The 57228-nt window shown below is 66.1% G+C and carries 49 protein-coding genes and 2 tRNA genes (2 of these 51 only partly in view); 21 read left to right on the forward strand and 30 right to left on the reverse strand.

Features of this window, described 5'->3' with window-relative positions; translation table 11 throughout:
- The 3 genes in view from U0025_RS07180 to U0025_RS07190 are tightly spaced (at most 44 nt apart) and all read right to left on the reverse strand, a layout consistent with a single transcriptional unit that may run on beyond the window.
- A protein-coding gene (locus U0025_RS07180) for an acyl-CoA dehydrogenase family protein (protein ID WP_004212312.1) crosses the window boundary here: on the reverse strand, positions 1-109 show its 5' end (the start). It extends 1121 nt beyond the left edge of the window; the window shows 109 of its 1230 coding nt (coding positions 1-109); it begins with the start codon at positions 107-109; its stop codon lies off the left edge, out of view.
- 44 nt (positions 110-153) lie between these two features.
- Complete coding sequence (locus tag U0025_RS07185; RefSeq protein WP_004212313.1) at positions 154-894, reverse strand: SDR family NAD(P)-dependent oxidoreductase; 741 nt, start codon at positions 892-894, stop codon at positions 154-156.
- 22 nt (positions 895-916) lie between these two features.
- Entirely contained in the window at positions 917-1939 is a 1023-nt protein-coding gene (locus U0025_RS07190; RefSeq protein WP_004212314.1) for a phosphotransferase family protein, read from the reverse strand.
- 95 nt (positions 1940-2034) lie between these two features.
- On the opposite strand from U0025_RS07190, the gene U0025_RS07195 reads away from it, so the two are divergent.
- The 7 genes from U0025_RS07195 to U0025_RS07225 all read left to right on the forward strand — a co-directional run bounded on the left by U0025_RS07195 (position 2035) and on the right by U0025_RS07225 (position 9422).
- A complete protein-coding gene (locus tag U0025_RS07195; protein ID WP_004212315.1) occupies positions 2035-2754 on the forward strand; it encodes a TetR/AcrR family transcriptional regulator in 720 nt (239 codons plus the stop codon).
- A 51-nt stretch (positions 2755-2805) separates the two neighbouring features.
- The gene (gene cofH / locus U0025_RS07200) at positions 2806-5226 is read left to right on the forward strand and encodes a 5-amino-6-(D-ribitylamino)uracil--L-tyrosine 4-hydroxyphenyl transferase CofH (protein WP_037491432.1); all 2421 of its coding nucleotides are present in this window, start codon (positions 2806-2808) and stop codon (positions 5224-5226) included.
- Positions 5216-5881 (forward strand): NADPH-dependent F420 reductase, encoded by a 666-nt coding sequence (gene npdG, locus U0025_RS07205; protein WP_004212317.1) that lies wholly within the window; start codon positions 5216-5218, stop codon positions 5879-5881. The genes cofH and npdG overlap by 11 nt, the downstream gene beginning before the upstream one ends.
- Positions 5882-5941: 60 nt before the next feature.
- The gene (cofE, locus tag U0025_RS07210; protein ID WP_254792207.1) at positions 5942-6664 is read left to right on the forward strand and encodes a coenzyme F420-0:L-glutamate ligase; all 723 of its coding nucleotides are present in this window, start codon (positions 5942-5944) and stop codon (positions 6662-6664) included.
- Complete coding sequence (gene cofD / locus U0025_RS07215) at positions 6661-7602, forward strand: 2-phospho-L-lactate transferase (protein WP_004212319.1); 942 nt, start codon at positions 6661-6663, stop codon at positions 7600-7602. Before cofE ends, cofD begins: the two co-directional genes overlap by 4 nt.
- Positions 7599-8177: a 2-phospho-L-lactate guanylyltransferase gene (cofC, locus tag U0025_RS07220; protein WP_004212320.1), complete on the forward strand. Its 579-nt coding sequence runs from the start codon at positions 7599-7601 to the stop codon at positions 8175-8177. The genes cofD and cofC overlap by 4 nt, the downstream gene beginning before the upstream one ends.
- Before the next feature lie 72 nt (positions 8178-8249).
- Positions 8250-9422 (forward strand): acetyl-CoA C-acetyltransferase, encoded by a 1173-nt coding sequence (locus tag U0025_RS07225; RefSeq protein ID WP_004212321.1) that lies wholly within the window; start codon positions 8250-8252, stop codon positions 9420-9422.
- Between the two features lie 46 nt (positions 9423-9468).
- Here U0025_RS07225 and U0025_RS07230 read toward each other — a convergent pair whose 3' ends face one another.
- The 5 genes from U0025_RS07230 to U0025_RS07250 all read right to left on the reverse strand — a co-directional run bounded on the left by U0025_RS07230 (position 9469) and on the right by U0025_RS07250 (position 14587).
- Positions 9469-11151 carry an acyl-CoA dehydrogenase family protein gene (locus U0025_RS07230; protein ID WP_004212322.1) on the reverse strand — a complete coding sequence of 561 codons (1683 nt, stop codon included), beginning with the start codon at positions 11149-11151 and terminating at the stop codon, positions 9469-9471.
- Positions 11148-12014, reverse strand: a complete 867-nt coding sequence (locus U0025_RS07235; RefSeq protein WP_004212323.1) for an enoyl-CoA hydratase — start codon at positions 12012-12014, stop codon at positions 11148-11150. The genes U0025_RS07230 and U0025_RS07235 overlap by 4 nt, the downstream gene beginning before the upstream one ends.
- 12 nt (positions 12015-12026) lie before the next feature.
- Positions 12027-12809, reverse strand: a complete 783-nt coding sequence (locus U0025_RS07240) for an SDR family NAD(P)-dependent oxidoreductase (protein ID WP_004212325.1) — start codon at positions 12807-12809, stop codon at positions 12027-12029.
- Positions 12806-14059 (reverse strand): CaiB/BaiF CoA transferase family protein, encoded by a 1254-nt coding sequence (locus U0025_RS07245; protein WP_004212327.1) that lies wholly within the window; start codon positions 14057-14059, stop codon positions 12806-12808. The genes U0025_RS07240 and U0025_RS07245 overlap by 4 nt, the downstream gene beginning before the upstream one ends.
- A gap of 141 nt (positions 14060-14200) precedes the next feature.
- On the reverse strand, positions 14201-14587 hold the full coding sequence (locus U0025_RS07250) for a c-type cytochrome (protein ID WP_004212329.1): 387 nt from the start codon (positions 14585-14587) through the stop codon (positions 14201-14203).
- Positions 14588-14694: 107 nt separating this feature from the next.
- Here U0025_RS07250 and U0025_RS07255 point away from each other — a divergent pair, with 107 nt between their 5' ends.
- Positions 14695-15591 (forward strand): DMT family transporter, encoded by an 897-nt coding sequence (locus U0025_RS07255; protein WP_004212331.1) that lies wholly within the window; start codon positions 14695-14697, stop codon positions 15589-15591.
- Positions 15592-15658: 67 nt separating this feature from the next.
- On the opposite strand, the gene U0025_RS07260 is transcribed toward U0025_RS07255, so the two are convergent.
- The 7 genes from U0025_RS07260 to U0025_RS07290 are packed head-to-tail and all read right to left on the reverse strand — an operon-like array spanning position 15659 to position 23504.
- Complete coding sequence (locus U0025_RS07260) at positions 15659-16858, reverse strand: acetyl-CoA C-acetyltransferase (protein WP_004212333.1); 1200 nt, start codon at positions 16856-16858, stop codon at positions 15659-15661.
- A gap of 29 nt (positions 16859-16887) precedes the next feature.
- Positions 16888-18042, reverse strand: a complete 1155-nt coding sequence (locus tag U0025_RS07265) for an acyl-CoA dehydrogenase family protein (RefSeq protein WP_004212335.1) — start codon at positions 18040-18042, stop codon at positions 16888-16890.
- A gap of 14 nt (positions 18043-18056) precedes the next feature.
- Positions 18057-18881 carry an HTD2 family dehydratase gene (locus U0025_RS07270; RefSeq protein WP_004212339.1) on the reverse strand — a complete coding sequence of 275 codons (825 nt, stop codon included), beginning with the start codon at positions 18879-18881 and terminating at the stop codon, positions 18057-18059.
- Positions 18878-20086, reverse strand: a complete 1209-nt coding sequence (locus tag U0025_RS07275; protein WP_004212341.1) for a CoA transferase — start codon at positions 20084-20086, stop codon at positions 18878-18880. Before U0025_RS07275 ends, U0025_RS07270 begins: the two co-directional genes overlap by 4 nt.
- An 11-nt stretch (positions 20087-20097) precedes the next feature.
- Positions 20098-21117 (reverse strand): NADP-dependent oxidoreductase, encoded by a 1020-nt coding sequence (locus U0025_RS07280; protein ID WP_004212342.1) that lies wholly within the window; start codon positions 21115-21117, stop codon positions 20098-20100.
- A gap of 7 nt (positions 21118-21124) precedes the next feature.
- Positions 21125-22276 carry an acyl-CoA dehydrogenase family protein gene (locus U0025_RS07285; protein ID WP_004212343.1) on the reverse strand — a complete coding sequence of 384 codons (1152 nt, stop codon included), beginning with the start codon at positions 22274-22276 and terminating at the stop codon, positions 21125-21127.
- Between the two features lie 46 nt (positions 22277-22322).
- Positions 22323-23504 carry an acyl-CoA dehydrogenase family protein gene (locus U0025_RS07290; RefSeq protein WP_004212344.1) on the reverse strand — a complete coding sequence of 394 codons (1182 nt, stop codon included), beginning with the start codon at positions 23502-23504 and terminating at the stop codon, positions 22323-22325.
- A 370-nt stretch (positions 23505-23874) separates the two neighbouring features.
- On the opposite strand from U0025_RS07290, the gene U0025_RS07295 reads away from it, so the two are divergent.
- From U0025_RS07295 to U0025_RS07305, 3 genes are read left to right on the forward strand one after another with little or no spacing between them, the layout of a single operon-like run.
- Entirely contained in the window at positions 23875-25116 is a 1242-nt protein-coding gene (locus tag U0025_RS07295) for a cytochrome P450 (protein WP_004212346.1), read from the forward strand.
- Positions 25113-25304: a ferredoxin gene (locus tag U0025_RS07300; protein WP_004212347.1), complete on the forward strand. Its 192-nt coding sequence runs from the start codon at positions 25113-25115 to the stop codon at positions 25302-25304. Before U0025_RS07295 ends, U0025_RS07300 begins: the two co-directional genes overlap by 4 nt.
- Positions 25301-26707, forward strand: coding sequence for a M20/M25/M40 family metallo-hydrolase (locus U0025_RS07305; protein WP_004212349.1), 1407 nt, complete (start codon positions 25301-25303; stop codon positions 26705-26707). Before U0025_RS07300 ends, U0025_RS07305 begins: the two co-directional genes overlap by 4 nt.
- Before the next feature lie 22 nt (positions 26708-26729).
- Here U0025_RS07305 and U0025_RS07310 read toward each other — a convergent pair whose 3' ends face one another.
- Positions 26730-28205, reverse strand: a complete 1476-nt coding sequence (locus U0025_RS07310; protein ID WP_004212350.1) for an aldehyde dehydrogenase family protein — start codon at positions 28203-28205, stop codon at positions 26730-26732.
- Positions 28206-28231: 26 nt separating this feature from the next.
- Positions 28232-29617, reverse strand: a complete 1386-nt coding sequence (locus tag U0025_RS07315) for an MFS transporter (protein WP_004212352.1) — start codon at positions 29615-29617, stop codon at positions 28232-28234.
- 364 nt (positions 29618-29981) lie between these two features.
- Here U0025_RS07315 and U0025_RS07320 point away from each other — a divergent pair, with 364 nt between their 5' ends.
- Positions 29982-32987 (forward strand): TonB-dependent receptor domain-containing protein, encoded by a 3006-nt coding sequence (locus U0025_RS07320; protein WP_004212353.1) that lies wholly within the window; start codon positions 29982-29984, stop codon positions 32985-32987.
- 923 nt (positions 32988-33910) lie between these two features.
- Here the strand turns inward: U0025_RS07320 and U0025_RS07325 are convergent.
- The 7 genes from U0025_RS07325 to U0025_RS07355 all read right to left on the reverse strand — a co-directional run bounded on the left by U0025_RS07325 (position 33911) and on the right by U0025_RS07355 (position 39944).
- A tRNA-Lys gene (locus U0025_RS07325) sits at positions 33911-33986 on the reverse strand.
- Positions 33987-34045: 59 nt separating this feature from the next.
- Positions 34046-34121 (reverse strand) — tRNA-Lys (locus tag U0025_RS07330).
- Between the two features lie 121 nt (positions 34122-34242).
- On the reverse strand, positions 34243-35355 hold the full coding sequence (gene rodA, locus U0025_RS07335; protein ID WP_004212355.1) for a rod shape-determining protein RodA: 1113 nt from the start codon (positions 35353-35355) through the stop codon (positions 34243-34245).
- Positions 35355-37439, reverse strand: coding sequence for a penicillin-binding protein 2 (gene mrdA / locus U0025_RS07340; protein ID WP_004212356.1), 2085 nt, complete (start codon positions 37437-37439; stop codon positions 35355-35357). Before mrdA ends, rodA begins: the two co-directional genes overlap by 1 nt.
- Positions 37436-37963, reverse strand: a complete 528-nt coding sequence (gene mreD / locus U0025_RS07345; protein WP_004212357.1) for a rod shape-determining protein MreD — start codon at positions 37961-37963, stop codon at positions 37436-37438. Before mreD ends, mrdA begins: the two co-directional genes overlap by 4 nt.
- Complete coding sequence (mreC, locus tag U0025_RS07350; protein ID WP_004212358.1) at positions 37960-38880, reverse strand: rod shape-determining protein MreC; 921 nt, start codon at positions 38878-38880, stop codon at positions 37960-37962. The genes mreD and mreC overlap by 4 nt, the downstream gene beginning before the upstream one ends.
- A gap of 17 nt (positions 38881-38897) precedes the next feature.
- The gene (locus U0025_RS07355; protein WP_004212359.1) at positions 38898-39944 is read right to left on the reverse strand and encodes a rod shape-determining protein; all 1047 of its coding nucleotides are present in this window, start codon (positions 39942-39944) and stop codon (positions 38898-38900) included.
- 134 nt (positions 39945-40078) lie between these two features.
- On the opposite strand from U0025_RS07355, the gene mutL reads away from it, so the two are divergent.
- Positions 40079-41893 carry a DNA mismatch repair endonuclease MutL gene (mutL, locus tag U0025_RS07360; protein ID WP_004212360.1) on the forward strand — a complete coding sequence of 605 codons (1815 nt, stop codon included), beginning with the start codon at positions 40079-40081 and terminating at the stop codon, positions 41891-41893.
- A gap of 10 nt (positions 41894-41903) precedes the next feature.
- On the opposite strand, the gene sppA is transcribed toward mutL, so the two are convergent.
- Positions 41904-43787: a signal peptide peptidase SppA gene (sppA, locus tag U0025_RS07365; RefSeq protein WP_004212362.1), complete on the reverse strand. Its 1884-nt coding sequence runs from the start codon at positions 43785-43787 to the stop codon at positions 41904-41906.
- A 154-nt stretch (positions 43788-43941) separates the two neighbouring features.
- On the opposite strand from sppA, the gene gpmA reads away from it, so the two are divergent.
- The 8 genes from gpmA (at position 43942) to U0025_RS07405 (ending at position 51983) form a co-directional block, all read left to right on the forward strand.
- The gene (gpmA, locus tag U0025_RS07370) at positions 43942-44628 is read left to right on the forward strand and encodes a 2,3-diphosphoglycerate-dependent phosphoglycerate mutase (RefSeq protein WP_004212364.1); all 687 of its coding nucleotides are present in this window, start codon (positions 43942-43944) and stop codon (positions 44626-44628) included.
- A gap of 108 nt (positions 44629-44736) precedes the next feature.
- A complete protein-coding gene (purE, locus tag U0025_RS07375) occupies positions 44737-45225 on the forward strand; it encodes a 5-(carboxyamino)imidazole ribonucleotide mutase (RefSeq protein ID WP_004212365.1) in 489 nt (162 codons plus the stop codon).
- Positions 45226-45233: 8 nt separating this feature from the next.
- Complete coding sequence (locus U0025_RS07380) at positions 45234-46304, forward strand: 5-(carboxyamino)imidazole ribonucleotide synthase (protein ID WP_004212366.1); 1071 nt, start codon at positions 45234-45236, stop codon at positions 46302-46304.
- Positions 46305-46431: 127 nt separating this feature from the next.
- The gene (locus U0025_RS07385) at positions 46432-46926 is read left to right on the forward strand and encodes a dihydrofolate reductase (protein WP_004212367.1); all 495 of its coding nucleotides are present in this window, start codon (positions 46432-46434) and stop codon (positions 46924-46926) included.
- A gap of 137 nt (positions 46927-47063) precedes the next feature.
- Positions 47064-47990 carry a bifunctional riboflavin kinase/FAD synthetase gene (locus U0025_RS07390; protein WP_004212368.1) on the forward strand — a complete coding sequence of 309 codons (927 nt, stop codon included), beginning with the start codon at positions 47064-47066 and terminating at the stop codon, positions 47988-47990.
- Positions 47991-48136: 146 nt separating this feature from the next.
- On the forward strand, positions 48137-51040 hold the full coding sequence (gene ileS / locus U0025_RS07395; RefSeq protein WP_004212369.1) for an isoleucine--tRNA ligase: 2904 nt from the start codon (positions 48137-48139) through the stop codon (positions 51038-51040).
- Positions 51037-51549: a signal peptidase II gene (gene lspA / locus U0025_RS07400; RefSeq protein WP_004212370.1), complete on the forward strand. Its 513-nt coding sequence runs from the start codon at positions 51037-51039 to the stop codon at positions 51547-51549. Before ileS ends, lspA begins: the two co-directional genes overlap by 4 nt.
- Positions 51549-51983, forward strand: coding sequence for a DUF3035 domain-containing protein (locus tag U0025_RS07405; protein ID WP_004212371.1), 435 nt, complete (start codon positions 51549-51551; stop codon positions 51981-51983). The genes lspA and U0025_RS07405 overlap by 1 nt, the downstream gene beginning before the upstream one ends.
- Before the next feature lies 1 nt (position 51984).
- Here U0025_RS07405 and U0025_RS07410 read toward each other — a convergent pair whose 3' ends face one another.
- The 5 genes from U0025_RS07410 to U0025_RS07430 form a co-directional block, all read right to left on the reverse strand.
- Positions 51985-52317, reverse strand: coding sequence for an ArsR/SmtB family transcription factor (locus U0025_RS07410; protein WP_004212372.1), 333 nt, complete (start codon positions 52315-52317; stop codon positions 51985-51987).
- Positions 52304-52759 carry an SRPBCC family protein gene (locus U0025_RS07415; protein WP_004212373.1) on the reverse strand — a complete coding sequence of 152 codons (456 nt, stop codon included), beginning with the start codon at positions 52757-52759 and terminating at the stop codon, positions 52304-52306. Before U0025_RS07415 ends, U0025_RS07410 begins: the two co-directional genes overlap by 14 nt.
- Positions 52760-52823: 64 nt before the next feature.
- Positions 52824-54299: a DUF4403 family protein gene (locus tag U0025_RS07420; RefSeq protein ID WP_037491441.1), complete on the reverse strand. Its 1476-nt coding sequence runs from the start codon at positions 54297-54299 to the stop codon at positions 52824-52826.
- Between the two features lie 84 nt (positions 54300-54383).
- Positions 54384-56303, reverse strand: coding sequence for a 1-deoxy-D-xylulose-5-phosphate synthase (gene dxs, locus U0025_RS07425; protein ID WP_004212375.1), 1920 nt, complete (start codon positions 56301-56303; stop codon positions 54384-54386).
- 10 nt (positions 56304-56313) lie between these two features.
- A protein-coding gene (locus U0025_RS07430) for an AAA family ATPase (RefSeq protein ID WP_004212376.1) crosses the window boundary here: on the reverse strand, positions 56314-57228 show its 3' portion. 108 nt of this gene lie beyond the right edge of the window; the window shows 915 of its 1023 coding nt (coding positions 109-1023); the start codon falls outside the window, past its right edge; the stop codon is at positions 56314-56316.

Below are 57228 nucleotides of genomic sequence, written 5' to 3' on the forward strand. Positions count from 1 at the left end.
CATGGTGGAAATGATCCCGTTCCTTCTCGATCGGATAGACATGGGCGTCCATGAAATCGGTGAGCTGCGCCCGCAGCGCCTGCACCTTGTCGGAATATTCGAAATCCATGCGATCGGTCCTTTTGGGAAATGGGGCGAAGGCGGGCAGGGGGATCAGGTCAGCGTGAGGCCGCCGTCCACGATCAGCGTCTGCCCGCAGATGTAGGTGGAGAGGGGGGAGGCGAGGAACAGGGCGACGCCGGCCATCTCGTCCACCGACCCGAAGCGGCCGAGCGGGATGCGCGACAGCGCGCGGTCTCGCCGCTCGTCATTGTCCATCGTCACCTTGGTCATCTTGGTATCGACCAGGCTGGGGGCGATGCCGTTGACGCGGATGCCCTCGCCAGCCCAGGCGATGGCGAGCGCGCGGACCAGATTGACGGCGCCGGCCTTGGACGCGGCATAGGCGGGGTTGCCGAAGGTCGCCTTGAACCCGCCGATCGAGCTGACAACGATGACGGCGCCCTTCGTGGCGGCGAGCGCATCCTTGAAGCGGTTGGAGATGTGGAGGATGGAGTCGAGATTGACCGCCATCACCTTGTTCCAGCCGTCGACCTCGAACTCCTGGCGGCGATAGAGGACGGCGCCCTGCGAATGGATGAGGATGTCCAGCGTATCGAAGGGGGCCGGCGCGGCGGCGATCGCGGCGGGATCGCTGACATCGACCTGGGTATAGCCGATATTGTCGAGGTCCGAGCCTTCCTCGCCGGCATAGTCGGCGGCGCTGGCGCGTGTGCCCCAGACATGGACGCGGGCGCCGCGCTTCAGGAAGGCCTGGGCCATGCCATTGCCGATGCCGCTCGATCCGCCGACCACCAGCACCGTCTTTCCGGTGAAGTCCAGTTCATTGCCCAAGGGAGAACATCCTTCTTGCATGTCAGCGGATCAGCGCCTGGGCGCGGTCGAAAAGGTGGATGGCGCGGCTGTGGAGCCGGTCGCCGGTGTCGCGTGGGGCCTTGCCGGCACAGGCGCGGGCATGGGTGCCCTCCAGCAGGATGCCGAGCTTGTAGCAGGCGAGGACATGATACCAGTCCACCGCCGACAGATCGCGCGCGGAGCCGGCGCCATAGCGCGCGACCAGTTCGGCGGGCGCCGGGAAACCCTCCCACGGCGTGACCGACACGGTGCTGGCGCCGCTGCCGTCGGGCCAGGTGGCGAGCACCCAGCCCAGGTCCAGCAGCGGATCACCGATCGTTGCCAGTTCCCAGTCGATGATCGCGGCAAGATCGCCGCTGTCGGGGCGGTACATGACATTGGCGAGATGATAGTCGCCATGCATGATGCCGGGGGTAAAATCGGCCGGGCGGTGCCGTTCCAGCCAGGCGGCGATGGCGTCGACCGAGGGCAGCGCCTGCGGCCCGGTCCAGTCGGCAAATTCGCCATAGCCGGCCAGTTGGCTGCGCCAGCGATCGACCTGGCGGCCGAGGAAATTGTCGGGCCGGCCGAAATCGGCCAGGCCCAGCGCCTGATGATCGAGCGCGCCCAATGCGGCGATGCCGTCGACCAGCGCCAGGCCCATGGCATGGCGCATCGCCGGCGACCCGGCATGGGGCATGGGCAGCTGGCCGACCGGATTGAAGCCATCGACCGGCTCCATCAGGTAGAAGGCGACGCCCAGCACGCTTTCGTCGCCGCAATCGGCGATCAGCGCGGGATGGGGGACATTGGTGCCGGCGATGGCGCGCAGCAGCCGGGCCTCGCGCCGCATCGTTTCATTGCTGTTGGGGCGGGGATGCGCCGGCGGGCGACGGAAGATATAATCGCGGCCGTCGCGGGTCAGGCGCAGCAGGATATTCTGCGTCCCCCCGGCAAGCGGCGTCACGTTGTCGATCGGACCGGCGCCAAGCCCCTGATCCGTCATCCACGTCGCCAGCGACTCGATGTCGACCGCTGATTCCACTTAGGCATCCCTCGCTTTTTTCGACTGTTAGCCGTCGATTAGGTCAATTGGATAATGCACTTGACGAACCAGCATTGCAATGAGAAATTGCACTCATGGTTAGACTTCAACTCGCCAAGGCCGATGATGCCACCCGCGGTTCTGCTGCCGAGCAGATCAAGCAGGTGGCGTTGCGCCTGTTCGCCGAAAAGGGCGTCGATGGCGTGACCGTGCGCGAGATTGCGGCGGCGGCGGGGCAGAAGAATCACGGTGCCGTCAGCTATTATTTCGGGTCGAAGGAGGCGCTGGTCCGGGCGCTGGTAATGGACGGCGCGATGGCGCTCGAACGGGAGCGCAATGCGGCGCTCGACGGGCTGGAGGCGCAGGGCGGGCCGCGCTCGATCCGCGAAGTGGTGGAGATATTGGTGCGGCCGGTGCTGGCGCTGCCCGATAGCCATTATGTCCAGTTCATCGTCATCTTTGCCATGACCCATCGCGACATGATGCTGGATGCGATCGATCCGGCCTGGAACAATGCCTATGGCCGGTGCCTCGATCATCTGCGGGGCATGATGGCGGACCTGCCGGTGGCGTTGCAGAACCAGCGCTTCGTGTTCATGGGCGCTTACCTCAGCGCCGTGTTGTCGGCACGGCAGCGCGCGCTGGCAGACGAGAGCCGGGCGCATCCGATGTGGGGCAGCGAGGCGAGTGTCGAGCATTTCCTGCAGACGCTGGTGGCGTTGCTGGAAGCGCCGGCGGACCTGCCGGTGGCGATGCTCAGGCAATTGGGACAACGCGGCGGCGCTATTCCGGATCGACCCGGCCCTGTCGGTTGAACCGGGGCGCAATCACAATCAGAACATAGAAGACGAAACAAGCGGAGCGGGATGATGGCAGTTACGGAAAGGATCGGCGAAGTGGAGCATGCGCGCACGGCAGAGCTGCTGGCGATGCCGCTGGCCGAACTGATGGCGCAGGCGGCGGCGCTGCGCGACGAAGGCCATGGCTGGGTGCAGAGCTGGTCGCGCAAGATCTTCATCCCGCTGACCCAGCTATGTCGCAATCTCTGCCATTATTGCACCTTCTCCCAGCCGCCCCGGCCGGGCGAGAATGCCTATATGACGCGCGAGGAAGTGCTGGCGGTGGCACGCGCCGGCAAGGCGGCGGGCTGCACCGAAGCGCTGTTCACGCTGGGCGACAAGCCGGAACTGCGCTTCGCCGCCGCGCGCGAGGAACTGGCGCGGCTGGGCCATGACAGCACCCTGTCCTATCTGGCCGAGATGGCGGCGCTGGTGCGCGACGAGACCGGGCTGCTGCCGCACATCAATGCCGGGGTCATGACCCGCGAGGAAATGGCCAGGCTGCGCCGGGTGTCGGTGTCGCAGGGGCTGATGCTGGAGTCGGTGTCCGACCGGCTGTGCCGCAAGGGCGGCGCCCATTATCGCTCGCCTGACAAGGAACCGGCGGCACGGCTGGAGACGATAAGGCTGGCGGGGGAACTCGCCATCCCCTTCACCACGGGCATCCTGATCGGCATCGGCGAGACGCGCGAGGAACGGATCGAGGCGCTGGAGGCGATCCGCGACCTGCAGGACGGTTATGGCCATATCCAGGAAGTGATCGTCCAGAATTTCCGGGCCAAGGAACGTACGGTGATGGCCAATGCGCCCGAGCCGGACATGGACGATCTGCTGTGGACGATCGCGGTGGCGCGGCTGATCCTGGGGCCGGAGATGAATATCCAGGCGCCGCCCAACCTGTCGGCAGCGGACTTCCCCCGGCTGATGGCCGCGGGGATCAACGACTGGGGCGGGGTGTCGCCGGTGACGCCCGACCATGTGAACCCGGAAGCCCCCTGGCCGGCGGTCGAGCGGCTGCGCGCCGCGACCGAGGGCGAAGGGCGGATGCTGGTGGCGCGGCTGCCCGTCTATCCCGCCTATGCGCAGGATAATGAGCGCTGGCAGGATCAGGCGATGGTTCGCCATGTGCTGGCCCATGCCGATGCGATGGGCTTTGCGCGGGAGGATGACTGGTCGCCGGGCATTGCGCTGGAGCCGCGGGTGACGCGCCCGTCGGCGCTGCCGGTCGATCCCGCGATCGCGGCGATCGTCGACCGGGCGATGGCCGGCGCCCTGCTGGAAGAGGCGGAGATCGAGGCGCTATTCACCGCACGCGAGACCGACCTGGAGCATGTCTGCGCCAGTGCGGATGCGCTGCGGATGCAGGAGATGGGCGATACGATCAGCTATGTCGTCAACCGCAACATCAACTACACCAATATCTGCGCCTATAAGTGCAGCTTCTGCGCCTTTTCCAAGGGCGACAAGGCGGAGGCGCTGCGCGGCAAGCCCTATGACCTGGACCTAGAGGAAGTGGTGCGCCGCACCCGCGAGGCGTGGGAGCGGGGCGGCACCGAAGTCTGCCTGCAGGGTGGCATCCATCCCCATTATACCGGCGACACCTATCTGAACCTGGCCCGCGCGGTGAAGGCGGCGGTGCCTGAAATGCACATCCACGCCTTTTCCCCGCTGGAAGTGTGGCAGGGGGCGGCGACGCTGGGCCTGCCGGTCGAGGATTTCCTGCGCCGGCTGAAGGCGGTGGGCCTCGACACGCTGCCCGGCACGGCGGCCGAGATACTGGATGACGAGGTGCGGGCGATCATCTGCCCGGACAAGCTGGACACGGCGCAATGGCTGGAGGTGATCGAGACCGCGCATCGGGTCGGCTTCGCCACCACCGCGACGATCATGTTCGGCCATGTCGACACGCCGCGCCACTGGGCCAGGCACCTGATCCACATCCGCGACCTGCAGCGGCGGACCGGCGGCTTCACCGAATTCGTGCCCTTGCCCTTCGTCCATATGGAGGCGCCGATGGGCGTGCGCGGCCAGTCGCGCCATGGCCCGACCTTCCGCGAGGTGCGGCTGATGCACGCGGTCGCGCGGCTGGCGCTGCACCCGCATATCCGGTCGATCCAGACCAGCTGGGTCAAGCTGGGGCCGGAAGGGGGGAAGGCCTGCCTGGAAGGCGGCGCCAATGACCTGGGCGGCACGCTGATGAACGAGAGCATCTCGCGTGCGGCCGGTACCCAGCACGGCCAGGAAATGCCGCCCGCGGCGATGGAGGCGCTGATCCGGTCGATCGATCGCACGCCCCGGCAGCGCAGCACCGCCTATGGCGGGGTGAGCGCGGATATCCATGCACGCGGAATGACCGCGGCGGAACTGACACCCATGGTCCTGACGCCTCCGCGCAAGCGGCGGCGCGAGGCCGATACGAACCAGGAGAGGTTTGAATATGCAGAATGAGGCTTTGGCGACGATCGCCGTGCTTGGCGGGACCGGCAAGGAAGGCGGCGGTCTGGCGCTGCGCTGGGCGCACAAGGGGCACAAGGTCATCATCGGCAGCCGCACGGCCGAGCGGGCGCAGGAAGCGGCCGATGCGATGAACGCGACGCTGGGCGGCGGTTCGGTCGTCGGCGCGGCCAATCCCGATGCCGCAGCGCAGGCCGACATCATCGTGCTGGCCGTGCCCTATGCTGCGCAGCAATCGACGGTGAAGGATGTCGCCGACGCGCTGGCGGGCAAGATATTGATCGACGTGACCGTGCCGCTGGTGCCGCCCAAGGTCAGCCGGGTGCAGTTGCCCGACGGCGGATCGGCGGTCGAGGCGGTGCAGAAGATGCTGGGCGAGGGCGTCCGCGTCGTGTCCGCCTTCCAGAATATCAGCGCGCATCACCTGACCAAGCTGGACGAGGAGATCGAGTGCGACGTGCTGGTCTGCGCCGACGACAGCGAGGCGGCGGACCAGGTGGTCGCACTGGCGCAGGAAATCGGCCTGCGCGCCTGGAATGCCGGGCCCTTGTGCAATTCGGTTGTTGCAGAAGGGCTTACGTCGGTCTTGATTGCGCTCAACAGGCGGTACAAGGTGCCCGGATCGGGTATTCGCATCACCGGAGTGTAAGCTGCATCCATGATAGTCGTACCGGCCGCCGTCACATTATCGGCCCTGAACGGGGTTCCCATGGTTGCGCCGGGCGACGATCTGTCGGCCATGCTGCTGTCGGCCTGCCATGCCAATGGCCTGTCGCTGCAGGATGGCGACATCGTCGTGCTGGCGCAGAAGATCATATCCAAGGCGGAGGGACGCGCGGTGCCGCTGGCCAGCGTATCGCCCTCGGCCGAGGCGATCGATCTGGCAGCGCAATGCCACAAGGATCCCCGGTTGGTCGAACTGATCCTGTCGGAGAGCGAGAAGTTGATGCGGGTCCGGCCGGGTGTGCTGATCGTGCGCCATCGGCTGGGTCTGGTGCTGGCCAATGCCGGGATCGACCAGTCCAACATCGCGCAGGATGGGGATGGCGTCGCGCTGCTGCTGCCGCTCGATCCCGATGGCAGCGCTGCGGCCCTGCGGCGGGCGGTGCATGATGCCTTGGGCATCGACATTGCGGTGGTCATCATCGACAGTCTGGGCCGGGCCTGGCGCAAGGGCACCTGTGGCGTGGCGATCGGCGTCGCCGGCATGAGCGGCCTGCTCGACCTGCGTGGTGAGCCGGACCTGCATGGCCGGCCGTTGCAGACCAGCGAACTGGGCCTGGCCGACGAGGTGGCGGCCGCCGCCTCGCTGATCATGGGGCAGGCCGGGGAAGGCCGGCCGATCGTCGTGGCGCGCGGCATTGCGCGGGGCCGCAATGAGGGCAGTGCGGCCGAACTGATCCGGGAGCCGGCGATGGACCTGTTTCCATGAGCGTGTTGGCCCTTGCCGGGGGCGTCGGCGGCGCCAAGCTGGCCAATGGCCTGGCCGGCGTCGTGCCGCCGGGCGCACTGACCATTGCCGTCAACACCGGCGACGATTTCGTCCATATGGGCCTGCATATCTCGCCCGACATCGACAGCGTCACCTATGCGCTCGCCGGCATGAATGATAGCGTGCGGGGCTGGGGCGTGGCCGATGAAAGCTGGGCCTTCATGGACGCGACACGGCGGCTGGGCGGCGAAAGCTGGTTCAACCTGGGCGATCGCGACCTGGCGACCCATGTGCTGCGCACGGCGTTGCTGCGCGAGGGCACGCTGTCTTCGGCCACGGCGGACATCGCCGCGCGGCTGGGCATCGGGCCGGCGATCGTGCCGATGAGCGACGATCCGGTCCGGTCGATGATCGACACCGACCAGGGCGAAATGGCCTTCCAGGATTATTTCGTGCGCCATCAATGCGGGCCGCGCTTTAAATCGATCCGGTTCGACGGGGCCGCAGCAGCGCGGCCGAGCGCCGGTCTGATGGCGGCACTGGATGATCCTGCGCTGGAGGCGATCATCCTTTGCCCGTCCAATCCGATCCTGTCGATCGACCCGATCCTGGCGGTGCCGGGTGTGCGGGACAGGCTGGTGGCGCGGCGCGTGCCGTGCGTGGCGCTGTCGCCCTTCATCGCGGGACAGGCGGTCAAGGGGCCGGCAGCCAAGATCATGACTGAACTGGGTTTGCCGACGACGCCGGCGACGATCGCCCGCCATTATGACGGGCTGATCGACGGGCTGATGGTGGACAGTGCCGATGCGGCGGGCTTGGCCGATGATGGTCTGGCGGTGCGCAGTGCCGACATATTGATGCGCAATGTCGATCAGCAGCGGGCGCTGGCCGCTCAAATGATCGATTTTGCGGCGGCGTTGCGGCGCGCGGTGCCATGACCCTGTCGATCCTGATCCCGGCCAAGAGCTTCGCGCAGGGCAAGAGCCGGCTAGCCGAGGTTCTGGGGCCACGGGATCGGGCGGCGCTGTGCCGGCAATTATTGGGGCATGTGCTGACAGTGGCGCGCGATGCGATCCCGGATGCGGCCGTGCATGTCGTCAGCGCCTGCCCGGAGGTGCGCGGTTTCGCGACCGAGCGGGGCGCGACAGTCCTGGCCGAACGGGAACCCGGCCATGTGCCGGCGCTGATGGTGGCGATGCAGGCGTTGCCGGTCGATCGCCCGGTGCTGATCCTGAGCGCGGACCTGCCGATGCTGGCGGCCGCGGACCTGCGCGCGATGGTGCAGGAACCCGCCGATGTGGTGATCGCCACCGATCGTGAGGGGCAGGGGACGAACGCGCTGCTGCTGAAGTGGCCCGGCCTCATTCCGCTGCGCTTCGGGCCGAAGAGTTGTGCTGCCCATGTCGGCGAAGCGGAACGAGCCGGACATCGCGTATCGGTCATCCGGCGACCCGGTCTCGCCGACGATGTCGACCTGCCCGAGCACCTTCAAATATTTTCCGTTGGTGCATAATTGCCTTGGTCCTGTCGAAAGGGCGGGGTAAGGCAATAAAATTGCATCTAGGTATATAATTGGAGGAGTCGGATGGCGGAGGCATATATTGCGGCCGTGGCGCGCAGCGCCGGTGGCAAGCGGGGCGGCAAGCTGGCGGGGGTGCATCCTGCGGATCTGGCCGGGCGCGTGCTGGCCGGACTGGTGGGCCGCAGCGGGATCGATCCGGCCGCGATCGAGGATGTCATCATGGGCTGCGCCTGTCCCGGCGGCGAGCAGGGCGCGAACATCGCCCGCAACGCCGTGCTGGCCAGCGGCCTGCCCGAATCCGTGCCCGGCACCCATGTCGACCGCCAGTGCGGATCGTCGCAACAGGCGCTGCATTTCGCCGCCGCGACGGTGATGGCGGGCGTGCAGGACGTGGTGATCGCCGCCGGTGTCGAGAGCATGACGCGCGTGCCGATGGGCCTGCCCTGGACGCTGGCGGCCAAACATGGGTTCGGCACCTATCGCAGTCCGGGGATCGAGGCGCGCTATCCCGACACGCCGTTCAGCCAGTTTGGCGGAGCCGAGATGATGGCCCGCAAATATGGCTTCGACCGTGCGGCGCTCGACGCCTATGCGCTGGAAAGCCATCATCGCGCGGCGGCGGCGACGCAGGCCGGCAAGTTCGATGCGGAGATAGTACCGCTGGAGGTCGAGACCGCCGAGGGCGAAAAGCTGGTCCACAAGGTGGATGAGGGCATCCGCTTCGACGCCAGCCTGGAGAAGATTGCCAGCGTCAAGCTGTTGACCGAGGGCGGGGTGATATCCGCCGCCAATGCCAGCCAGATCTGCGATGGCGCCGCGGCGCTGCTGATCGTCAATGAGCGGGGCCTCAAGACCCATGGCCTGACGCCGCTGGCACGGGTGCATGAAATGACCGTGCTGGGGCATGATCCGGTCATCATGCTGGAGGCGCCGATCCCGGCGACCGAGCGGGCGCTGGCGCGGGCAGGCATGACGCTGGGCGATATCGATCTTTATGAAGTGAACGAGGCGTTCGCGCCGGTGCCGCTGGCCTGGGCCAAGGCGCTGGGCGCCGATCCGGCGCGGCTCAACGTGCATGGCGGGGCGATTTCGCTGGGCCATCCGCTGGGCGGATCGGGGGCCAAGCTGATGGCGACGCTGGTCAGCGCGCTGCATGATCGTGGCGCGCGCTATGGCCTTCAGACCATGTGCGAGGCCGGCGGAATGGCCAATGTGACGATCGTGGAACGGCTCTGAGGGGAATGGATCGGCCCTTCCCCGGTGGCGGGGAAGGGCCGATCCTTCAATTGGCTTCGTCGAGCAGGCGGCGGGCGATGACCTGGGCCTGGATTTCGCCGGCACCCTCGAAAATGTTGAGGATGCGCGCGTCGGCCAGCAGGCGGCTGACCTGATATTCGGTGGCGAAGCCGTTGCCGCCATGGATCTGCAGCGCATTGTCGGCCGCCGCCCAGGCGACCCGCGCGCCGATCAGCTTGGCCATGCCGGCTTCCAGATCGCAGCGTTTGTCCTCATCCTTGCGCCGGGCGGCGAAATAGGTGAGCTGGCGCGCGCCCATGATCTCCGCCGCCATCATCGCCAGCTTGTTGGCGACGCGGGGGAAGTCGAAGATCGGCCGGCCGAACTGCTTGCGGTCGAGTGCGTAGGAAAGGCCGATGTCGAGCGCCGCCTGGGCGACGCCGATGGCACGGGCGGCGGTCTGGATACGGGCGCTTTCGAAGGTGGCCATCAACTGCTTGAAGCCCTGACCCTCGACCCCGCCGAGCAGATTGGCGGCGGGCACGCGGAAATCGTCGAAGCCGATCTCATATTCCTTCATGCCGCGATAGCCGATCGCCTCGATCTCGCCGCCGCTCATGCCGGGCGTGGGGAAGGGGACGTCGACGGTGCCGCGCTGCTTGGGCGCGATCAGCATCGACAGGCCGCTATAGTTGCGGGTGTCGGGATCGGTGCGGACCAGCAGGGTCATCACGTCGGCGCGGGCCGCATGGGTGATCCAGGTCTTGTTGCCGCTGACCCGATATTCGCCGTCGGCAAGCGTCGCGCGGGTGCGCAGTGCGCCAAGGTCGGAACCGGTGTCAGGCTCGGTAAAGACGGCGGTGGGCAGGATCGCGGCATTGGCGATCTGCGGCAACCAATGGGCCTTCTGCTCGGCGGTGCCGCCGGTCAGGATCAGTTCTGCCGCGATTTCCGACCGGGTGGCGAGGCTGCCGACGCCGATCCAGCCGCGCGACAATTCTTCCGACACGACGCACATCGCGGTCTTGCCCATGCCAAGCCCGCCAAACTCTTCTGGAATCGTCATGCCGAACACGCCCATCTCGCCCAGTTCCTGGACCAGCTGCAGCGGGATCAGTTCGTCCTTGAGATGCCATTCATGGGCGAAGGGCGCGACCTTCTCGTTCGACAAAGCAAAGAACTGGTCGCGCACCATGTCGAACATTTCGTCGAGGCCGCAATTTTCCAGGGTCGCCCGGCCGCGCGCATCGACCAGATGGCCGGCAATAGCGCTCTTCACTGCCTGGCCGCCGCCGCTGCGAATGAGGGTGCGCAGGGCCGGTGCGTCGAGCGTGGAAAGATCGTCGGTGAGGTCGGTGGGGCGGATCACCTCGCCCTGGTTCATCGGGATGCCGCCCAGCATCTGCGCGCCATATTCGGCGAAGAGCAACTGGGCGAGCAGCGCTTCGATCTCGCCAAAGCTGCCCTGGGCGTCGAGACTGGCGGCCCAGCTGGCGACTTCGCGCAGCATTTCGGCATAGGCGGCGAACCAGCCAAAGCCGTGGACGACATGCTGCTCGACATCGGCGAGGACCCGATCGACCTTACCGCTTTCGCTGCAGATTCGGGCCTTCACATGCGGGCGGGCGGCGGCGACGAAGGCGTGCGCGGCATCGGCTGCGCCCGACAGCAAGGCCGGCAGATCGGGCAGGACCAGGATATTCTTGTCCATCTCCATGGTCGCGCTCATCCTTCCCCCGCCTGCTTCTTGTTCGCCGATGCCATGGCCTTGGCATCCAGTCCGCCGACCAGATTGCCGGTCATCAGCTGATTATGGGCATGGGCGAGATGGTGCATGTGGAACACGCTATCCATCACCTGCCGCTTGCCGCGCGCATCCTCGACGAAGTTGAACGCCTGCTTGGTCAGGGCCAGGCCGAACCGTTCATGCTGGGCGATCTCGGCGGCGATCTTGGCCACTTCCTCGCGCAGCGTCTCGCGCGGGAAAATCTCGTTCACCATGCCGAAATTACAGGCGCGCTGGGCCGGCATGCGGCGGCCGAGCAGCAGCAGTTCGCGTGCGACGCGGGTCGGCAGTTCGAAGGCATGGGCGAAATATTCGACCCCCGGCTGGGCCATGCGCTGCACCGGATCCTGGAAGAAGGCGTCTTCCGATGCGATGATGAGGTCGCAGACCCAGGCCAGCATCAGCCCGCCGGCGATGCACGCGCCCTGCACCATGGCGATCATCGGCTTGGGGATGTCGGCCCAGCGCCGGCACAGGCCCAGATAGCCGTCCTGTTCCAGCACATATTGGCGCTCCGCGCCGCCCTTGTTCAGATGGTCCCACCACATGCTGGTGCGCGTGCGCGGCATGTGGCTGTCCTTGTCCGGGGTGCCGATGTCATGGCCGGCCGAGAAATGCTTGCCCTCGCCACCGAGCACGATCACCTTGACCCCGTCATCCTCGACCGCGCGCTTGAAGGCGTCGTCGAGCTGGCCGAGCAGCCGGTAATTCTGGGCATTGCCATATTGGGGGCGGTTCAGCATCACCCAGGCGACGCCGTCCACCACATTATAGGTTACGAATTCGGGCTGCGCTTCTTCGGACATCGTCCCTCTCCCTCAGCGCGGCGGCATGCGCAGGCCACCGTCGAGCCGCACATATTCGCCGTTCCAATAGTCGTTCTCGATCATCGCCAGCGCCATCGCGGCAAACTCCTCGGGCTTGCCGAAACGCTTGGGGAAGGGAACGGTGGCCGACAGCGCATCGCGCACCTTGTCGCTGGCCCGCGCCATCAGCGGCGTGTCGAAGATACCGGGCAGGATCGCGTTTACGCGGATGCCTTCGCCCATCAGGTCGCGCGCCATCGGCAGGGTCAGACTGACGATGCCGCCCTTCGACGCGGAATAGGCCGCCTGGCCGATCTGGCCGTCGACCGCCGCCGCGCTGGAGGTGTTGATGATGACGCCGCGCGCCTTGTCCTCCAGCGGATCGAGGCTCAGCATGCCGGCGGCCGACTTCGCGCAGCAGCGGAAGGTGCCGATCAGGTTGATCTGGATGATCCGTTCGAACTGGTCGGTCGGGAAAGCCTTGATCTCGCCGGTCTCGCGGTCGCGGCTGGCGGTCTTGATGACATTGCCGGTGCCGGCGCAATTGACCAGGATACGTTCCTGGCCATGGGCGGCGCGTGCCTTGGCAAAGCCGGCATCGACTGAGGCCTCGTCGGTGACGTCGACCTTGCAGAAGGTGCCGCCGATGTCCGCCGCGACTTTCGTCCCGGTTTCCTCGTTGAAGTCGAACAGCGCGACCTTGGCGCCCTGCGCCGCGATGGCGCGGGCCGTCGCTTCGCCGAGGCCCGATGCCCCGCCGGTGACGATGGCGGCTACCCCCTGGTCGATCTTCATGCCTGTGTCCTCTCCTTCACGGGGCGTTGGGCGATCGCGCCGTCGCTCGTCAGCGCGTCGAGTGCGCCGTCGTCGAGGCCGAGCCATTCCCCCAATATTTCGCGGCTATGTTCGCCCACGCGCGGTGGGCAGTGACGATAATCGGCCGGCGTCGTCGACAGCTTGCCGGGATAGGCGACGGTCGGGATCTCGACCCCATCCTCTTCCCGGCGATAGCGATGGACGGTCTGGCGGGCGTCGATGAACGGATCCTCGAACACATCCTGGATGCTGTTGACCGGGCCGGCGGGGACGCCCGCAGCGACGAAGCGCGCCATCAGGTCGTCGCGGGCGAAGGGGCGGACGATCTCCTGCACCTTCGCCTCGATCGCGTCGCGGTTGATGAGGCGCTGGGCGCTGGTGGCGTAGAGCGGATCGGTGCCCAGCTCGCCATGGCCCATTTCCGTGCAGAAGGCGCGGAACTGGCGATCATTGCCGATCGCGATGATCATCATGCCGTCGGCGACCTCGAACGTCTTGTAGGGGACGACGGTGGGATGGCGATTGCCCAGGCGTCCGGGCACGATGCCGCCGACCAGCCAGTTCATCCCCTGATTGGCGAGCATCGCGATCTGGGTATCGAGCAGCGACACGTCGATCTGCTGCCCCTCGCCCGTGCGTTCGGCATGGCGCAGGGCGGCCAGGATGGAGACTGTCGCGAACATGCCGGTCGACAGGTCGGCCATGGCGACGCCGGCGCGCAGCGGGCCGCCATCCTCTTCGCCGGTGATGCTCATGAAGCCGCCCATGCCCTGGGCAACGAAATCATAGCCGCCCCGGTCGGCATAGGGGCCGGTCTGGCCGAAGCCGGTGATCGAGCAATAGACGAGGCGCGGGTTGATCGCCTTCAGGCTGGCATAGTCGAGGCCATATTTGCTGAGGCCCCCGACCTTGAAATTCTCGACCAATATGTCGGCTTCCGCCGCCAGCCGGCGGATCAGCTCGGCGCCCTGCGGCGTCGCCAGGTTGATCGCGGCGGAGCGCTTGTTGCGATTGCAGGACAGATAATAGGCGCTGGTGCCGATTTCCGGCTGGCCATCGGCGCCGGTCAGGAAGGGCGGGCCCCAGGCGCGGGTATCGTCGCCATGGCCGGGCAGTTCGATCTTGATGACGTCGGCACCGAAGTCGGCGAGTATCTGGGTCGACCATGGCCCCGCGAGCACGCGCGACAGGTCTAGAACCTTGATCCCTTCAAGGGCGCGGCCGCTCATCGACTGCCCGCCTTGTCCGTCATGACCGCTGTCATCGCCATCCGCTCCTGTCCCCGTCTATCTGCTGCATCGGTTGATGATTCTGATAGCGGGTGCAGGAATGGAGGGCAAGAATTATTGCACTATGGGATACTTTTGGCGCTATTTCTTGGTGGCGCCGGCGAGATAGGCGAGCAGGTTGGCGCGATCCGCCGGGTTGGGCAGGCCGGCAAAGACCATGCGGCTGCCGGGGACGGCAGCGCTGGGCTTGGCGAGGAAGCCGTCGAGCGACTTGGCATCCCAGCGGATCTTGGCCTTCTGCATCGCCGGGGAATAAGTGAAGCCGGGGACGGTGCCCGAGGTGCGCCCGAATACGCCCGAGAGCGAAGGGCCAAGCTTCTTCACGCCCGGATCGACCGAGTGGCAGACGGCGCAGCGGGCGAAGACCGCCTTGCCCTTGGTCGCGTCGCCAGCCTGGGCCAGCGCCGGGCCGGTGGCCGCGACCGCCATAGCGAACATCATCACGCGCGAAACATGCTTCATCGACATCCTGATTCCTCTTCCCTTCTTCTCTGGTTAAAATCTATACCAGTGTGCATAAATAAACCAATAGCCGTCTGAGTCTGAACGGCGGTTGAAGCGGGAAGGATGCGGAAATGGCCGATGGCGAACCCATGGCGAACCATCGGTTCGGGCCGGGCGGCATGGCGCTGGCGTTGCTGGTGAACATCATGTTCGCGCTCAACGTGATCGCGATGAAAGTGGTGGTGGATGCGACCGCGCCGCTATTGTCGGTGGCGCTGCGGATGGGGACGGTGTTCCTGATCTGTGCGCCGGCGCTGCGTCCGCTGCCGGGCCGGACCGGTTGGCTGATGCTCTATGGCTTCCTCAATGGCGGTCTGTTCCTGCTGCTGCTGAACCTGGCTTTGTTCATGGCGACCAATGTCGGCGCGCTGGCGATTGCCGGGCAATTGAGCGTGCCCTTCTCGCTGTTGCTGGGCGCGCTGCTGCTGGGCGAAAGGCTCAACCGGCGCAAGATCGTCGGCGTGCTGCTGGCCTTTGCCGGGGTCGTGGCGCTGGTGTTCGACCCGCATATATTGGCGGAGGTGCCCGCCGTACTGGTGATGGCCAGCGCGGCGATGGTGTGGGGCGGCGCGACCCTGGTGCAGCGCAAGCTGACCGGGGTGAGCGTGATGAACGGCCAGGCGTGGAACGGACTGATGGGCGCAGCGGTGCTGGCGCCCTTTGCCCTGATTTTCGAGCGGCCGGCGATCGCGGGGCTGGCCCATGTCGGCTGGACACCGACCGGCTGGTTCGCCTTTTCCTGCCTGGGGGCGACGGTACTGGGACAGGGGACGCTCGCCTGGCTGCTGCAACGCTATCCGATCTCGACCATCATGCCGCTGATGCTGGCATCGCCGGTCATGTCGACGGTCTTTGCCTCGCTCTATTTCGGCACGCCGATCACGGTCGGCATGATTGCGGGTGGGACGGTGGCGCTGCTGGGCGTGACGATCATCGCCTTCTCGCCCGACCGCCGGCCGGTCGACTGACCATCAAAAAAATAGGCCGGCGTCGCATGCCTCGACGCCGGCCCAGGGGGCTTCCGAAAGGCGGTGGTCAGACCGCCCGCTCGAAGATGGCGGCCAGGCCCTGACCGCCGCCAATGCACATGGTTTCCAGGCCATAGCGGCCGTCGCGCCGCTGCAGTTCGCGCAGCAGATTGGCGAGGATGCGTCCGCCGGTCGCGCCGATCGGATGGCCGAGCGAAATGCCCGATCCATTGACGTTAAGCTTGTCGCGATCGTCCCAGTTCCAGCCCTTGAGGCAGGCCAGCACCTGCGGCGCAAAGGCTTCGTTGAGTTCGACCAGATCGATGTCGTTCCAGCCAAGGCCATTGCGGGCGAACAGCTTTTCGACCGCCGGCACCGGACCAATGCCCATGCGCGAGGGATCGCAGCCCGCCGCCGCCCAGCTGTGCAGCCAGGCCATGGGTTCAAGGCCCAGTTCTTCCAGCTTGTCCTCCGCGACCACCAGGCAGGCGGCGGCGGCGTCATTCTGCTGGCTGGCATTGCCGGCGGTGACCACGCCGTCCTTCTCGATCGGCTTCAACAGGGCGAGCGATTCCGGTGTGGCGTCGGCACGAATGCCCTCATCCATGGCGAAGATCAGCGGATCGCCCTTGCGCTGCGGCACGGCGACCGGGACCAGTTCGTCGTCGAACTTGTCGGCGGCCCAGGCCGCGGCGGCGCGCTGATGGCTCATCGCGGCATATTCGTCGCAGGCCTCGCGGCTGATGTCATAATCCTTGGCGAGATTGTTCGCCGTTTCGATCATGCCGCTGATGATGCCATAGCGGGCGATCGGCTGCGACATGACGCGGCCGCGGGTCAGGCGGTCGTGGAACTGGGTCGATCCGGAGCGGGCGCCCCAGCGATGGTCCATCGAATAATATTCGACATTGGACATGCTCTCCACCCCGCCGGCGACGACGATGTCGGCGGCGCCGGTCTGGATGCGCATGGCCGCGTCGATCACCGCCTGAAGCCCCGAACCGCAGCGCCGGTCGAGCTGCACGCCGGGAATGCTTTCGGGCAGGCCGGCGGCCAGCGCCGACCAGCGACCGATGCAGGGTGCCTCGCCATTGCCATAGCCCTGGGAGAAGACGACATCGTCGATCCGTTCGGGATCGATCCTGGTCCGCTCCATCAAAGCCTTGATGATGACCGCGCCCAGATCGCCGGCGCTGAAGGATTTCAGAGAACCGCCATATTTGCCGACGGCGGTGCGGATGGGGGCGACGATGGCGGCTCTGCGCATGCAATGTCCTTTGCGGGAATAGGAAGGGATCAGGCGGCCGCTTCGGCCTGGCGGATCATCTGCTTGGCGATGATGGTCTGCTGGATCTGGCTGGTGCCCTCATAGATGCGCAGCAGCCGGACATCGCGATAGAAGCGCTCGACCTTATACTCGGCCATATAGCCGGCGCCGCCATAGATCTGGACGGCGCGGTCGGCGATCCGGCCGACGGCTTCGGAGGCATAATATTTGAGCGCGGCGCATTCCAGGCTGACCGGCTCGCCGGCGTCGAACTTGGCGGCGACCGACTGCATCAGCGCCTCGGTGGTCAGCATGTCGACCTTCATGTCGGCGAGCATTGCCTGGACCAACTGGAAATCGGCGATGCGCTGGCCGAACTGCTTGCGCTCCATTGCATATTGCAGGGCCATATCGATCAGCCGCTGGCACATGCCGAGCGCGACCGCGGCGATATGGATGCGGCCGCGATCCAGCACCTTCATCGCGGTCTTGAAGCCGCGACCGGGGACACCGCCGATAATGTTGGCGGCCGGCACGACGACGTCATCCAGGATCACATCGGTGGTGATCGATCCCTTCTGCCCCATTTTCTTGTCCGGCTTGCCGAAGCTGATGCCGGGCGTGTCTGCGGGCAGGATGAAGGCGGAAATGCCGGCTGCGCCCTTCACGTCCGGTTCGGTCCGGGCCATCAGGGTGAAGACGCTGGCGCGCGGCGCATTGGTGATATAGCGCTTGGTGCCGGTGATGCGGTAAGTGTCGCCGTCGCGGATGGCGACGGTGCGGAGCGAACCGGCGTCGGACCCGGCCTCCGGCTCGGTCAGGCCGAAGCTGGCGATGGCTTCACCGGTGGCGAATTTGGGCAGCCATTCGCGCTTCTGTTCCTCGGTCCCGTCCATGACGATGCCCTGGCTGCCGATACCGACAGTGGTGCCGATGACCGAGCGGAAGACGACCGAGGCGCGGGTGATCTCGCGGATGATCGCCGCTTCCTCCGCCATGGTGCAGCCGATGCCGCCAAATTCCTCCGGCACGGACAGGCCGAACAGGCCCATGTCGCGCATCTGCTGGATGATGGTTTCGGGAACGGCGTCCGCTTCCTCGACGGCGTCCTCGGCTGGGATCAGCTTTTCGCTGACGAAGCGGCGGACGGTGGTGCGGAACAGGTCGAACGTCTCGGCGTCCATGCAGAAATCTCCTCTCAATATCCGATGTCGGCGACCATCGCGTCGCTGCCGTCGCAGCGGATCGCACGGCAGCGGCCGGCTTCATCCTCGCGCAGCAATACGGGCTGACCGGCGAAGACCGGCGCGACCGCGCGGAAGGCGAAGCGGGTCGGGCTGCGGCCGCCGCGCCGGGCATGGCCGAACAATCTGGCGGCGGTGAAGGGGCCGTGGATCACCAGGCCGGGATAGCCTTCCTCGCCGGTCGCATAGGGCAGGTCATAATGGATGCGATGGCTGTTGAAGGTGACGGCCGAAAAACGGAACAGGTCGACGCTGCTTGGCGCCCAGTTCACATCATCGGGGGCGTCGTCAAAGGCGGCGGGGACGATCGCGGGCGTCGGTGCGCCGGTGTCGCGATAGACGATGGTCTGCACCTCGCTCACCCGTTCGCGATCGGCCTGGACGATGCTGTGGCCGACCTTCACCAGGAGAAGCTCGCCACTGCGGCCGCTCTTGTGGGCGATGTCCAGCACGGTCGAGGTGCGGGTCGCTTCCCAGTCGAGCATCAGCGGGGCATGAAACTGCATCTCGGCGGCGGCGAACATGCGGCGCGGCAGGCTGATCGGCGGCAGGAAACCGCCGCGCTTGGGATGGCCGTCCGGGCCGATCTGGTCGGCGGCGGCAACCGGCAGGAAAAAGGCCCAATGGGCCAGCGAGGGCTGGACCGCCTCGACATCGAGCGGTTCGCCGATGGCGGCGGCGAAGCGGCGCAGCGCTTCCCGGTCGAGCATTTCGGTCCGGCTCTCTGTCCTGCCGACCCATGTCTGCCAATGGGCGATATCGGATGGGGAAAGGGTCATGCGACCAGTCCTTCGTCATGGAGGCGGCCGATCGCGCCGCTGTCGAGGCCTAGAAGCTCGCTCAATATCTGGTCGCTATGTTCGCCAAGGCGCGGGGCGGTGCCGACGGCGCCGCGCGCTTCGCCGGCCAGCGTGCCCGCTGGGCCGGATGTGGGGTAGGTGAGGCCGCTGGGATGGGCGATCGTCTCGAACAGGGGATTGGCGGTGAACAGCCGTTCGTCCTGCGTCACGGCCTGGTGCAGCGACTGATATTCGCCCCAGGTGACCCCACCCGCGTCGAAAGCGGGTTTCAGGGCATCGCTGCTGCGGGCGGCGAAGGCGGCTTCGAACAGCGGGAAGAGGCTGGCGCGGTGGGTGAAGCGGGCGCCTTCATCTTTGGCGAAATTGGCACCCGTTTCGCTTTCCAGCGCGGCAATGGCTTCGCCCAAGTCCAGCGTCTTGAGCAGGCCGGTCCATTGGCGCGGGGTGATGGCGACGACGATCAGTCTTTTGCCGTCGGCGGTCAGGAAATCCCGGCCGAAGGCGCCGAACAGGTCATTGCCCATGCGCGGCCGGTCGCCGGCTGACAGCACTTCGGCGACGGAGCCGAGATGCGACAGGGTTGAGGCCGCGAGGTCTGAAAGGGGCACGCGGATTTCTGCGCCCTGGCCGGTCGCGCGCCGGCGGAGCAGGGCGGACGTCATGGCAAAGGCGGCATAGGCGCCGCCGAGCAGATCCCAGGCCGGCAGGACATGGTTGACCGGGCGGTCATCGTCGGCCGGGCCGGTCATCATCGGCACGCCGGCGGCGGCGTTGATGGTGTAATCGACCGCCGGTGATCCATCGGCCCAGCCCATGACGCGGACGCTGATGATATCAGCACGGCGCGCGGCCAGCGCGTCATGGCTGAGGAAGCCCTTCACCGGATAATTGGTGAGGAACAGCCCGGCATTGTCGCCTGGTGCGGTGGCGATGGCGACCGCCAGTTCGCGCCCTTCAGGCCGGCCAAGATCGATCGCGATCGATTTCTTGCCCTTGTTGAGGCCTTCCCAATAGAGGCTGGCGCCGGAGGGGACGACCGGCCAGCGACGATAGTCAGGGCCGCCACCGATTGCGTCGAAACGGATCACCTCCGCCCCCATCTGTGCCAGGTGCAGGCCGCAGGACGGGCCGGCGATGAAGGCGGCGCCCTCTACCACGCGCAGGCCCTTGAGCATGTCGTACATGAAATTCCCCCCTAGCCCAGCCTGACCATGGTGCGGCCGATATTGGCGCCCGAGAACAGGCCCCAGAAGGCGTCGAGCGCCTTGCCGATGCCATCATAGACGGTTTCGGCCGAGGCCATCTGGCCGGCCTGGTTCCAAGCGGTCATGCGTTTCAGCATCTCCGCCTCCAGATCCATATGGTCGAGCGCGATATAGCCCTGCATGCGGATGCGCTTGGTCATCAGCATGGTGAGGTTGCGTGGCACGGTCGGCGCGTCGGTCACATTATATTGCGAGATCATGCCGCAGATGGCGAAGCGCGCGAAATCATTGGCGAGCGACAGGGCGGCCTGCAGATGATCGCCGCCGACATTGTCGAAATAGACGTCGATGCCGCTGGCACCGATCGCCTTGACTTCGCGGGCGAGCGCTTTCGTCAGGTTCGGCTCCGCCTTGTAATCGATCGCGGCGTCGACCTTGAGCACGTCGCGCAGGAAGGCGGTCTTGTCCGGGCCGCCGGCCGATCCGATCACCTTGCATCCCATGTTGCGGGCGATCTGGCAGGCGATCGATCCGACCGCGCCGGACGCGGCCGACACAAAGACGGTATCGCCCGGCTGTAACTCCGCAATGCGGATGAGGCCGGCATAGGCGGTGAGGCCGGTCATGCCCGCGAAGCAGAGATAGGCCTGGGGCGGCAGTGCCTGGCGATCGCGATGCTGGAGCGCGGTGCCGGGGGCGTTGAACGCCTCACGCCAGCCAAGTCGGGAAAAGACCAGGTCGCCGGGCGCGAAGGCCGGATCGTTGGAGGCGATCACCTCGCCAATGGCCGGTCCTTCCATCGCCGCGTCGAGCGCGAAGGGGGGCACATAGCTCTTGGCGTCGCTCATTCGCCCGCGCATCGCGGGGTCGACCGCCATCCAGAGATTGCGGACCTGGACCTCGCCGGGGCCGGGCGGTGGCAGAGCCTGTTCGACGGTAGCGAAATCCTCCGTCACGGGGGCGCCGACCGGGCGGCGCTTCAACTGTATTTCGCGCGATGGCATGGTCATCGGCCCCTCAATAGCCATTGAGCCGCGCCCAGCGTTCGCGATGCCAGGCGGTGCTGCCATGGCATTGCTCGGCGACGCGGGCGCGCTTCAGGTAAAGGCCGGCATCATGTTCATGGGTCATGCCGATGCCGCCGTGCAGCTGGACCATCTGCGAGGAAATGCGGTGCAGCGTCTCGCCGGCGGTCGCCTTGGCAAGCGAGGCGAGGGCGGGGAGCGCCGGATCATCGGCATCGATCGCCGCCAGCGCGGTTTCCACTGCCGATCGCGTCAGCTGCAATTCGCCGAACAGTTCGGCCGCGCGATGTTGCAGCGCCTGGAAGGAGCCGATGATCGCGCCGAACTGGACGCGGGTCTTGAGATAATCGAGCGTGATGTCGAAGGCCTGGGTCGCGCTGCCCAGCATTTCGGCGGCCATGCCGATCGCGGCCCGGTCGCGGATCGCGTCGATCAGGTCGGCGGCCTTGCCGACTTCACCGAGCACATCGTTGACAGCGATGTTGACACTATCGAAGCGATATTGGGCGGGACGGCGGGCATCGATCTGGTCGAGCGCCAGCCGCTCCAGCCCGGCGCTGTCGGTCGGTACCAGGAACAGGGTCAGGCCGTCCCGATCGCCGGCCACGCCGCTGGTGCGCGCGGCGACGATGGCGAGGTCGGCGATCATGCCGTCCTGCACCGGGCGTTTCGTGCCCGACAAAGTCCAGCCATCGCCCGAGGCTGTGGCGGCCAGCGCGGTGCGCTCGGGGGCATGATGTGGCCCTTCGTCGAGCGCCAGCGTGCCGATCAGCGATCCGTCGGCGATGCCCGGCAGCCAGCGGGCCTGCTGATCCTGCGTGCCCGCGAGGCGCAGCGCAGACGCAGCGACCAGCGCGGAGCTGATGAGCGGTGAGGCGGCCAGGGTGCGCCCCAGTTCCTCGATCACCAGGCCAAGGCTGAGATAGCCAAAGTCGGCGCCGCCATGGGCTTCCGGCACGATGATGCCGCACCAGCCCATCTGCGCCATTTCGGCCCAGGCGTCGGCATCATAGCCGTCCGATCCGCTGAGGCCGCCGCCGCCATGATCGTAGAGGCCGCGCAGCGCGGTCACGGGCAGGCGGTCGCGCACCCATTGCGACGCCATGTCCTTCAGCATCGTCTGTTCTTCGTTCAGCACCGCCACGGCGCGTCCTCCCGCATCCTGTCTTTTCTCTCGTCCTCGCCCATGCTCAGCCCGGCAGGCCCAGCGTGCGCTTGGCGGTGATATTGTTCTGCACCTCGTAGCTGCCGCCGTAGATGGAGAAGGCCTTGCTGTGCAGCCAGGCGCGCGTCGCCTCCTTCTCGGCCGCGCTATAGGGATCGCCGGCCCAGCCCAGGCCGTCGGCGCCCATGATCTCGACCAGCAGTTCGGCCCGCTCCTGGATGATGCCGGACCACAAATTCTTGAGCGCCGAAACGCCATGGCTGGGGCCGCCATTCTTCCCTTCGGCGGCGAGCCGGCGGACGGTCGCCATATAGGCTTCATGCCGCATCGCATTGCGCACCATCCGGGCGCGCAGGTCCGGACTGTCGATCCGCCCGAGCGCGTCCGTGCCCAGATAGTCATGGGCCAGCGGGGCGAGGGGGGTGATGTCGGCCTTCACCTCCGACAGGCTGTTGCGTTCGAACTGCAGCAGCCGCTTGGCGATGGTCCAGCCCTGGTTGACTTCGCCCACCAGATTGCCCTTGGGCACCTTCACATCGTTGAAGAAGACCTCGCAGAAATGGGTCGACCCGCTGATCAGGACGATCGGCCGGGCTTCGATCCCCTCCGATTGCATGTCGACCAGCAGGAAGCTGATGCCGCCCTGCTTGCGCTCGGTATCGGTGCGGACGAGGACGAAACACCAGTCGGCCTGGTCGGCGCCCGATGTCCAGATCTTCTGCCCGCTGATCAGCCAGTGGTCGCCCATGTCGATGCATTTGGTTTGGAGCGCGGCCAGGTCCGATCCCGCGCCGGGTTCGGAAAAGCCCTGGCACCAGCGCCGTTCATGGCTGGCGATGAAGGGCAGATGCTCCAGCTTCTGCGCTTCGTCGCCATATTCCAGCAAGGTCGGGCCGAGCATCATCGTGCCATAGCTGCGGATCGGATTGAAACCGCCGATCGCGGTCAGTTCCTCGCCGATGATCTTGCCATGCGCTTCGGTGAGGCCGGCGCCACCATAGCGTGGCGCCCAGGTCGGCACGCCCCAGCCCTTGTCGGTCATCCGCTGGCGCCACAACTGATAGTCGGCATTGGCGGCGGCGGCATGAGCGTCGCCCTGGAAGAGGAGACCGGGCACATTGGTCAGCGCCGGCGGAAAATTCGCCTTCAGCCAGGCGCGCGCCTCCTGCCGGAATTCTTCTCTATCGATGGGCTCCATTTCCGCCATCCACTCACATCCCTGTTCTGCTCGAAAGGCGAGCGCGCCGTCCGGGTGTTACCCGTCGGGCTGCTCGCGGCTTTCGGATGGCCGCTTGCGATCCATGACCGATTCCTTAGGTCAATATTGCACAGGTGGCTAGATATATTTTGCACTCAAGGATAATTTTCATCCGCAACGGAAATCGCGAATTTTGCGCAATGTGGCGGAAAAGCGTGGAAATGCGGCGGCGCCCTTGCGCTGTGCGCGGGAAAATATCGTAACGACGATTGTCCGATTGACAGCCGGTGGCGTGCCCATAAACTATACCATAATGCAAAATTGATAAGGCCGGTCCGTCTTCGCGCGAAAACTGGCTACCGCTGCAGGAGAGCGTAGTATGGAAACCATGGCCGCCCGTCCGATCCCGGCGCATGTGCCGCCCGACATGATCGGCAATTTCAGCCTGTTCAGTTCGCCAGGGCTGGAGCCGACGCCCAATGGCGATCCGCAGGCGGCGAGCGCGGTCGTGCATGATGGGCCGCGCATCTTCTATTCGCCGGTCAACACCCGCGACGGCAAGGGCACCTGGGTCATCACCCGTGCGCAGGACCAGCGGCGGGTGTTGCAGGATCCCGAAACCTTCTCCAGCCATCGCAGCATCTTTGCCTCGGCGCTGGGCGAGAGCTGGCCGATGATCCCGCTGGAGCTGGACCCGCCCGAACATGGCAAGTTCCGCTCGTTGCTCAATCCGCTGCTGTCGCCCAAGCGGGTAATGGCGCTGGAGACGGCGGTGCGCGAAAGGGCGAGCGTGCTGATCGACCGGATCGCGGCGTCGGGCACCAGCTGCGACGTGATGACCGATTTCGCCTTCCCCTTCGCGGTCAATATCTTCCTGCGCTTCCTGGGTCTGTCGGACGATCGGCTCGACGAATTTGTCGGCTGGGCCAATGACCTGCTGCATGGCGACAATGTGAAGCGACCGGCGGCGGCGCGCACGATCGTCGCCTTCATCGACGAATTGTCGGCCGACCGGCGTCGGCAGCCGGTCGATGACTTCATGTCCTTCCTGGTGCAGTCGCGGATCGACGACCGGCCGCTGACCGACATGGAGATCAGGGGCACGGGCGTGCTGCTGTTCATCGCCGGGCTGGACACGGTGGCCGCCGCGATCGGCTTCGACCTCAACTATCTGGCGCGGCATCAGGCGGACCAGCAATGGCTGCGTGACGACCCCAAGCGGATCGTGCTGGCGGCGGAGGAATTGCTGCGCGCCTATCCCACGGTGCAGATGATCAGGGTCGCGACCAGGGACGTGGATTTCGAGGGGGCGCCGATCCGCAAGGGCGATTATGTGTCCTGCGCGACGATGATCGCCAATCGCGATCCACTGGAATTTGCCGATCCCGCGCGCATCGACCTCGCCCGCGAGGATAATCGCCACACCGCCTTTGCCTATGGTCCGCATCGTTGCCTGGGGTCGCATCTGGCGCGGCGCGAGATCGTCGTGGGGCTGGAGGAATGGCTGAAACGCATCCCGACCTTCCGCATCAAATCCGGCACCGCGCCGGTCACCTATGGCGGCCATGTGTTCGGGATCGAAAACCTCATCCTCGACTGGTCGCAGGAGGATGCGGCATGAAGATCATCGTGCATCGCGAGAAATGCCAGGGCCATGCCCGTTGCTGGGCGATGGCGCCCGATATCTTCGAACTGGATGACGAGGGCTATATCATGCCCGGCGACATCGACGTGCCGGAAGAGCAGGAAAGGCTGGCCTGGATGGGCGCCAAGTCCTGCCCCGAACGCGCGCTCGACATCCAGAAATGAGAGCCTCCCTGCTGGCCCTTGGTGGCCTTGTTGCGCTGGCATCCGGCCGGGCGACGGCGGCTGAATTGCGCCCGGACCAGATCGCCTTTCGCGATATCTATCGCGAACTGGTGGAGACCGACACCAGCGCCCCGACCGGCAGTTGCACCGTGGCGGCGGGCCGGATGCTCGATCGGCTGCGCAAGGCCGGGTTCGGGCCGGATCGCGCCGAGGTTTTCGTGCCGGACGGGCATGAGAAGGATGGCGGCCTGATCGCCCGGATCGAGGGGAGCGATCCGCGCGCCGCGCCGATGCTGCTGGTCGATCATATCGATGTGGTCGCCGCCCGGCGCGAGGATTGGCCGCGCGATCCGTTCCGGCTGACCGAAGAGAAGGGCTATTTCATCGGGCGCGGGGTGATCGACGACAAGGCGCTGTCGGCGATCTGGATCGACAGCCTGATCCGGTTGCAGGCGGCGGGCTTCCGTCCCCGGCGCACGATCAAGGTGGCGCTGACCTGCGGCGAGGAAAGCGGTGACGCGGTGAACGGCGTCGATTGGCTGCTGCGCAACCGGCGCGATGCGGTGCAGGCAGGCTTTGCGCTGAACGAAGGCGGCTATGGCATCAGCGACAAGGATGGCCGGCCGATCGCCCTCTATCTGGCGGTGGGCGAGAAATATGCGCAGAGCTTCACGATCGAGGCGCGCAACAGCGGTGGCCATAGCAGCCGGCCACGCCCCGACAATGCGATCTATGACCTGGCCGATGCGCTGGCGGCGGTACGGCGGCTGTCATTCCCGATCCAGCTCAACCCGACCAATCGCGGCTATTTTACCCGCATGGGACCGATCGTCGGCGGCGCGATGGGGCAGGCGATGGAGCGGCTGGGGCAGGGGCAGGACGCCGCCGCGACGGTCGCGACGGTGACGGCCGACGTTACCTATAATGCGATGCTGCGCACCACCTGTGTCGCGACGCAGGTGGAGGCGGGGCACGCCGAAAACGCGCTGCCGCAGCGGGCGCGGGCGACGATCCAGTGCCGCCTGTTTCCCGGCGACAGGGTGGAGGATGTCGAGGCAAAGTTACGGTCGGTGCTGCCGTCCGGCATTGCCCTGACGCGCAAGGGCGACAAGGGGGCGCCGGCCGTGCCGCCGCCGCTCGATCCACAGATCATGGGGCCGGCCGAAAAACTGGCGCAGCGGCATTTCCCCGGTATTCCGGTGGTGCCCAACCTGCTGACCGCCGGCACCGATGGCCGCTATCTCAGCGCGGCGGGCATCCCGACCTATAGCGTGCCGGGCATCGTCCTCGATCCCGACGGCAATGGTGCCCATGGCGTGGACGAGCGCATCCGGGTGAAGAGCGTCTATGACGGGCGCGATTATCTCTATGCGCTTATCCGCGCCTATGCCGAGGGGCGCTGACCGGCCCCTCGGTTGGCGGCGCTCAGGTGCGGATCCACACGCCCTTGGTCTGGAGATAGGCGTCGATATGTTCGGCGCCGCCCTCCCGGCCATAGCCGCTCATCTTGTAGCCGCCGAACGGGACCGACGGGTCCATGGCGAAATAATGGTTCACCCAGATGGAGCCGGCGCGGATGCGCTTGACCGCCGTCATGGCCTTGCCGATGTCGCGGGTCCAGACCCCACCGGCCAGGCCGAAGCGGGTCGCATTGGCGCGACCAATCACCTCGTCCAGGCTGTCGAAGGGCAGGATGCAGGAGACCGGCCCGAAAATTTCCTCCCGCGCGATCCGCATCTCGTCGGTTACATCGGCGAAGATGGTCGGGGCGACCCAATGGCCCTTGTCGAGCGCGCCGCCGGTGACGCGATGGCCGCCGGTGACGAGCCGGGCGCCCTCCTGCGGGCCAAGATCGAGATAGGAAGAGACGCGGGCGAACTGTTTGGCGGATACCAGCGGGCCGATCACGGTTTCGGGATCAAGGCTGGGGCCGATCTTGAGATTGGCGGCGAAGGCGGCGATGCGCTGCACCATCTCTTCATAGACCGGCCGTTCGACGAACAGGCGGGTGCCGGCGGCGCAGACCTGACCCGAATTGTTGAACACGCCCATCGCGGCCGCCGGGGTGGCGGCGTCGAGATCGGCGTCGGCGAAGATGATGTTGGGCGATTTGCCGCCCAGTTCCATCGTCACCTTCTTCACCGATCCGGCCGAGGCGGCGATGATCCGCTGGCCGGTCTCGCACGAGCCAGTGAAGGCGATCTTGTCGACGTCGGGATGGGCGGAAAGGGCCGCGCCGGTCTCGCCCGCGCCGGTGACGACATTGACGACGCCCGGTGGCACGCCGGCCTCCAGGCAGAGTTCGACAAAGCGCAGCGGGCTGAGCGAGGCATCCTCGGCCGGCTTCAGCACGATGGTGCAGCCGGTGGCGAGCACCGGGCCGATCTTCCAGGCGGCGCTGAACAGTGGTCCGTTCCAGGGGATGATCGCGCCCACGACGCCGACCGGCTCCTTCAATGTGTAGGAGAGGAGATCGACCGGGAAGCTGTTAGACAAAGTCTCGCCATGGATGGCGGTGGCGGCGCCGGCGAAATGGCGCAGCGATCGCTGTAACATGCCGCGCAGCCCCATGGCGGCGGTGATCGGCCGGCCCATCTCGATCACATCGAGCAGGGCGAGATCCTGGAACTCGGCATCAACCAGATCGGCGAGGCGCAGCAGCACCGCCTGGCGCTCGGCCGGCTTGAAGCGGCTCCATGGCCCTTCAAAGGCGGCGCGCGCGGCGCGCACGGCGCGGTCGACATCCTCGGCGCCGGCCAGCGCCAGTTCGGCGACCAGTTCGCCGGTCGACGCGCTGAAGCTCTGGAAGCGCTTGCCCGACAGCGCATCGACATGCTGGCCGTCGATCAGCAACTGCTTGGGCTTGCCGTCGATGAAGGCGGGGCGGCGGGTTTCGATCATCTTTATGTCCTTTCGGAAGAGGCCGGTCAGACCGGCTCCCCTTCATGGGCGCGGCGCATCGAGGCGCGGCCGAGGGCGAAGAGAAGGGCGGCGGGCAGCAGCACGCAGAAGACGCTGGTAATGAGCGAGAGGCCTACCTTCATCTCATCGCCCCACAATTTGTCGGTGACGAGGCCGATGAAGGCTGGGCCGCCGGCCATGGCGATGAGGCCGGATGCCAGCACATAGAGCGCCGAGACGCGGCCGCGCAGATAGGCGGGGGTGACGACCTGGACGGTGGCCGGCCCCATGCTGGCGGTCGAGAGGATCAGGGCCATGAAGCACCAGTAACAGGCGACCGTCGCCCAGGGGCTGGCGACCAGGAAGGCGGCGATGCCGAACGGGGCGGCGGCCAGCACGGTCATCAGGCACCAGAAGAGATGCGCGTCCTTGCGCCCCCGGCGATAGAGGCGGTCGACGGTCCAGCCATGGAGCGGGATCAGTGCGGCGGCGGCGATCTGGGCGATGCCGATCACCGGGCCGATCTGCGCCGGCTGCCAACCATGGACGCGGGCAAGATAGACCGGGGTCCAGAGCTGGAAACCGATGGTGGCGGCATAGGCGAGGCCGAAGCCGACAAAGGCGGCGGTGTAGAGCGGCTTGTGCTGGCGGATATAGGCCCATGCCTCGCCATAGCCGGCGCCGGCGCTGCTGGCGGCCTTGCGCCGGGGCGGTTCGCGGAACAGGAAGACGAGGAAGGCGAGCAGGATGCCGGGCGCGCCGGTCATGATGAACACCTGCTGCCAGGGCTGGAGCGTCCCGAAGAGCGGCCAGGTGGCAGGGCCGGCCTTCATGGCCGCGCCGACGATCGGGCCGCCCAGCAGGAAGACGATGCCCGCACCCATGACGCCGCCCATGATGAAGACCGACATGGCGAGCGAGACGCGGTGCGGCGGGAAGCTGTCGCCGACGACCGAATAGCTGCCGGTGCCAAAGCCCGACTCGCCCGCGCCGACACCGGCCCGCGCCATGGCGAGGCCGATGAAGCTGCCGGCGAGGCCGCAGGAGGCGGCGGCGATGCTCCAGACCGTGACCGACAGATAGAGGACGATGCGGCGGCTGAAGCGGTCGAGCGCCATGCCGAGCGGAATGGCGCAGAGGCAGAAGAGGACGGCGAAGGCCGGTCCCTGGAGCAGGCTGATCTGGAGGTCGGAGAGACCCAGATCCTGTTTGATCGGGCCGACCATCAGCGCCATGATGTTCCGGTCGGTCAGCGACAGGATATAGAGCAGGAACAGGATCGCGACCGTCAGCCAGCCCATGAAGGGGCTGGGATAGTCGGCGGTGGCCGGGGCAGGAGGCGGTGGCGCGGGGCTGTCGATCGGCGCGGATGATGACGGCGAAGCTGACAGGGACAAGGCAGGTTCGCTCATCGGCGGAACGCCCTGATTATCACCGATTCTCTGTTGCGCAGGCTCGACACCGACCTTCTCCATGCTGATCGCCGTGCCTGGTCCGCAGAGCGGCACGATCTGTTGCCGGCATAACGCACATTTTTGCACCATAGGTCAATATATGATGCACCGCTTTTCGCGGCTTTATCCCCTGTCCCTAATAAGAAGGCCGGATTTCCGTTGCGGCAAGGGGGCAAATTCTTTTCGATCAAACATTTACCACTGGTGCAAAATTAGTTGACATCCACCGCTGGAGCGATAGAAATAAAAATGCACACCGGGATAATAATGACAGGTGTGGGCCAACGAGCCGACACATTGCGTCCAGGGAGAGGAAAGACCAATGTCCAAGCACAAGATTTTTGCGTCGTCGCTGGCGATCGGCGCCAGCATCGTCGCGATGACCGGCAGCGCGCTGGCGCAGGATGCGGCGGCGCCCGCACCGGCACCGGAGCAGGCCGCCGAACAGGGTGGTGCCGCGCCGGTCAGCACATCCGACATCGTCGTTACCGGATCGCGCATCGTGCGCGACGGCTATACCGCGCCGACGCCGGTGACGGTCGCCACGACCGAGGAACTGTCGCGCACGACGCCGTCGAGCATCCCGGACGCGCTCAACAAGCTGCCGCAATTCTCCAATTCGCTCAGCCCCTCCAAGTCGGCGTCGAACTTCTCGAATGCGCCGATCCACGGCAATGTGCTCAACCTGCGCGGCCTGGGCACGCCCAGCGCCAATCCCAAGGGGCCGCTGCGCACGCTGATCCTGTTCGACGGCATGCGCGTGTCGCCGACCGAATATATCGGCACGATCGACACCAATGTGCTGCCGCAGCTGCTGATGCAGCGGGTCGACGTGGTGACCGGCGGCGCCTCGGCCCAATGGGGCTCTGACGCGGTCGCGGGTGTCGTCAACTTCGTGCTCGACAAGAAATTCACCGGCATCAAGGGCGTCGCCCAGGCGGGCATTTCCGACGAGGGCGACAATGCCAACCAGCGCCTCGGCCTGGCGGTCGGCCAGGATTTTGCCGGCGGACGCGGACATATCCTGCTGAGCGGCGAATATTCCAACAATGAAGGCATGCTGCGCAGCGATCGCGACTATGCGACCAAGGGCTATAGCTATGTCGGCAGCGTCGTGGGCTGCACCAAGCTGGCGAGCGAGCCGGCGTCGGTCTGTGCGCCCGGCGGCGCGCGCAATCCCTATACGATCGGGTCGAACATCCTGATTTCGGCGCTCGCGCCCAACGGCCGCATCACCGCCTCCAGCGTGGCGGGCAATCCCTATGTCGGGCAGGTCATCAACAATGACGGCACGACCCGGCCGTTCAACACCGGCACGGCGGTCGGCACGACCGGCTTCCAGTCGGGCGGCGACGGTTACCAGATCCCGACCACCGGCGCGGCGGTCATCCCGCTGACCACCTATCAGGCGTTCGGGCGCCTGAGCTATGACCTGACCGACGATATCAACGCCTTCGTCCAGGGTAGCTGGTCGCGCTCGGACCTGGAATATTCGACCCAGGTGAATGCGCTGGTGCCTTCGTCGCAGGGCGTCACCATCTACAAGGGCAATCCCTATCTGTCGTCCGCGCTGAATTCGGCGCTGACGTCCGCGACCGACAGCTACACGGTCGGCCAATATGATGCCGGCCAGCCGACCGCCATCGCCAAGGAACGGACCGATTACTGGATGGTCAATGCCGGCTTCACCGGCAAGCTGGGCGGGCTCGACTGGAGCGCCACCTACTCGCATGGCGACTCCAAGCATATCCTGGCCAATTCAGGCCTTTATGACAGCAAGAAGCTCTATGCCGCCGCCGACGCGGTGGTGGACCCCAGCACCGGCCAGATCACCTGCCGCGTGCTGCTCGATCCGACCTATGCCAGCCAATATGCGGGCTGCAAGCCGATCGACGTGCTGCATGGCGATCCGTCCAAGTCGACGCCCGAAGGCTATGCCTATGCCACCGGCACGTCGCGTTACCGGGCCAGCATCCGTCAGGACAGCTTTGCGGTGAACCTCAATGGCAGCCTGTTCGACCTGCCGGCTGGGCCGGTCGACTTCGCGGTCGGCGCGGAATATCGCAAGCAGACGCTGAACCTCACCAGCAATGCCGATCCCTCGCTGCTCGACACGGCGGCCGAGCGCAGCGCCTATTTCGCCGGTCTGCGCGGCGTGCCGGCCACCACCAACTTCTACTGGCTGACCAATGTCGGCACGGCGCATGGCAGCCTGAACGTCAAGGAAGCCTATGCCGAACTGGCGGTGCCGATCCTGAAGGACAAGCCCTTCTTCCGGGAACTGAGCATCAACGGCGCGGGCCGCATCACCGACTATTCGACGTCGGGTACGGTCGAGACCTGGAAGGTCGGCGCAACCTGGAAGCCGGTCGATGACCTGCTGCTGCGTGCCACCCTGTCGCGCGACATTCGTGCGCCCAACCTGTTCGAACTCTATTCGGGCGCGCAGAGCGGCATCGGCATCGTCAATGATCTGCAGACCGCCGACGGCAGCTATGGCAGCGGCCTCAACCAGAATGTGAACACGGTCACCAGCGGCAACGCCAATCTGAAGCCGGAAAAGGCCAAGACGTTGACGATCGGCGGCGTGCTCACGCCGTCCTTCTTCCCCGGCTTCTCGCTGTCGGTCGACTATTACAAGATCAAGGTCACTGGCCTGATCGACACGCTTTCGTCGCAGCAGATCATCACCAACTGCTATAATGCGGGCGGATCGGGCGTGGCCGAATGCGGCCTGATCGATCGGGCGACGCCGACCAGCCTGCCCTCGCTGGTGCATATCGTGCCGGCCAACATCGCCTTCCTGAAGACCGCCGGCATCGATTTCGACGCCAGCTATCGCACGGCGATGGGCGACGGGGCGCTCAGCCTGCGCCTCTACATGAACTATCTCGACAAGTTCGATGCCCAGCAATATGCGGGCGCTCCGATCGCCCATTATGCGGGCGTCAGCGTGGTCGGCAGCAACCCGGCCGGCTTCCCGCGCTGGCGCGGCAATTTCTCGATCGACTACAGCAACGGGCCGTTCGGCATCACCCTGTCCGAACAATATATTCACAAGATGCGGCTGGATATTCCCGGCGGGCCGGTGCCGATCCAGTTCGTCGACGATAAGGTGAAGGCGGTCTGGTATACCGACCTGGCCATGCGCTTCACCGTGCCTCAGGGGAATGGCAATTTCGAGCTGTTCGCCAACGTCAACAACCTGTTCGACAAACAACCGCCGATCATTCCGGGCACCGTGCCGGGCGTGAACCTGCCCACCAATATCGCGGTCTACGACTTTATCGGCCGGGCCTTCACGGCGGGCGTCCGCTTCAAATTCTGATAAAAGCCGAAGAGCCATTCGGGGCAAGCCGCTGGAGGCCGGATCATCCGGTTTTCAGCGGCTTTTTTCGTGTCGATGGGGTGGGGCAGACGACTTGGTGATACCGGCGCCAAACAGCCGCAAAAGCGCCCAATGGCGGATTTGCGGTCGTCCCCGTTCACTGTCCTTTTCGGGTCGTTTGACGCTTGGGTTGAGCAGAAGGTGCTGCCTGGCATTCAAAGCGGGGCGCTGGACCGGCGGGATATGGTGGCGGTCGTCGCTGCCCTCCGCCGCTGGGAGCATGACGGGACATGGAGCGCGAGCAACGGTGCGCTAGACAGGTGACTGCACTCCCTTACCGTGCTCAAGAGCAACGATAGGAAAGAGAATCAGTGCGCGGGGACATCGATAATACTCAGCCGGTCTGTCTTGATGGTGCATCGTCAGCCAAGGCCCGCGTAATATACTCGCTACGGCGGGTGCCCGAGCAAAAGCTGCAATTTGGCACAGTCCAAGTCGACTATGGCACTGTGGCGGTTTGGCGACCGTTCGACCCTGACGATACCGGATATGAAGCGGCGTGGAGGTCTATCCCTTGGCGGAATGTTTATCGCATTCACGTTCCTCGGCATCCTATCCCAGACCGACCGAAGTATGTCGAATATGCGATCGAGGAAATGGCATTGGGCGATGTGCGTGCAAAGCTACCGGTCGCTATGCTTGAGTTGAGCTACCATCTCAAAGAGCATCTTAAAACGCTCTGATCCGAGAAAACCGACGCGTCAGCGCCCTGCACCTAGCCGGTGTGGGGCGCTGCTATGATAGGCGTTTGGGCGTGCTAGCGGAGCCTGCTGCGCGGCTAGCATAGTGCTAGCATGGAAATGCTAGCAGCGTTCGGAAGCTGGCCCCATGTGGGGTAAGTTGCTGTATTTTCTAGGAAAGTTTGGTGGACGCACTTGGGCTCGAACCAAGGACCCGCTGATTAAGAGTCAGCTGCTCTACCAACTGAGCTATGCGTCCACACTGGCCTATAAGCGATCCGCCGGGGGATCGAACCTGCATCAGGCCGATGCAGGATTTGGTGGACGCACTTGGGCTCGAACCAAGGACCCGCTGATTAAGAGTCAGCTGCTCTACCAACTGAGCTATGCGTCCATCCCGTTGCCGGTCAGTCTTGGTGGCTGATCGCTTCGGTGTGGGCGGGCTGTTAGCAGGCACATTTGATTCTGCAAACAGTAAATTGCGTTATCGCACAATTTTTTCGCGAGAGGCCTGCTCAGGCCCAGTTGCCGATGCGCGTGGTGCGCCTGGTCGAGCGGTCGATCGACATGATGATGCCCACGCACAGCATGACGGTCAGCATCGACGAACCGCCATAGGACATGAAGGGCAGGGGGATGCCGACCACAGGGGCAAGGCCCATGACCATCATCAGGTTGATCGCCATGTAGAAGAAGATGGTGGTGGTGAGGCCCGCCGCGACCAGGCGCGCGAACTTGTCGGGCGTGCGCAGCGACACGCGGATGCCCCAGCGGAACAGCAGCATGAAGGCGCCGATCAGGAACACGCCGCCGGCCATGCCCCACTCCTCGGCCATGGTGGCGAAGACGAAGTCGGTATGGCCTTCGGGCAGATACTGGAGATGACTCTGCGTGCCCTGGAGGAAGCCCTTGCCCCAGATGCCGCCGGAGCCGATCGCGATCTTCGACTGGCTGATATGATAGCCCGCGCCCAGCGGATCGCTTTCCGGGTCCATGAAGATCAGGACGCGCTTCTTCTGATAGTCATGCAGGAAGCTGAAGGCGATCGGGATGATCGCGGCGACGGTGAGGCCGGAACCGATGAACAGGCGCAGCGGCAGGCCGGCCAGGAACATGACGGTGATGCCGCCCGCCAGGATCATCGTCGCAGTGCCCAGATCCGGCTGTACCAGCACCAGCGCCCAGGGAACGCCGATCAGCACCAACGCGGGCCAGATGGCGTTCCAGCGGCGGATTTCCCCCACTGGCAGCATCGCATAGAAGCGGGCGACCGCCAGCACGATGATCGGCTTCATGAATTCCGACGGCTGCAACTGCATGAAGCCCAGGTTGATCCAGCGCTGGCTGCCACCGGCAACGCCGCCGATCAGTTCCACCAGCACCAGCGACACCAGCACCGCGCCATAGGCGGGGAAGGCAAAGCGGGCGAACAGTTCCAGCGGTATGCGGCTCAGCACCAGCGCCATGACGGCGAAGATGACGAAGCGCACCCCCTGGTTGATTGCCCAGGGGGTGATGCTGCCACCCGCTGCGCTGTATAGCACCAGCGTCCCGAACAGGGCGATGGCGGCAAGCAGGCCCAGCACGCGCCAGGGAAATTCGGTGACGGACTGGGGTATGATGCTCATTACGGGTTTCCGGGGCCGGGGGGCGCGGGCAGGTCGTCGCCATCATCGGGCTCAGCCGATGACGGGGCCGGTGGTGGCGGGCTGGCGGTCGGCGCGGACGCATTGGCGGCCTCGCTGCCATTGGCGGCGGCGGCCGGTGGCGGCGCCTGTCCCTTCTCGATCGCCTTGGCCAGGCGGAAGGCGGCCATCTGCCGGGCCTGGCGTTCGGCCGGGGTGCCGCCCCAGCCCTTTTCCAGCGTCACCAGCTTCTCCATCGCCTTCTGCGGATCGAACAGATAGGACATGGTGTCGCTGGCGATCATCGGCGCATCCTCGTTGCGGATGGTGTGGCCGCCATGTTCGATGATGCAGGCGATCGCGTAGCGGGGATTGTCGAACGGCGCGAAGCCCTGGAACAGGGCGTGGTCGCGCAGCTTGAAGGGCAGGCCGGCATTGCCGCGCACGCCGCCGGCGCGCTCCGCCATGGTGATGCGACGCACCTGCGCGGTGCCGGTCTTGCCGGCGATCAGCACATTGGGGATGCTCATCCGCGCCGCGCCGCCGGTGCCGCCGCCATTGACCACCGCGCTCATCGCGTCGCGGATCGTCACCAGATGCTCCTCGGGCACGCCGACCAGCGCCGGCTCGGGCCGGGCCGCGCCATGCAGGAAATTGGGCATCAACTGCCGTCCGGTCGCCAGCCGCGCTGCCATCACCGCCATCTGCAGCGGGTTGATGAGCATATAGCCCTGGCCGATGGTCGCGTTGACGGTGTCGTACACCTGCCATTTCTGGTTATATTTCTTGAGCTTCCACGCCGGGTCCGGGACCGTGCCATAGCTCTGGCTGGGGAAGGGCAGGTCGAAGCGCTGGCCCATGCCGACGCGCCGGGCCATACTGGCGATGCGGTCCATGCCGATCCGCTGGGCCATCTGGTAGAAATAGATGTCGCAGCTCTGGGCGATCGCGCCGCGCATGTTGAGCGGGCCATGACCGCGCTTCTTGTGGCAGTGGAACAATGTGTTGCCGACGCGGATCGCGCCGCCGCAACTGACCGTCTCGGCCGGCGACACGCCCGCCTCCAGCAGCGCCAGCGCCACCATCGGCTTGACCGTCGATCCGGGCGGATACAGGCCTTGCAGCACCTTGTTGCGCAGCGGGACATGGTCGTCCTTCGACAGCATTTCCCATTCCAGATGGCTGATGCCGTCGGAAAAGCTGTTGGGATCGAAGCTGGGCATCGATGCGCAGGCCAGCACGTCGCCATTATGGCAGTCGATCACGACCACCGCGCCGCTCTGGGTGGCGAGGCGCCGGCCGGCATATTCCTGCAGGCCCGCGTCGATCGTCAGCTTGATCGGATTGCCGGGCGTGTCGGGTCGAGTGGTCAGTTCCCGCACGATCTTGCCGCGCGCGGTGACTTCCACCCGCTTGGCGCCGGGCTTGCCGGTCAGATGCTCGTCATAGGCGCGCTCCAGCCCGTCCTTGCCGACCTTGAAGCCCGGCGTGATGAGCAGCGGATCCTTGCGCTTCTTATAGTCTTCCGCGGTCGCTGCGCCGACATAGCCGAGCAGATGGCCGACCGTGGCGCCGGCGGGATAATGGCGCGAAAAGCCCTGGCTCGGCGCGACGCCGGGCAGGTCGGTCAGGCGGACGGAGACGGCAGCGAACTGGTCATAGGTCAGCTTGTCGGCGACCTGGACCGGACGGAAGCCGGCCGACTTGTCCAGTTCCTCCTTGATCCGCTCGACATCGTCGGGCTGGAGCGAGAGGAGTTGCGCAAGATGGCCCACCGTCGCTTCGGCATCGACGATCCGCTGCGGGATCAGGTCGACGCGGAAATCGGTGCGGTTATTGGCCAGCGGCCGGCCGTTGCGATCGACGATCCAGCCGCGCCGGGGCGGGATCAGCGTCAGGTTGACGCGATTGCTTTCCGACAGGAGCTGATATTTCTCGTTCTCGGCAATGCTGATCCAGCCCATGCGGCCGACCAGCAGCGCGCCGATCGCGCCTTGTAGCCCGCCGACCACCATGGCCCGGCGGCTGAAGGTGAAACTCTGGGTGGCTTCGGTGACGATCTTGCGCTTGGGCGTCGGGAATTTCATGCCATCACGCGCCAGCGGTCGATCCGGGCGCATTGCCGGACGACGAAGGGAAAGAGCAATATCGTCCAGAGCATTTGGGGCGCGACCAGCAACAGTTTCACAGGACCTCCGCCGGTAATTCGCGCGAAGAATACGCCGCCGGCCAGGCAGAAGATAATCGCCATGGTCGCGATTAACCAGTCCTGACGATAGCTGCGCCAGACGAGCCGATGCTCGATCGCGTCGATCCCGATCAGCATCACGGTCCACAGGAACATGGCCGAGCCGATCGGCTGGCCGCTCATCATGTCGTCGAACAGGCCGAGCGGCAGGCCGACCCAGGCGCGCCACAATTCCGGGCGCAGCAACCGCCAGGCCAGCAGGATCAGCAGGCCGAAGGGCGGCATCGCCGGCGACTGGGCGATGACGGGCAGGATCGTCAGCATCGACCCCAGCATCACGGTCACCACCGGCGTTCCCGCCAGGCGCCAGCGCGACGGATGGCGGCCCAGGCGGGGAACCGGCGGCAGATTGCGATCGATCATGGCGTCGCGGCGTTCCCGGCGGCCAGGCCATTGGGGTCGCTGGTCGCGGCCACGCCCGGATCGGGGCGGGTCACGATCTGCTCGAAGGCGCGCTCCACCACCACGGCATCGACCTTGGTCGGGTTGGCGAGCGGCACGCCATAGGCGATCTCGCCCTGGACGCGGACGACCACGGCGACCGGGATATTGGGCTGGAAGATGCCGCCAATGCCCGACGTCACCAGCAGGTCACCCGGCTTGAACGGATTGCGACCGGCCGCCAGCGCGCGGATCTCCAGCGATCCGTCGCCGCCGCCGGTGGAAATGGCGGGGACATTGTCGTTGGCGCGGCGCACCGGCACGATATTGCTCGTGTCGGTCAGCAGCAGCACTTCGGCGGTGTTGGGCGTGGTGGTATGGACGCGGCCGATCAGCCCCTCGGCCGCGCGCACCGGCATGCCCGGACGCACGCCCTGCCAGCTGCCGGCGTTGAGCCGGGCGAAGCGACGCGCGCTGCTGGCGGACGAACTGATGAGGCGCGCCGACAGCAGCGCGCTGCTGTCGACATCGACCAGCTTCAGCAGCTTCTTGAGCCGCGCATTTTCCTGCGCGATGCCCTTTGCCTCGATGATCCGGTTGCGATCGGCCTCGACCTGACGGCGCAAGCCGACATTCTGGGAACCGGCGCGCCAATAGGCGGCCAGAACCTCGTCGATCGAGCTGACGCCGCTCACAGTCCGCTTCATGCCGGTGGACAGGGGGCGGGTGATTTCCGCCGTCCCTGTCCGGATCGCGGCAAAGCCGGTCGGATCGAAGATGGCGACAACGATCAGCAGCAGCGCGATCGCTGCCCCGGCCATTGCCACCACATAGCTGGCGAAGAGGCTATATTGCGCCTTCCGGTTATGACCGGGGCGTCGGCTGGGTGGCCGCGCCATCGTCTATGTCCCCCGGATCAGGCAGTCTGCAACACGCCCCGGAAGATCGGATCCTCCATCGCGCGGCCGGTGCCGATCGCGACGCAGGTCAGCGGATCTTCCGCGATGGTGACCGGCAGGCCGGTCTCGTCGCGCAGTTCATCGTCCAGCCCCTTGAGCAGCGCGCCGCCGCCGGTCAGGACGATGCCCTGATCGACAATGTCGGCGGCCAGTTCGGGCGCGGTGTTTTCCAGGGCGATGCGCACGCCTTCGACGATCGTGCTGATCGGCTCGGCCAGTGCGTCGGCGATCTGGCCCTGGTTGATGCTGATTTCCTTGGGTACGCCGTTGACGAGGTCGCGACCCTTGATGTGGATCGTTTCGCCGACGCCGTCCTCGGGCGGCTGGGCAACGCCGAACTGCTTCTTGATGCGCTCGGCAGTGGCTTCGCCGATCAGCAGATTATGGTGGCGACGCACGAAGCTGACGATCGCCTCGTCCATCTTGTCGCCGCCGACGCGGACCGAGGTGGTGTAGGCGAGGCCGCGCAGTGACAGCACGGCGACTTCGGTGGTGCCACCGCCAATGTCGACGACCATCGAGCCGATCGGTTCGGTCACCGGCATGTCGGCACCGATCGCGGCGGCCATCGGTTCCTCGATCAGGAACACCTGGCTGGCGCCGGCATTGCTGGCGGCGTCGCGGATGGCGCGGCGCTCGACGCTGGTCGAACCCGACGGCACGCAGATCACGATCTCGGGCGCGCGCCAGGGGCTGTGCTTGCCGCCATGCACCTTGTTGATGAAATGCTTGATCATCTGCTCGGCCACGTCGATGTCGGCGATGACGCCGTCGCGCAGCGGGCGGATCGCCTCGATCGAATCCGGGGTCTTGCCCATCATCAGCTTGGCATCGTCGCCGACCGCCTTGACGCGCTTGACGCCGTTCAGCGTCTCGACCGCGACCACGGAAGGTTCATTGAGGACGATGCCGCGGCCACGGACATAGACCACGGTGTTGGCGGTACCCAGGTCGATGGCCATGTCCTGGGAGGAAAATTTGAAGAGGCGCGAGAAGATCGACATGCTTCATCCTGTTTCGCCCGGTTGCGCCGGGACGGCAGTGTTCGTGTCCGCGCTCCGTCCCGCCCAAATCTATGCTGGAATATTTTTGGGGTCGCGGCTCGCGGAAAGCGCTCGCTTGGGCTAGTCACTAATCAATGTCAATACGCCGTCTGCCCGAACATCTGGTCAATCGCATTGCCGCAGGCGAAGTGGTCGAAAGACCCGCCAGCGCGCTCAAGGAAATCGTCGAAAACGCGCTGGATGCCGGCGCGACGCGCATCGCCGTGCGCCTGTCGAGCGGCGGGCTCGACCGGATCGAGGTCAGCGATGACGGCTGTGGCATGGATTCGCAGGACATGGCCCTGGCGCTGGAGCGCCATGCCACGTCCAAGATGCCCGACGACGCGATCGAGAATGTCGCGACCCTGGGCTTCCGGGGCGAGGCGCTGCCCTCGATCGCCTCGGTCGCGCGCCTGTCGATCGACAGCCGGCCGCGTGGCGCCGATGGCTGGAACCGCACCGTCGACAATGGCGTGCTGGTGGCCGAAGGGCCGGCCGCACTGCCGCCGGGCACCCGCGTCACCGTCGACCAGCTCTTCGCCAGGGTGCCCGCGCGGCGCAAATTCCTGCGCTCGGCCAAGTCGGAATATGCTGCCTGCCTCGACGTCATGCGTCGCCTCGCCATGGCCCATCCGTCGGTCGCCTTCTCGGTCGAGCATGACGGCCGCCGCGTGCTGGGCGTGCAGGCGGGTGAGGCGCGGGAGGAGCGGGTCGCTGCGCTTACCGACCGGCAGCTTGCCGACAATCATGTGATCGTCAGCCTGGAGCGGGACGGGGTGCAGCTTTCCGGCGTTGCCTCGCTGCCGACCTACAATCGCGGCGTGGGCGATCATCAATATCTGTTCGTCAACGGCCGCCCGGTCCGCGACCGACTGCTGATCGGCGCGCTGCGCGGTGCCTATGCCGACATGCTGGCGCGCGATCGCCATCCGGTCGTCGCCCTGTTCCTCGACGTCCCGCCGCTGGAGGTGGACGTCAATGTCCACCCCGCCAAGACCGAGGTGCGTTTCCGCGACCCGGCGCTGATTCGCGGCATGATCGTCTCGGGCCTGCGCCGCGCCCTTGACGCAGAGGGCTTTCGCGCCGTCCAGCATGCCGATCCCGCCGCGCTCAACGCCTGGCGGCCCGAACCGCTGTCGCCCACGCCGATCGGCGCCATGCCGATCTTCGAGGCGGCGGCCACGCCCTATGCGCCGCCCAGCTACAGCCAGTTCGCGCCATCCTCGCCCGCTGGCTATCAGGGCGTCGGGGATCGGCGGCCGAATTTCCTGACCCCGCCGCCCCAGGCGCGGGCCGAACCCGCCGCTGCGCCCGCACCCGAAGGGCACAGCTTCCCGCTGGGCGTCGCCCGCGGTCAGGTTGCCCGCACCTATATCGTCGCCGAGGCCGAGGATGGGCTGGTCATCGTCGACCAGCATGCCGCGCACGAGCGGCTGACCCTGGAACGGATGCGCCGCGCGATGGAGGGGCAAGGCGTCGCGTCCCAGGCACTGCTGCTGCCCGAGGTGGTCGAACTGGACGAGCCGGCCTGCGACCGGCTGGAGGCGCGGGTTGCCGAACTCAAGGAATTCGGCCTGGAACTGGAGCGCTTCGGCCCCTCTGCCATGCTGGTGCGCGCCACCCCGGCGATGCTGGGGCAGGGCGATGTGCAGGGGCTGGTCTCCGACCTGGCCGACGATCTTGCCGCCTATGACAGCGCCTTGTCGCTCAAGGAGCGGCTCGATCTGGTCGCCGCAACCATGGCTTGCCACGGCTCGGTCCGTGCCGGCCGTATCCTCAGCGTCGCGGAAATGAACGCCCTGCTGCGCGAAATGGAAGTGACCCCGCGATCGGGCCAATGCAACCATGGCCGGCCCACCTGGGTGAAGCTCGGCCATGGCGATATCGAGAAACTGTTCGGGCGAAAGTGACGGCCTGGCGTCAGTGCCAGGCTGCCCCTAGTAACGCCAGCCATCCGCGCGCATCCGCCTGGTTTGCAGGCCTTGGCGCGCCATAGCCGCGGCATTCCAGGCAGTCGGCGCGCACGCCCGCGCCGCTCACCAGCCCGCGCACATCGGCGACGGCCTGCAGCGCCCAGCGCTGCTGCAGCTTCGCCTCGCGGCCGATCAGGTCGCGCGGGGCGCCCGCATCATCCTTCTCGCGGTCGGCGATCGACTGGATGAATTCGGCGAACTTGTCCGGCTGCTTCTCGATCCAGTAGGGCTTGGCCTTGGCCGGATCGATCTTGGCACGGCGCGCCGCTTCGGCAATCGCGTCGTTGAGGTCGCCGAACCGGTCGACCAGGCCGATCTGGCGGGCGGTGCCGCCGTCCCAGACGCGGCCCTGGGCGATGGTGTCGATCTGCGCCGGCGTCTTGTGCCGGGCCTGCGCAACCAGGCCTACGAAGCGGCGGTAGATATCCTCGACCCCCATCTGCATGATCTGGTCGAATTGCGGGGTGATGCCGCCGGCGATATCGGGCTGGCCGGACAAGGGCGTGGTGCGCACGCCGTCGGTGGTGATGCCCATCTTGGCCAGCGTGCCCTCGAAGCTCGGGATGATGCCGAACACGCCGATCGACCCGGTGATGGTATCGGGTTCGGCAAAGACGATGTCGGCCGGGGTCGAGACCCAATAGCCGCCGCTTGCCGCGACATTGCCCATCGACACGACGATCGGCAGGCCGCCGGACTTGGCCTCCATGATGGCGCGGCGGATCTTCTCCGACGCCTGCACCGATCCGCCCGGCGAATCGACGCGCACGACCAGGGCCTTCAAGTCCTTCTCGTCCAGTGCCTTGAGCAGCAGGTCGGAAATCGTGTCGCCCGCCGCGGTGCCGGGGCCGGCCTCGCCATCGACAATGTCGCCGGCCACGGTCAGCACGCCGATCTGCCCGTCATTGGCGGGCTTCCTGGCCTTCACATAGGCGGCATAGTCGATCGCGGCATAATCGGTTTCGTCCTTGTCGGACGGATCGCCCGCTACCTTGGCGACGCGCTCTTCAAAGGCTTCCTGATCGCCCAGATGATCGACCAGCCCGGCGGTCAACGCAGCCTTGGCCATGTCGCCGCCGGCAGCACTGGCGGCGGCGGCCGGATCGGCGGCATAGGCCGCGACCTTGGCCTTCGGGCGCGCCCTGGTCACGTCGTCCTGCCAGTTCTGCCACAGGGCGCCTGCCAGTTCCTGATTGGCCTGCTTGGCCGCGGGCGACTGGTCGGCGCGGATATAGGGTTCGACGAAGCTCTTGTAGGTGCCGACGCGATAGACATGGGTGTTGACGCCCAGCTTGTCGATCAGCCCCTTGTAATAGAGGCCGGAGCCGCCGCGTCCGGCGATGGCGACGCCGCCCATCGGATCGACCCAGGCTTCGCTGGCATGGGCGGCGAGCTGATAGCTGTCGTCGCTATAGAGGGTGGCAAAGGCGAAGACCGGCTTCTTGGCGGCGCGCACCGCGTCCAGCGCCTTGCCGACGCGGGCGATCGCGACCTGGCCGCCGCCGGTGAAATCGTCGAGGTCGAGCACGACCGCCTTCACCTTGTCGTCGGTGCGGGCGGCGTCGAGCGCGGTCAATATGTCGGACAGGCGATATTCCTTCGCCTGATCGCCCGAGCCCGACAGGATGGCGGTGGCGCTGACCTCCGCCGGCTGCTCGACGATCGAGCCATCCAGATCCAGCAGCAGCGCGCCGCTGCCGATCGGCTTGGCCGGCTTGGGCGAGAAGGACAGGGCGGCATAGAGCAGCCCGAAGAAGAGCAGGAGGAACAGGAGCACCAGTCCGTCCTTGATCGCGACCAGGATGCGCCACGCGCCCTTCACAAATGCCAAATCGCTGTTCCTTTTCCGTTGGTCGTCCCGAGCTATCGCATCGCCGGTTTGACTGCAATGTGGGCTTGTCCTGACCCGCGACAAGCTTGCGCCCATAATTTTGCCCGCTATGGCAGGCGCATCTTTCGCCCCTATCGTGCAGGAGACACGCCCGATGCCCACGCTCGTCCTCATCCGCCATGGTCAGTCGACCTGGAACCTGGAAAACCGCTTCACCGGCTGGTGGGATGTCGACGTGACGGAAAAGGGCGCGGAAGAGGCGCGCGCCGCTGGCCGGCTGATGAAGGAAAAGGGGCTGGATTTCGACCAGTGCTTCACCTCGCTCCAGACCCGCGCGATCAAGACGCTGAACCTGGCGCTGGAGGAAATGACCCGGCTGTGGCTGCCGGTCGAGAAGGACTGGCGCCTCAACGAGCGCCATTATGGCGGCCTGACCGGCCTCAACAAGGCCGAGACCGCGGCCAAGCATGGCGACGATCAGGTCAAGATCTGGCGCCGCAGCTTCGACATTCCGCCGCCGGTGCTGGAAGCGGGCAGCGAGTTCGACCTGTCGAAGGACCGCCGCTATGACGGCATCGCCATCCCCTCGACCGAGAGCCTGAAGGACACGATCGCCCGCGTGCTGCCCTATTGGGAAGGGCGCATCGCCCCCGAACTGCGCGCCGGCAAGCGCGTGCTGATCTCCGCCCATGGCAATTCGCTGCGCGCGCTGGTCAAGCATCTGTCGAACATTCCCGACGACGAGATTACCGAGCTGGAAATCCCGACCGGCCAGCCGATCGTCTATGAACTGGCCGACGATCTGACCGCGACCGATCGCTATTATCTGTCGGAACGGTAATTCGGCCCGGCCGATACGGAAAACCACATTGCCCCTTGGCGGCCCGGCCGCTAAGGGGCTTTGCTTTCCGGGCAGGCCGGTGGGCCGCCCCATCAGGGGAAGCGATTTATGAGCGGGGCAGTGGAAGTCGGCATCATCATGGGCTCGCGCTCCGACTGGGAGACGATGCGTCATGCCGCCGAGACGCTGGAAGCGCTGGGCGTCGCCCATGAGTGCAAGGTCGTGTCCGCCCATCGCACCCCGCAGCGCCTCTATGATTATGCCACCAGCGCAGCCGGCCGCGGCCTCAAGGTCATCATCGCCGGTGCCGGCGGGGCCGCCCATCTGCCCGGCATGGCCGCATCGATGACCCGCCTGCCGGTGCTGGGCGTGCCGGTGGAGTCCAAGGCCTTGAAGGGCATGGATTCGCTGCTGTCCATCGTCCAGATGCCCGGCGGCATCCCGGTCGGCACGCTGGCGATCGGCAAGCCCGGCGCGATCAATGCCGGCCTGTTCGCCGCGTCGATCCTGGCGACGCATGACGATGCGCTGGCGCAGCGGCTGGACGAATGGCGTGCGCGCCAGACCGACGCCGTCGCCGAAACCGTCGAGGACTGATCCCGATCATGACGACCATTGCCCCCGGCGCCACCATCGGCATCCTTGGCGGCGGCCAGCTCGGCCGGATGATCGCCATGGCCGCGGCCCAGCTTGGCTATCGCACCCATATCTACGCGCCCGAGGAAAGCGGTCCCGCCGCCGATGTCTCGCCGAGCTGGACCCAGGGTGCCTATGAGGATGCCGCCGCGCTCGCCGCCTTTGCCGAGGGCGTGGACGTCGTCACCTATGAGTTCGAGAATATCGATCCGTCGGCGGTCGAGGTGCTGGCGAGCCATGGGCTGGTCCGCCCCGGTGCCGGGGCGCTGCGCATCGCACAGGATCGTCTGGCCGAAAAGCGCTTCGTCGCCGATCTGGGCGGCCTGACCGCGCCGTTCGCGCCGGTCGGCAGCCTGGACGACCTGGAAACCGCGATCGAGACGATCGGCAGCCGCGCGATCCTCAAGACCTACCGCATGGGCTATGACGGCAAGGGCCAGGCCCGGATCAACGAGCCGGGCGACGCGGTCGGCGCCTGGAATGCGATCGGCCGCCAGCCTGCGATCCTCGAAGGCTTCGTGACCTTCGATCAGGAATATTCGGTGATCCTGGTGCGTGGCGCCGACGGCGCGGTGCGCTTCTGGGATTCAGCCGCCAACGTCCATGTCGACGGCATCCTCGCCACTTCGACCGTGCCGGCCGGATCGCTGATCGAGGGGCAGTTGCCTGCCGCCCGCGCGCTCGCCAAGCAGGTCGCCGATGCGCTCGACTATGTCGGCGTGCTGACGCTGGAATTCTTCGCCAGCGCCGACGGCCCGGTGTTCAACGAAATGGCGCCCCGCGTCCATAATAGCGGCCACTGGACGACCGAGGGTGCGCTCACCAGCCAGTTCGAGAACCATGTCCGCGCGATCTGTGGCTTGCCGCTCGGCGACACCGGCCTGGCCGCCCGGCAGGTCGAGATGCGCAACCTGATCGGCGACGATGCGGCGGAATGGCTGGCGATCCTGTCCGACCCGGAAAATCATCTCCACCTCTATGGCAAGCATGAGGCGCGTCCGGGCCGCAAGATGGGGCATGTGACGCGGTTGTCGCTTTAATCTATTTACCTCGTCATCCCCGCGAAGGCGGGGATCCATCTCGCGGGTTCGCCCCATTGGCTTGGTTCGGTGATGGATTCCCGCCTGCGCGGGAATGACGAGATTTTTTGGCGGAGGAAGCGCGATCATGAGCGAGCAGCCCGACATCATCCTGATCCTGGCCCGCGCCGATAATGGCGTGATCGGCCGGGATGGCGACCTGCCCTGGCGGTTGCCGGCCGACCTCAAACATTTCAAGGCGCTGACCGCTGGCCATCCGATGCTGATGGGGCGCAAGACGTTCGACAGCCTGCCCGGCCTGTTGCCCGGCCGTCGCCATATCGTGCTGACCCGCGATCCGGAATGGATGGGCGAGGGGGCGGAGGTCGCCCATGATGTCGATGCCGCGATCGCGCTGGCCGATGCGCCGGTGCTGATGGTGATCGGCGGCGCGGAAATCTATCGCCTGTTCCTCGACCATGCCGACCGGATCGAACTGACCGAGGTGCATGTTGACGCTGAAGGTGACACCCATATCGCCTATCCCGATCCGGCGGACTGGCGCGAAACGGCGCGCGCGGATCATCCCGCGCTGGACGGGCGCCCGGCCTACAGCTTCGTGACGTTCGGCCGTCGCCCGTAAATCTTCCGTCATTGCGAGCGTAGCGAAGCAATCCATGTGCGCCGGTGGATTGCTTCGCTACGCTCGCAATGACGACAGGGATGTGTGGACGTGATCGCCAATTGCCACGCCCTGTGTGTCACCCTATAGCCCCGGCCATGGAGCGGCTTACCAGCAATGCCCCGATCCCTGCGCATCTGCGCGGCGGCGTCATGGCGCTTGGCAATTTCGACGGCTTTCATGCCGGCCATCAGGCGGTGGTCGGCCGCGCGATCGCGCGTGCGCGGGCGGAGGGGCGGCCGGCGATCGTCGCCACCTTCGATCCGCATCCGATGCGCCTGTTCCAGCCCGATACGCCGCCCTTCCGCCTGACCACGCTGGACCAGCGTCAGGCGCTGTTCGCGGCCGCCGGGGCCGACGCGATGCTGGTGTTCGACTTTACCCGCGAACTCGCCGCGCTCGACCCGGCCGGCTATGTCCGCCTGCTGATGGAAGAGCTGGGCGTTGCCGCCGTCGTCACCGGCGAGGATTTCACCTTCGGCAAGGGCCGCAGCGGCACGATCGCCAGCTTCGGCGAACTGGGCCTGCCGGCCGAAGCGGTCGCGCCGGTCATGGACGGGGAGGGGGTTATCAGCTCCAGCCGCATCCGCGCCGCATTGCAGGCCGGTGATTGCGCCACCGCCACCCGCTTGCTGACGCGTCCCTTCACGATCCAGGGCATGGTCCAGCATGGCGACAAGCTGGGCCGCACCATCGGCTTCCCGACCGCCAATATCGACCTTGGCCCTTATCTGCGCCCGGCCTTCGGCATCTATGCCGTGCGCGGGCTGCTGGCCGATGGCCGGGTGCTGGACGGCGCCGCCAATCTCGGCATCCGCCCGACCTTCGATCCGCCCAAGCTGCTGCTGGAACCGCATTTCTTCGATTTCGCCGAAAGCCTGTACGACCAGAGCATCGAAGTGCAGTTGATCCACTATCTCCGGCCGGAGGCGAAATATGACGGCCTCGACCCGCTGATCGCGCAGATCGCACGTGACTGCGACGACGCACGGCAAATCCTTGCGGGAACGCCTTACCTCGCTTAATGCCCCCTGACCTCACCCGTTCGCGCTGAGTAGGGGCTGAGCCTGTCGAAGACCCGTATCGAAGCATTCAGCCTTCGATACGCCATTTCGACTTCGCTCAATGGCTACTCAGGACGAACGGATTTGCTTAATTTGCCGGACCCCATATGACCGACCAGCCCGATTATAAAAGCACCGTCTTCCTTCCCGTCACCGACTTTCCGATGAAGGCCGGCCTCGCGCAGAAGGAACCGGCGATTGCCGCGCGCTGGGCGGCGATGGACCTGTACGGCAAGCTGCGTGAGAAGCGCGCCGGCCGCGAACGCTTCATCCTGCATGACGGCCCGCCCTACGCCAATGGCGACATCCATATGGGCCATGCGATGAACAAGGTGCTGAAGGACATCATCGTCCGCAGCCAGTCGCTGCTCGGCAAGGATGCGCCCTATGTCCCCGGCTGGGACTGCCACGGCCTGCCGATCGAATGGAAGATCGAGGAGGAATATCGCAAGAAGAAGCTGAACAAGGACGAGGTGCCCGCGTCCGAATTCCGCGCCCAGTGTCGCGCCTATGCCGACAAGTGGGTGGACGTGCAGAAGGAGCAGTTCAAGCGCCTGGGCGTGATGGGCGACTGGGCCGACCCCTATCTGACCATGAAGTTCGACGCCGAGGCGACGATCGTCGGCGAGTTGCTGAAGTTCGCGGAAAGCGGCCAGCTCTATCGCGGCGCCAAGCCCGTCATGTGGTCCCCGGTCGAAAAGACCGCGCTGGCCGAGGCGGAAGTGGAATATGAGGACATCACGTCCACGCAGATCGACGTGGCGTTCGAGATCGTCGAAGCGCCGAATGCGCCCGAACTGGTCGGCGCCCATGCGGTGATCTGGACCACGACGCCCTGGACGATCCCGGTGAACCAGGCTTTGGCCTATGGGCCGGAGGTTGAGTATGTTGCGCACAAGGGGCGGCAGCAGCGTCTCGTAGATGTCACCCAACCGGCATCGCCCGAAAATCTAGAAACGGTCTGGGAAGGCACGGTTGTCATCGCCGCAGCACTTTTCGACGACTTCCGTGGCAAAACTGCCTTTGTGCCGGACGATATGTTCGCACCCCTTTGGGCTGGCAAAGGCTCGGACCTCGCCGGCGCCGTCGCGCGCCACCCGATGCACGCGCTCGGCGGCTTCTTCGCCAAGCCGCGTCCGTTCCTCGCGGGCGATTTCGTCACGACCGATGCGGGCACCGGCCTCGTCCATATGGCGCCCGACCATGGCGAGGACGACTTTGCCCTGTGCAAGGCGAACGGCCTGAACCCGGTCTTCGCGGTCGAGGGCGACGGGAAGTATCGCGCCGACTGGCTGTGGCTGGGCGGGCAGGGCTCGGTCATCAACCCCAAATTCGTCGGCAAGGATGGCCCGATCTGCACCGACCTGCGCGAAGCGGGCGCGCTGCTCGCCGCGTCGGACGATTTCAAGCACAGCTATCCGCATAGCTGGCGCTCCAAGGCGAAGATCATCTTCCGCTGCACTCCGCAATGGTTCATCCCGATGGACAAGCCGCAGGAGGGCGTGGTGGCCGATGTCGATGGCGGCGTGATGCCGACCCCGATCGTCACCGGCAACGGCCCGACCCTGCGCGAGATCGCGCTCGACGCGATCGAGCATACGCGCTGGGTGCCCGAGCGTTCGACCAACCGCATCCGTTCGATGGTGGAGGGGCGCCCCGACTGGGTGATCAGCCGCCAGCGCGCCTGGGGCGTGCCGATCGCGCTCTATGTTCATCGCAAGACTGGTGACTATCTTGTTGATCCGGCAGTCAATGCCCGCATCATCGACGCGTTCAAGGGCGCCGGTGCAGATGCCTGGTTCGGTGCCGATCATCAGGCGCTGCTCGGCCCCGATTATGACCTCAATGACTATGAGGTCGTGAACGACATTCTCGACGTCTGGTTCGACAGCGGCTCGACCCACAGTTTCGTGGTCGAGGGCCGCTATGGCGAGGGCACCCGCGCCGACCTCTATATCGAAGGGTCGGACCAGCATCGCGGCTGGTTCCAGTCGTCGCTGCTGGAAAGCTGCGGCACCCGTGGCCAGGCCCCCTACAAGGCGGTGCTGACCCATGGCTTCGCGCTCGACGGCTCGGGCAAGAAAATGTCCAAGAGCCTTGGCAATGTCGTCGATCCGCTCAAGATCATGGCCGAAAGCGGCGCCGACATCCTGCGCGTCTGGGTCGCCAGCACCGACTATTTCGATGACGTCCGCATCGGCAAGGAAGTGCTGGCCGGTTCGTCCGACGCCTATCGCAAGCTGCGCAACACCTTCCGCTACATGCTCGGCGCCCTGTCCGACTATGACGAGAGCGAGGCGGTCAGCTACGCCGAAATGCCGGAGCTGGAGCGCTATATGCTCCATCGTCTGGCCCAGCTTGACGCGGAACTGCGCGCCGTGGTGGACAAGGCGGCGAAGAGCGAGAACTGGCTGGAATTCAGCCGCTACACCCGCGCGATCTTCGACTTCGCGAACAGCGACCTCAGCGCCTTCTTCTTCGACATCCGCAAGGACTGCCTCTATTGCGATGCGAAGTCGGATCCCAAGCGCCGCGCCTATCGCACCTTGCTCGACACTTTGTTCCATGCGCTGGTCCGCTATGTCGCGCCGATCATCCCCTTCACCGCTGAGGAAGTATGGCAGAGCCGCTTCCCAAGTGACGAGGATAGCGTCCATTTTCTGGAATGGCCGGAAGTCGACCATCGCTGGATCGACAATCATCTGAACGACAAATGGGCGGAGCTGCGCGACCAGCGCGAGCAGGTCAATGAGGCGATCGAACCCTTCCGCCGCGAGAAGGTGATCCGCTCCAGCCTGGAGGCCGATGTCACCATGGGCGAAATGTTGCCCAGCGACGGTGTGAACTTCGCCGAAATCGCCATCGTCGCCCGGATCGAGATGGGCGTGGGCGACGGCATCATCGTCAAGCCCAGCGAGTGGCACAAATGCGGCCGCTGCTGGCGCCTGCTGCCCGAGGTCGAGGAAGACGGCACGCTGTGCAACCGCTGTGACGAGGTGTTGAAGGCATGAGTGCCATCAACCATCGCCCGCTGGGGCTGACGGTCGCGATCGTCACCCTCGCGCTCGACCAGCTGGTCAAATATACCGTCACCTATCCGCTCGCGCTGCAGAGCCGGGCGGATGCGGGGATCGAGATACTGCCCTTCTTCCGCCTGCGCTGGCTGGAAAATCGCGGCGTCTCGATGGGCTTCTTCCATGCCGACAATGACACGATGCGCTGGATGCTGGTCGGCATGACCATGTTGATTGCCGGCTTCGTGGGCGTGTGGATGTGGCGCGAAAAGGCGCGGTCTGACGTCGCGGCGCTCGGCCTGGTGCTGGGCGGCGCGATCGGCAATATCGTCGACCGGATGCGGCTGGGCTATGTTGTCGACTATGCCGACCTGCATTTCGGCGAATGGCGGCCCTTCCTGATTTTCAACCTGGCCGACGCGGCCATCACGTTCGGCGTGCTGATCCTGCTTGCGCGGGCGCTGCTGCTGCGCGAGAAGGGCGCAAAGACGGAGACCCTGAAGTAATGCGTAAACTGATCCTCGCCGCCGGCCTTGTTGCAACCCTGTCGGCGTGCGGCGGCGGCGGTAACGGCCTGCTCAACCGTGGCCGTCCCGACGAGTTCGCTGTGACGCGCCAGGCGCCGCTGGTCGTGCCGCCCGATTTCGCGCTGGTCCCGCCCGCGCCGGGCACCCCGGCTGCCGCCACGGTCGATTCGAGCCGCGCCGCACAGGAAGCGCTGTTCGGCGGTCCGGCCCCGCGCAGCGCATCGGAAAGCGCGGCGCTGAACTCGGCCGGCCGTGGCACGGCCGCCGCCGGTATCCGCTCGCAGGCGGGTGATCCGGGCACCGAAGTGGTCGACAAGGGCGCCACCACCCGCGACATCATCGCTGCGCCGGAAGGCGACGGCCAGGACGCCCGCGCCGCCACCGGCACGCAGACGACCCCGCCGCAGCAATAATCTATGGGGAAGGGGGCGTCTTATCGTCCCCTTCCGCAAAGGCCTTGAGCCGGGCGAGCGTGCCATCCCATTGCGCGCCGACCCGGCCGAGCCAGTCCTGCGCCGCCGCAACCGCCTCCCGGCGCAGCGCGAAATGCACTTCCCGCCCCTGCTTGCGCCTGCGCACCAGTCCGGCACCGTGCAGCACATCCAGATGCTTGGCCACCGCCTGACGGCTGATCGGCAGGCCTTCGCCCAGTTGCACGATCGACCGGCCATTGCCGTCGCCCAGCCGTGCGATGAGGCCGAGGCGCGTGGGATCACCCAGTGCCGCGAAAATCTCAGCCGGTGACATGGTCGCGGATATTCTTCACCTGTTCCGCCCAGCCGCCGTCATTGTCGCGCATGACATTGGTCCGGCGTGGTTCGGGCACCGCGTCGAACCCGCTTTCGGTGACGGTCAGGCGCGTGCCGCCGTCGATCGGCTCCAGCACGAACTCCACCAGCGTCCATTCGGGGACCGGCACGCCGCTCTCCATCAGCGCCTTGTCGCCGCCGGTTGCAGGCCATTCATAGGCAAAGCGGGTCATCGGCTCGATCGCCACGACCCGCGCCTGCCAGCGATACGCCTCATAGCCCGGATAGGTCATTTGCCCGGTCGAGGGCTGGCCGATGGCAAAGGGCTGGTCGAGCGCGACGCGGAACCAGGTGCCGAATTGCACATGGTCGGTCAGGGCGTCCCATACCCGCTCTATCGGCGCGGCGATGTCGATCGTCTTGATGATGCTGTCGGTCATGATAGGCAACCTCCTGATTGCCAATATACGCCTCAAGACGGGGATATGCAACTATATGGTTGCTCTATAACGGCCCGCCGGCGTAGCGGATCGAGGCCCGGCCGGTCGCGCGCACCGGCAGATACAGGCCCTGGCCATGGGCGCTGATCTGGCCGATTTCCGTGCTGTCCAAATTGGTGCGGATACGGAAATGTGGGGTTTTGCGCTCGCCGATGGCGCGCCGGATCTTGCCCTTCAACTCCTCCAGATCATGGGTGAAATTCTGGCTGAGGGCGTCGGCGATGACGCTGGAAAAGGCGGGGCTGCCGGCCAGCGCGATCAGGATGTCGCCGCCGATCCCGTCGCTGGTGCCGGTCACCTGCAGATCCTCGAAATGGACCAGCGCCGAATTGGGCTGGTTGACCGGGCGGGCGGTCAGCCAGACGGTGCCATGGGTATCGCCGAGCTTGCTGTCCGCCGGACGCGCCGCGAGCGTTACGCCTACCGCAATGCGGTTGCCCGTCGTGCCATAGGCGGTCAGCTTGTCGAAGCGCGCGACGATAGGGCCTAGCTTTGGCAAATCGAACGGCCGTGCGGCGCGCTTGTGCAGGGCGCGCAGGATCACCGGCTCGAGCTGCGCATAATCGGCCCGCACCGGCAGGAAGAAATGCAGCGCGTCATTGATCGGCGCACGCGCGGGCGGTGGCAGTCCGGTCGGCTGCGGATCGACCGGACGGTCGCCGACCACGGTTTCGGTCAGCGCCTCTATTCCCAGTCGGAAGCGCAGTTGCGCGCCGCTGTTGCCATAGCCGTCGAACAGGAAGCGTTGCGGCGTGATGCGCATCCATACCGGCGGATCATGATCGTTGAGCGAGAGGCTGGTGAAGGCCGCGCGCCACAGCCGCTCGATCTTGCTGCGCAGGTCGACCTTGGCCAGTTCGCGCGGCAATTGCCGTTCGAGGTCGCGGACAACGGGCGCGATCTTGCGATCCACCTTGTCGGCGAAGGTGACGCGTTGGCCGAGGAAATCGATGCCGGGCGTCTGGGTCCAGTCATAGCTGATCTTCAGCGTGCCATGGGGGCGCCACTGGTCATCGATGCCGAGCTGAAGCCGGGCATGGGCCATGGCGTCGCCGGTGGCCGTCTCGCCCTTCAGCAAGCCTGCAATGTCACGCGCGCTGACCTGCGCATGGATCGGGATGTCCGCGATCAGGTCGCGCCCCGCGCCGCGCAGGCGGATCGGCCCGCGCGTGACCGCGCCGATGATGTGGCAGTCGATCGGCGGCGTCACCCTGATCTGCTTACCGAGCAATTTGACCCGCCTGGGCTGGACGCAGCGCGTGCCGGGCCGGTCGATCCGCCAGAGCTGTCGCGGCATGGCCCGCTCGATCGCCTGGGCAATCAGGGCGCGGTCGATCTCCACCGGGACGCTGATGATGGAAGATGCGCTGGTCGCCGGCACGGGATCATTGGCGCGCGGCGGCGGCTCCACCGCCTGTTTCTGCGAACAGGCGGCGAGCAGCGGCAGGAGCAGCAGCCAGCGATGATGTCGACCCGGCAATACTCTGCCCAACCGCCTTCTCCCGGACATGGTCCAGCGGAAGGCAGGCTAGGGCAGTTGGGTGAGGAGGTCCAGCGCGGACCTTCAGGCCCGCGCTTCCTCCACGCCGGCGCTGTTGTGGCGCAGCGCCGTCAGCACCGTGTCGACGATCGCATCGGCATCCAGCCGCGCGTCGGCATATTGCTGTTCGGGCTTGTCCTGATCCTGGAAGATGTCGGGCAGGCGCATGGTGCGGATCTTGAGGCCATGGTCGGTCAGGCCAAGATCGCTCGCCAGCGTCAGGACATGGGCGCCCAGACCGCCGATCGAGCCTTCCTCGATCGTCACCGCCACCTCATGGGTGGTCAGCATCCGGCGGATCAACGCCTCGTCCAGCGGCTTGGCGAAGCGCAGGTCGACGACGGATGCCGACAGGCCCTTGGCCTCCAGCGTGTCGGCGGCCTTCATCGCTTCTTCCAGCCGGGTGCCGAGCGACAGGATCGCGACCTGGCGCCCTTCGCGCACGACGCGGCCCTTGCCGATCTCCAGCGCTTCGGCAACCTCCGGCATGGCGACGCCGGTGCCATTGCCGCGCGGGTAGCGGACCGCGATCGGCCCGCTGTCATGCACGGCGCAGGTATGGACCATGTGCGTCAGTTCCGCCTCGTCGGCTGCGGCCATCACGACGAAATTGGGCAGGCTCGCAAGATAGGTGACGTCGAAGCTGCCGGCATGGGTGGAGCCGTCGGCGCCGACCAGACCGGCGCGGTCGATGGCGAAGCGCACGGGCAGGTTCTGGATCGCGACATCATGCACCACCTGATCATAGGCGCGCTGCAGGAAGGTCGAATAGATGGCGCAGAAAGGCCGCATCCCCTGCGCCGCGAGGCCGGCGGCGAAGGTTACTGCATGCTGTTCGGCGATGCCGACGTCGAAGGTCCGGTCGGGGAAGGCCAGCTCGAACTTGTCGAGCCCCGTGCCCGACGGCATGGCGGCGGTGATCGCACACACGCGCGGATCGCGCTGCGCCTCGGCGATCAGCGCCTGGGCGAAGACATTGGTGTAGCTGGGTGGACCCGGAGGTGCCTTGGCCTGGGTGCCGGTGATGACGTCGAACTTCTGCACGCCATGATATTTGTCGGCGGCCGCCTCGGCCGGGCCATAGCCCTTGCCCTTCTGGGTCACGACATGGATCAGGCACGGCCCTTCGGCCGCGTCGCGGACATTTTCCAGCACCGGGATCAGATGCTCGAGATTGTGGCCGTCGATCGGGCCGACATAATAGAAGCCCAGTTCCTCGAACAGGGTGCCGCCGGTCGCCATGCCGCGGGCGAACTCGTCGGTCTTCTTGGCCGCCTTGTGCAGCGGGCGGGGCAGCTTGCGCGCCAGCTTCTTGGCCATGTCGCGCAGGCCCAGAAACTCGCGGCTCGACACCAGTCGGGCGAGATAGGCGGACAGGCCACCGACCGGGGGCGCGATCGACATGTCATTGTCGTTGAGGATGACGACCAGACGGTTGCCGGCCTCGCGTGCGTTGTTCATCGCCTCATAGGCCATGCCGGCCGACATGGCGCCATCGCCGATCACGGCAATGCCCTTGCCCGGCTTGTCCTGCATCTTGTTGGCGACGGCAAAGCCGAGCGCCGCGCTGATCGAGGTCGAGCTGTGCGCTGCGCCGAACGGGTCATATTCGGATTCGGCGCGCTTGGTGAAGCCGCTGAGGCCGCCGCCCTGGCGCAGGGTGCGGATGCGATCGCGCCGGCCGGTCAATATCTTGTGCGGATAGCATTGATGGCCCACGTCCCAGACCAGCTTGTCGTTGGGCGTGTCGAACACATAATGGATCGCGGTGGTCAGTTCCACGACACCCAGGCCCGACCCCAGATGGCCGCCGGTCACGCCGACGGCGGCGATGGTTTCGGCGCGCAGCTCATCGGCCAGCTGGCGGAGCTGGTCGGGCTGCAGCTTGCGCAGGTCGGCGGGGATCTTGACGGTGTCGAGCAACGGCGTGGACGGATTGGACATGGGGAACTGCCTACTCGCTTTCCTGCGCCAAGTCGAACCCTGACGTCATGCAGGGGGGCGCCAAATCTTCAATCAGGGAAACGGCGCGGGTGAAACGACTGTCCCAATCCCCGCCGACCGAAGCCCAGGTAACGCCGCTGTCGATCAGCACGTTCCGGCTGATATCGGCAAATCGCGCCCGCACCGGATCGTCGCCATAGAGGCGCGTGCCATCGTCGATCCAGGCGACATCGGGTTCCAGCAGCAGATAGAGGTCGGCCTTCGGGTAGGCGAGGAGCGCGTCGGGCGCATGGCCGATCATCATCTCGGCCCAGGCCGCCGTCATCAGCGCGTCGGTGTCGGCAAACAGGCGACGGTTCGCCAGCCGCCGGCCGGCGGCAATCGTCGCGGACTGGGCGGCACCAATCAGCAGCAGGTCGGCCTCGTCCATATCGACACTGTGAACTTCGGCCTGGGCACGGCCATATTCGGGCACCCAGATCGTGTCGAAATGCCGGGCGAGCCGTTCGGCCAGCACCGACTTGCCGGTGCTTTCGACGCCATGCAACACGATCGTCCGGGTGAAATGCGCGCGGACCGGCGGCGCGATCCAGCGCCACTGGCCCCAGGGGTCGGCACGCACGGCGCTGGCGGACAGGCCGCCCAGTCCATCCAGGTCCGCGCCCAGGATCCGGGCGCCCAGCGGCACGAAGCGGCCGCCGACCTCTTGCGCCAGCCGCAGGCCATAGGCTTCGCCTGCGAACAGCAGGTCGATCGGCTCGGGATGGGCCTGCGCCACGATGGCGCGCCAGATCGGCCAGAAGTCGTCGGAATCTTCAGGAGCCTGCGGCACGACGGCGCCATGACCGATGACCCGGCATCCCGGCGCCAGTTCGCGCATCCATTGCAGCCGCAGCGGGCCGGGGATCGGATCGTCCGGCAGCCA

It is taken from the genome of Sphingobium yanoikuyae (genome assembly GCF_034424525.1).
Classification (GTDB): Bacteria; Pseudomonadota; Alphaproteobacteria; order Sphingomonadales; family Sphingomonadaceae; genus Sphingobium; species Sphingobium yanoikuyae.

Bases quoted from the DNA above. Each gene is read 5' to 3' on its own strand.
- U0025_RS07195 (WP_004212315.1), top strand. From the start codon at position 2,035: ATGGTTAGACTTCAACTCGCCAAGGCCGATGATGCCACCCGCGGTTCT.
- cofH (WP_037491432.1), top strand. From the start codon at position 2,806: ATGATGGCAGTTACGGAAAGGATCGGCGAAGTGGAGCATGCGCGCACG.
- npdG (WP_004212317.1), top strand. From the start codon at position 5,216: ATGCAGAATGAGGCTTTGGCGACGATCGCCGTGCTTGGCGGGACCGGC.
- cofE (WP_254792207.1), top strand. From the start codon at position 5,942: ATGGTTGCGCCGGGCGACGATCTGTCGGCCATGCTGCTGTCGGCCTGC.
- cofD (WP_004212319.1), top strand. From the start codon at position 6,661: ATGAGCGTGTTGGCCCTTGCCGGGGGCGTCGGCGGCGCCAAGCTGGCC.
- cofC (WP_004212320.1), top strand. From the start codon at position 7,599: ATGACCCTGTCGATCCTGATCCCGGCCAAGAGCTTCGCGCAGGGCAAG.
- U0025_RS07225 (WP_004212321.1), top strand. From the start codon at position 8,250: ATGGCGGAGGCATATATTGCGGCCGTGGCGCGCAGCGCCGGTGGCAAG.
- U0025_RS07230 (WP_004212322.1), bottom strand. From the start codon at position 11,151: ATGAGCGCGACCATGGAGATGGACAAGAATATCCTGGTCCTGCCCGAT.
- U0025_RS07235 (WP_004212323.1), bottom strand. From the start codon at position 12,014: ATGTCCGAAGAAGCGCAGCCCGAATTCGTAACCTATAATGTGGTGGAC.
- U0025_RS07240 (WP_004212325.1), bottom strand. From the start codon at position 12,809: ATGAAGATCGACCAGGGGGTAGCCGCCATCGTCACCGGCGGGGCATCG.
- U0025_RS07245 (WP_004212327.1), bottom strand. From the start codon at position 14,059: ATGAGCGGCCGCGCCCTTGAAGGGATCAAGGTTCTAGACCTGTCGCGC.
- U0025_RS07250 (WP_004212329.1), bottom strand. From the start codon at position 14,587: ATGTCGATGAAGCATGTTTCGCGCGTGATGATGTTCGCTATGGCGGTC.
- U0025_RS07255 (WP_004212331.1), top strand. From the start codon at position 14,695: ATGGCCGATGGCGAACCCATGGCGAACCATCGGTTCGGGCCGGGCGGC.
- U0025_RS07260 (WP_004212333.1), bottom strand. From the start codon at position 16,858: ATGCGCAGAGCCGCCATCGTCGCCCCCATCCGCACCGCCGTCGGCAAA.
- U0025_RS07265 (WP_004212335.1), bottom strand. From the start codon at position 18,042: ATGGACGCCGAGACGTTCGACCTGTTCCGCACCACCGTCCGCCGCTTC.
- U0025_RS07270 (WP_004212339.1), bottom strand. From the start codon at position 18,881: ATGACCCTTTCCCCATCCGATATCGCCCATTGGCAGACATGGGTCGGC.
- U0025_RS07275 (WP_004212341.1), bottom strand. From the start codon at position 20,086: ATGTACGACATGCTCAAGGGCCTGCGCGTGGTAGAGGGCGCCGCCTTC.
- U0025_RS07280 (WP_004212342.1), bottom strand. From the start codon at position 21,117: ATGACCATGCCATCGCGCGAAATACAGTTGAAGCGCCGCCCGGTCGGC.
- U0025_RS07290 (WP_004212344.1), bottom strand. From the start codon at position 23,504: ATGGCGGAAATGGAGCCCATCGATAGAGAAGAATTCCGGCAGGAGGCG.
- U0025_RS07295 (WP_004212346.1), top strand. From the start codon at position 23,875: ATGGAAACCATGGCCGCCCGTCCGATCCCGGCGCATGTGCCGCCCGAC.
- U0025_RS07300 (WP_004212347.1), top strand. From the start codon at position 25,113: ATGAAGATCATCGTGCATCGCGAGAAATGCCAGGGCCATGCCCGTTGC.
- U0025_RS07305 (WP_004212349.1), top strand. From the start codon at position 25,301: ATGAGAGCCTCCCTGCTGGCCCTTGGTGGCCTTGTTGCGCTGGCATCC.
- U0025_RS07310 (WP_004212350.1), bottom strand. From the start codon at position 28,205: ATGATCGAAACCCGCCGCCCCGCCTTCATCGACGGCAAGCCCAAGCAG.
- U0025_RS07315 (WP_004212352.1), bottom strand. From the start codon at position 29,617: ATGAGCGAACCTGCCTTGTCCCTGTCAGCTTCGCCGTCATCATCCGCG.
- U0025_RS07320 (WP_004212353.1), top strand. From the start codon at position 29,982: ATGTCCAAGCACAAGATTTTTGCGTCGTCGCTGGCGATCGGCGCCAGC.
- rodA (WP_004212355.1), bottom strand. From the start codon at position 35,355: ATGAGCATCATACCCCAGTCCGTCACCGAATTTCCCTGGCGCGTGCTG.
- mrdA (WP_004212356.1), bottom strand. From the start codon at position 37,439: ATGAAATTCCCGACGCCCAAGCGCAAGATCGTCACCGAAGCCACCCAG.
- mreD (WP_004212357.1), bottom strand. From the start codon at position 37,963: ATGATCGATCGCAATCTGCCGCCGGTTCCCCGCCTGGGCCGCCATCCG.
- mreC (WP_004212358.1), bottom strand. From the start codon at position 38,880: ATGGCGCGGCCACCCAGCCGACGCCCCGGTCATAACCGGAAGGCGCAA.
- U0025_RS07355 (WP_004212359.1), bottom strand. From the start codon at position 39,944: ATGTCGATCTTCTCGCGCCTCTTCAAATTTTCCTCCCAGGACATGGCC.
- mutL (WP_004212360.1), top strand. From the start codon at position 40,079: ATGTCAATACGCCGTCTGCCCGAACATCTGGTCAATCGCATTGCCGCA.
- gpmA (WP_004212364.1), top strand. From the start codon at position 43,942: ATGCCCACGCTCGTCCTCATCCGCCATGGTCAGTCGACCTGGAACCTG.
- purE (WP_004212365.1), top strand. From the start codon at position 44,737: ATGAGCGGGGCAGTGGAAGTCGGCATCATCATGGGCTCGCGCTCCGAC.
- U0025_RS07380 (WP_004212366.1), top strand. From the start codon at position 45,234: ATGACGACCATTGCCCCCGGCGCCACCATCGGCATCCTTGGCGGCGGC.
- U0025_RS07385 (WP_004212367.1), top strand. From the start codon at position 46,432: ATGAGCGAGCAGCCCGACATCATCCTGATCCTGGCCCGCGCCGATAAT.
- U0025_RS07390 (WP_004212368.1), top strand. From the start codon at position 47,064: ATGGAGCGGCTTACCAGCAATGCCCCGATCCCTGCGCATCTGCGCGGC.
- ileS (WP_004212369.1), top strand. From the start codon at position 48,137: ATGACCGACCAGCCCGATTATAAAAGCACCGTCTTCCTTCCCGTCACC.
- lspA (WP_004212370.1), top strand. From the start codon at position 51,037: ATGAGTGCCATCAACCATCGCCCGCTGGGGCTGACGGTCGCGATCGTC.
- U0025_RS07405 (WP_004212371.1), top strand. From the start codon at position 51,549: ATGCGTAAACTGATCCTCGCCGCCGGCCTTGTTGCAACCCTGTCGGCG.
- U0025_RS07410 (WP_004212372.1), bottom strand. From the start codon at position 52,317: ATGTCACCGGCTGAGATTTTCGCGGCACTGGGTGATCCCACGCGCCTC.
- U0025_RS07415 (WP_004212373.1), bottom strand. From the start codon at position 52,759: ATGACCGACAGCATCATCAAGACGATCGACATCGCCGCGCCGATAGAG.
- dxs (WP_004212375.1), bottom strand. From the start codon at position 56,303: ATGTCCAATCCGTCCACGCCGTTGCTCGACACCGTCAAGATCCCCGCC.